The sequence below is a fragment of the Janthinobacterium sp. NKUCC08_JDC genome, assembly GCF_019345575.1.
GTDB classification, from domain to species: Bacteria; Pseudomonadota; Gammaproteobacteria; order Burkholderiales; family Burkholderiaceae_D; genus Janthinobacterium; species Janthinobacterium aestuarii.
Genome location: NZ_JAHKQW010000004.1, coordinates 399,094 through 446,545 on the forward strand (window position 1 = coordinate 399,094; position 47,452 = coordinate 446,545).

The window sequence follows — 47,452 nt, forward strand, 5'->3', positions numbered from 1 at the left end:
GTGCGCGCCATCAGCCGCGAGCAGCTCGACGCCCTGTACACGGCGCTGTCGGGCCACCCGATGGTCAAGATCGTCATGTAAGCAAGGTGGGCGCTTCGCGTGCCTGGAAGGCGGCGATTTCTTCGCCCAGCCAGGCACGGAAGGCGCGCACGGGCTCGCGCTGCGCCGCAGCGGGCGGGCTGACCAGGTAATACGCGTCGGCGCAGAGCACGGCCATGTCGAACAGGCGCACCAGCCGCCCCGCCGCCACCTCCTGCAGCGCCACCACATGGCGCACCAGCGCCACGCCGTCGCCATCGATGGCCGAGCGTATCAGCATCGACAAATCCTCGTACAGTACGCCGCCCACGGGTTCGGCCAATGGCAAGCCGGCCGCCGCCAGCCATGGACGCCACGGTTCGAGCGAGCGCAGCAAGGTCGCCTGCGCCAGTTCGCCCGGCGTGGCCGGCAAGTTGCCGCCCCGGTAATGGGGACTGCAGACGGGGTAATACACGTCACCCATCAGCGGCTGCACCAGCAGACCCGGATAATGGCCGCGGCCAAAGCGGATGCCCACGTCGATGCCCTCGCCTTCCAGGTCCTGCAGGGCGCCGCTCGTTTGCAGCACCACTTCGATGCCGGGATGGCGTTCGATGAAATGCCCGAGGCGCGGCGCCAGCCAGCGCGCCGCAAACGAGGGAATCGCCGTGATCGTCAGCCGCGTATTGGCGGGCGCGGGCCGCAGCGCTTGCGCCGCCGTGGCGATCTCCGTAAAAGCCTTGCCCAGCACCAGCGCAAATTGCCGTCCCTGCGGCGTGACCGTCACGTGGCGGCCGTTGCGCTGGAACAGCAGCAAGCCCAGCTCTTCTTCCAGCTTGCGCACCTGGTGGCTGATGGCGCCGTGCGTCAGGTGCAGCTCCTCGGCCGCGCGTGAAAAATTGCCATGGCGGGCGGCCGCCTCGAAGGCGCGCAATGCTGAAAAATTAGGCAGTCTGGACATGACGGTTTATGTGAATAAAAGTAACAATAACAACGAATATAACTCGTTTTGTTAGCTTCACACTGCGCTTTATGATGAATCCTGTTCACTTACCCACAGGAATCTGCCATGTCCTTCATTTTGTATGTCGACCGCAACCGCATCAGCCCGTACGCCCTGTCCGCCTTTGTCGCTCTGAGCGAAAAGCGGGTTTCCTTCACCGTGCAGGACGTCGACCTGGACGGGGGCGCGGCGCGCCAGCCGCCGTTCAGCACGCTGAGCCTGACGCAGCGCGTGCCCGCCATCGAGCATGCCGGCTTTGTCCTGACGGAATCGAACGCGATCGCCGATTACCTCGACGACGTCTTTGCCGCGCCCGACTATCCATCGGTGCTGCCGCGCGACGTACGCCAGCGGGCGCGGGCGCGGCAAGTGCAGGCATGGCTGCGCAGCGATCTGCTGGCGCTGCGCAACGAGCGCGATTCCACCGTCGTGTTCCACCCGTCCCGCGCGGCCCATGCGCCGCTGTCGCCGGCGGCGCAGGCCGCGGCCGCCAAGCTGCTGCAGATCGCGGGCGAACTTGTGCACGGTGACTACCTGGCTGGCGCCTGGAGCATCGCCGACACGGACCTGGCCCTGATGCTGCTGCGTTTGATCAAGAGCGGCGAGCCCGTGCCGCCTGCCCTGCGCGACTATGCGCTGGCCCAGTGGCAGCGCCCTGCCGTACAGCAGTGGCTGGCGCAGGTGCCGCAGCCGATTTAGTCAGCCGCCACACGAGGGCAAAGGCCGCGCTGGCCGCCGCCGTCACCCACAGCAGCGGCTTTTCGCTGCCGTCCGTGATGGCGGCGATGACGGCGCCGCAAACGGCCGTGATGAGCATCTGCACGAAGAAGAACAGGCCCGAGGCGCTGCCCGCCTGGTCGCCATACGGCTGCAGCACGGCCAGCTGGCAGGCGGGAATGGCCATGCCCACCGACACCATCACCAGCAGCATGGGCGCCACCAGCGATGCCACTTGCCGCGGTGCCAACGTACCCGCCAGCAACAGGCTGGCCGCGCCCGCCACATTGATCAGCACCGCCAGGCCCAGCATGTAATCGGCGCCCAGGCGCGGTCCCAGCGCGCGAAACAGGCTCGAGCCCGCGATATAGCCGCTGACCGTCAGCGCGAACACCAGCGCATATGCGTGCGGCGACAGATGCATGCCTCTTTGCAACAGCACGGACGATTCCGCGATGAACGGGAAATACGTGCAATACACGCAGCCGATGGCCAGCGCATAGCGCAGGAAATACGCATCGCCCAGCAGGCGGCGGTACAGCGCCAGGGTATGTCCTTGTGGTACGACGCTGGCCGGCCTGGTTTCCGGCACATACGCGGCGATCAGCCCCAGCGACAGCGCCCCCAGCAGGCACAGCACGCCAAACACGGCGCGCCAGCCGAATGCCGCGTCGAGCACGCTGCCGGCCAGCGGCGCGAGGATAGGCGACAAGCCCATCACCATCGAAATTTTCCCCAGCATGCGCGCTTGCGTGGCGGGATCGAAGCGGTCGCGCACCATGACCCGGCCGATGATGGTGCCGCTGCAGCCGCCGAACGCTTGCAGCACGCGCGCGGCGATCAGCACGTGCACGTCGCTGGTCACGGTGCAGACGATGCTGGCGAGCACAAAAATGCCAGTGCCGGCCAGCAGCACGGGACGGCGTCCGTAGCGGTCGGCCAGCGGCCCGCAAGCGAGCATCGAGGCGGCCGAGCCGGCCATGAACAGGCTCAAGGTCAGTTGCAACTGGGCATCGCTGGCATGCAGGGCATCGGCCATGGCCGGCAGCGAAGGTAAATAGATGTCGATGCTGATGCGCGACAGGCAGACCAGCAGCAGCACGATGCCGCCCCAGGCCCATACAGCGATTTGTTTCTGCATTGTTTATACGATCCATACAAGCGTGCGCCCCGCTGGCGCACCGGAACGGTGAGAGTAGGACGGTTGTGGTGTAATGCGAAGTGCCACTCATCAGAAAACTTATTGGACCACTTGGACGATTATCATGCCGCGAGGAAAATCACCGCACGCCCTGGACTTGCCTCGCCCGACCAGCTGGCTCGACAAGGAAGGCGTCAACAAGCAGGATGGCGCGTATGAAGCGCTGCGCTCGGCCATCCTGACGAAGATGCTGCCGGCGGGCAGCCGTTTGCCGTCCAGCCGCACTCTGGCCGAACGGTGGGAGTTGTCGCGCGGCACCATCGAAACCGTGTTCGACCGCCTGCACGCGGAAGCGTACGTGACCCGTGTGCCCGGCTCCGGCACGCGCGTGTGCGCCGTCGTGCCGGAACGTTTTTTGATGGCAGGATTTGGCGATGCCACCCTGGCGGCACCGGCTGTGGCGCCCGCGCCCGCATCGGACACGGGCGTGCGCGACGGCTTGCCGTTTGTTGCGCGGCGCGCCGACGCCAGCCTGTTTCCCATGGCCGCCTGGTCCAAGTGCGCCACGCGGGCACTGGCCGCCGTCACGCCGGAGCAGCTGTGCAGCGCCGACCCTGCCGGCCTGCCCCAGCTGCGCCAGCAGATCGCCGACTTCCTCGCCAAATACCGCGGCATCCGCTGCGACCCGCAGGACATCGTCGTCACGACCGGCATCCGCCACGCGATCGACTTGCTGGCGCGCGGCATCGTGCGCAACGGCGATAAAGTCTGCCTGGAAGATCCGGGCTACCCGGCCGCGCGCGCCCTGTTCGCCCTGGCCGGCGCCGTGCCCGTGGACATTGCCGTCGACGCCGAAGGCATCGATTGCGCCGCCCTGGCCGCGCACGCGGATGCCTGCCTCGCCTACGTGACGCCGGCGCACCAGTCGCCGCTGGGCGTGACCATGTCCGTCACGCGCCGCCTGGCCTTGCTGGAATGGGCGAACGACAATGGCGCCTGGGTGGTGGAAGACGATTACGACAGCGAATTCAATTACCACAGCGCGCCGCTGGCGGCCCTGAAGGCGCTGGACCAGTACCAGCGCGTGATTTATTGTGGCAGTTTCAACAAGACTCTGTTTGCCGGCCTGCGCGTGGGATTCATGGTGCTGCCGCCCGCTTTGCGCCCGCAGTTGCTGCGCATCGTGCAGTTGACGGGCCGCTCCGTGGGCGTGACGGAACAGCTGGCGCTGGCCGCCTGGATGGAGGAAGGCGCCTTCGTGCGCCATTTGCGCCAGGCGCGGCTGGCCTACAAGGAGCGGCGCGACCTGTTGCTGGTCTGTCTCGAGCAGACCGCGCCCGGCCGCTACACGATCACGGGACAGCAGGCGGGTTTCCATTGCGTGCTGTGGCTGCCGCAAGACAGCGATGAACGGGGGTTTTGCGCGCGCGCCGCGCAGGAAGGGCTGGCGCTGCAGCCGCTCGGCGACTTTTGCCACAGCGCAAAATTGGCGCCGGCCGTGCTGCTCGGTTATACGGCCTTGAGCCTGGCCCAGGTACGCCACGCTGCACAAAAATTGGGCAGATTGCTGCTGTTGCCAGAGTCCGCCCCGGAATGAAACGGCCGCCTGGCTTATAATCACGGCTTCGCCGCAGCGTCCGCAGGGCGCCGGCAGCTGATTACAGAATCTGTCATGACCACCACCCGCACCGAAACGGCGCTGATCCGCGAACTGGGCCGCGTCGATTACGAGCCCACCTTTGCCGCCATGCGCGCCTTTACCGACGCGCGCACGACGGAGACGCGCGACGAACTGTGGATCGTCGAGCATCCGCCCGTGTTTACGTTGGGCCTGGCGGCCGACCGCGGCCATCTGCTGGCTGGCGCAGATGCGATTCCCGTGGTGCAGACGGACCGGGGCGGCGAAGTGACGTTCCACGGTCCCGGCCAGGTGGTGATTTACCTGCTGATGGACTTGCGCCGCAACAAGCCGGGCGGCAAGCTGTATGCGCGCCAGTTCGTGCATAAAATCGAGCAAGCCATCATCAACGTGCTGGCGGCGTATAATCTCGCTGGCGAGCGCATCGATGGCGCGCCTGGCATTTATATTGCCGGCGGACCAGACAAGGGTGCGAAGATCGCCGCGCTGGGCTTGAAAGTGCGCGGCAACGGCTGCACCTACCATGGCGTATCGCTCAACGTGGCGATGGACCTGGCGCCGTTTTCCTGGATTAACCCTTGTGGCTATTCCGGACTGAAGACGGTGGACATGCGCAGCATGGGCGTGGTGGCGCCGCTGGCCGAAGTGCAGCGGGCCCTGGCCCATGAATTGACCGTATTACTCGATGTAAGCGAAGCAAACAGCGCCGCAGGCGCGCCTCAGGCAGCGGATGCCTGAGCAAACAAACCAACATGCCCGTTAAGGGCTTGCAGCCATGACTTCTGAGACCATTTCCAGCACCGCCCCCGCCGCTCCCGCCTACAACCCGAGCGAAAAGCAAAAAGGCGCCAGCAAGACGTCGCGCATCCCGATCAAGATCATTCCGATCGAGCAAGTCGAGCGCCTGAAAAAGCCGGACTGGATCCGCGTGAAGGCCGCGTCGGCATCGACCCGTTTCTATGAAATCAAGGACATCCTGCGCGAAAACAAACTCGTCACGGTGTGCGAGGAAGCCAGCTGCCCGAACATCGGCGAGTGCTTCGGCAAGGGCACGGCCACCTTCATGATCATGGGCGACAAGTGCACGCGCCGCTGCCCGTTCTGCGACGTCGGCCACGGCCGTCCGGATCCGCTGGACAAGGAAGAGCCGGCCAACTTGTCGAAAACCATCGCCAAGCTGCGTTTGAACTACGTCGTCATCACCTCCGTCGACCGCGATGACTTGCGCGACGGCGGCGCCGGCCATTTCGTCGAGTGCATCCAGCAAACGCGCGCCCTGTCTCCGAACACCCGCATCGAAGTGCTGGTGCCGGACTTCCGCGGCCGCCTGGAAAAAGCGTTGCTGTTGTTCAAGGATGGCTTGCCTGACGTCATGAACCACAACCTGGAAACGGCGCCGCGCCTGTACAAGGAAGCGCGTCCCGGTTCCGATTACATGCACTCGCTGAAGCTGCTGAAAGACTTCAAGGCCATGTATCCGGACGTGAAAACCAAATCCGGCATCATGGTGGGCCTGGGCGAGACGGACGAGGAAATCCTGCAAGTCATGCGCGACATGCGCGAGCACGACATCGACATGCTGACCATCGGCCAGTACCTGGCGCCATCGAACAGCCACTTGCCCGTGCGCCGCTACGTGCACCCGGACGTCTTCAAGATGTTCGAGGAAGAAGCGTACAAGATGGGCTTCACCCACGCCGCCGTCGGCGCCATGGTGCGCAGCTCGTACCACGCGGATGAACAGGCGCACAGCGCCGGCGTGGAATCGGCGCTGAATTTCTAAGCACTTGAGTTGTATCAAAAACCGTCCGCTTCAGCCGGGCGGTTTTTTTTTGCCTGTTCGTATCGTGCCCACCTCATGCGGCTGAGCGTCCTATACTGGCATGCTGAAAAAGCATGGTTGACGGATAAGCTATGAGGTGACGCATGGACGTACGCATCGACGCATCGTGGAAGGCGCGGCTGGAGGGCGAGTTTGCCCAGCCTTACTGGGAACGCCTGGCCGCCTTCGTGAAGCAAGAGTATGCGGCGGGGCCGTGTTTTCCGCCGGGTAAAACGATCTTCCGCGCGTTCGACCTGACGCCGTTCGAGCAAGTCAAGGTCGTGATCCTGGGGCAAGATCCGTATCACACGCCCGGTGCGGCCATGGGGCTGTGCTTCTCGATTCCCGATGGCACGCCGCCGCAGCCTAGCCTGCAAAATATCTTCAAGGAATTGCACAGCGACGTGGGCGTGGCGCGCACGCGCACGGATTTGTCTGACTGGGCCGAGCAAGGCGTATTCCTGCTCAACAGCGTGCTGACGGTGCGCGCGGGGGCGGCCGGTTCGCACGCGGGCAAAGGGTGGGAGAAATTGACGGACAGCGCCATCCGCTACCTGTCCGCCGAGCGCGAGCATCTCGTGTTCATCCTGTGGGGCGGCTATGCGCAAGCCAAGCGCACCTTGATCGATCCCGGCAAACACCTGGTGCTGGCGGCGCCGCATCCCTCGCCATTGTCGGCCAGCAAAGGTTTCTTTGGCAGCAAGCCGTTCAGCCAGGCCAACGCCTATTTGCAGGCGCATGGCCAGGAAGGCATCGCCTGGGGATAACTCCTTAGTTGACGGCAACCGACAGCGGCAGGCGTTGCTCCCTGCCGCTGTCTTCGCGCGTAACGGTTAAAAGCTGGTTGAGAGGCCGGCATAGATGCTGCGGCGGGCGCCGTACTGCGGCGCTCCCACGCCCACGCCGGAACCGTCGCGCAGCAGATACGATTTGTCGAACAGGTTGATCAGGGCCAAACGTCCTTCCACCTTGCCGACCGGCGTGTTTTTCCACGTATGCGTGAGCGCCGTGTTGACGGTGAAGTAACTTGGTAAATGGCCGGAATTCGGCGCGCCACCGTCCGGGGTCATGCGCAGGCCGCTGCCGTAGAGGAAGTCAGCGCTTACTTGCGAATCGCCAAAGTGATAGTGTCCACCACCCGACAAGGTGTATTTCTGGTCATGATCGAGGTAGACATAGTGTTGGCTGATGTAGTTCAACTCATCGGCGCCAAACAGGGCCTGGCCCGAATTGATGTTGCGCCCCTGCGCCTTTTGCGTGCTGGCGTTGAGGAACAGGCCCCAGTTTTTCTCGCTGTAGATGGCCGATAACTCCAGGCCCTTGGCGTAGCCATCCGCATAGTTGAATGGCGTCAAAATCAATGCCTGGCCGAACTGGCCTTCGTCGAGCAGGTTGTTGATCTTTTTATAGTACACATCGGCCGTCACGGTCAGTTTCGAATTGACCTGGTGGCTGATGCCCACATCGTAGTAATGCGTGCGTTCGGCCTTGACGTTGTCCGACTGGCCGATTTCCGGCGCATTTGTCGTGTTCGCATACAGGTCGATGCTGCCCTGGGCCGCCAGTTCCTGCGGCGGCGGCGTGAAGTAGCGCGAATAGCCGGCGTGCAGGGCCGTGCCCGGCGCCAGCTGATACGCCAGGTTGACGCGCGGGCTCCATTGCTGTTCGCTCGTGTAGGCCGAGACCTTGTCGAAGCGGGCGCCATAGTTCAGGGTCAGCGGCTTGCTGATATGCCATTCATCTTGCAAGTAAAAGCTGGCCAGGGTGCCCGTTTTGCCGCTGTTGTCCAGCACCGTGATCGGTGTGGTGGACGTTTGCGCGCCGTCGATTGCCGGAAAGACGGCCACCGTGTTGTCGCTCGTCGTCTTCTGGCGCGTGTAGGCCAGGCCCGCGCGCACGGTATGGTCCTGGTGCAATTTGTAGCTGATGTCGAACTGGGCACCGGAAGCGCTGTTCGCGCGGCGCGAGTCCGAGGCCACGCCGTTGTAGATCAGGTCGCCGATGGCATCGGGCGTGAAGTGCAGTTCCGAATACTGGTGGAAGGCCGAGACCTGGTAATTGACGTCGCCCAGGCTTTTTTGCAGCGACAGCACGAGGAAGCGGTTCACTTCGCGCTGGTTTTCATTGAGCTGCGACGACGGTAACGTGGACGTGCCCGCCTGTGCATCGTTGTGGCCATCGAGCGAGAAGGCCGGCGCCTGGTTCGGGTTGTTCGGGATCTGGAAGCGGCCGTTATACGTGCCGAACATGGCGCCCAGGCGCGTATTGTCATCGAGGAAATATGACAGGCTGCCGAACGATTTGTTCTGGCGCGTCTTGTCGTGCAGGGCGCTGCGCGTGTCTTGCGGGTTTTCCACGCCCAGGGAGTTACCGAGGTAGCTGCCGGACAGGTAGTAATTGAACTTGCCGACGCTGCCGAAAAATTCAGCACTCGGCTCCACGTGATCGTGGCTGCCGACCATGATGCCGATGCGCCCACCTGGTGTCATGCCGCCCTCTTTCGTTTCAATATCGACAATACCTGCCGTGCGCAGGCCGAACTGGGCCGGCAAGGCGCCCGTCATGAAATCCGTCTTGTCGATCAAGCGCGTGTCGATCGACTGGCCAAAGCCGGTGATGCTTTCCGGCAGTTGCACGCCATTGATGCGGTATTGCACGTTCGCATGGTCGTCGCGCACGTGCAGGGCGCCCGAACCTTTCGAATCCTGCGACACGCCCGGCAGGCGCAGCAGCACTTCATTGAATGGCGTGTTGTCGCCCTGGCCCAGCATGTCGACCATATGGCTGTCGATGCTGTAGATGGTGGTGCCGACTTTCGGCGACAGCTCGATGCGCGCGCTTTTCAGGTGGGCAGAGGTGACTTCGACCTTTTGCATGTCTTGCGGGGCAGCATCGGTATTGGCCTCGGCAGGCTCGGCGGCGTGGGCGGAAACGGTAAACAGGCTGGCAAGGGCGAGCGACAGCGCGCTCAGACGGGGAGTGTGTTGCATGATGAACCTCAAAATAGTCAACGCCAGGCGGCCCGGCGCGCATGAACGCGCGACTAGGGGCAGCCTGAAAAAGGAAAAACAGCGTGGGAACTACAGTGAGGCGGCAGGCGGGCCGCGCACGGGCGGCAGGATCAGGGCGGCGACGGGCGCCAGGGTGGCGGGCGCGATGGCCAGCAAGCGGTACGGCAATAACTGGGCGGGCGGCTCGGCGATGGCCGGCGGTACGGCAATGTCGGCCACCTTGTCGATGGCCGTGGCGCACAGCGCGCACTCTTCCGCATCAAAGGTGGTCTTGTGCAGGTGCGAGGCGGCCGTCGACAGCAGGAACACGAGGGCCAGCGCACTGAACAGCGCCACGCACAGCCGCCACGGCGTGCGCGCGAGGGCGGCGGCACCGTGATGAGCAAGCTTGCGGGTGGGCTGGCGGGAAGACATGGGCGCATAGTAGCAAGAAAATCGCCCCGTTGTCAGCGCTTGTTGCGTGATTTGCGCTAGAGGGAGCTACAGGGTGGCGCGCAGTGCGCGCGGCGACAGGCCGTAGTGCTGGCGGAAACGGGCCGCGAAGCGCGATGGCGAGGCGTAGCCGCAGGCGGCCGCGATGTCGCCGATGGGTAAGATGCCAGATTGCAATTCCTGCAAGGCCAGTCCCAGCCGTACGTCTTCGAGAATGGCGCGGAAGTGGCGTTGTTCCAGGGCCAGTTGGCGGCGCAGGGTGGACGCGCCCAAGTGCAGATGGCTGGCGACTTTGGCCACGCTCCAGTCGGCGCCCGGGTCCAGCAGCAGCACTTGCTGCACGCGCGCAGCCAGCGGATCGCGGCGGTCCAGCAACAGCGGGCCGCAATGGCCGCCCAGTGCCAGGGCCAGCAGCAAGCCTTCCGCCTGGTGCGCCAGCAGCGCGGGCGGTGTGTTACTCGCCAGGCTGGCCATCAGCTGGTCCCAGGCCTGCGCCGCGTGGGCATCGAGCGGCACGCACAGGCTGGCCGTGGCCGCCTGGCGCAGCTGGGTATCGACGAGGCTGCCATGGCGCGCGCGGAAACGGGCGATCAGGGCCGGTGAAAAGCTCAGCACTTCAGCCCGGTAGCCTTGCGCGCCGGGCAGGTTGGCCACGCCCAGTTCCTGTCCTGCCGGCATCAGCACCACGTCGTGCGTGCCGGCGCGGGCCTGGCGAGCGCCCCATTCCAGCAGCTTCGTTCCCTGCCGCACGCGGCACAGGGCGCTCTGGAAGACGGGCACGCGGCGCAGGGTTTGTGCGCGGCGCGCCTCGATGGTGCCGTGGGCGATGCGCAGCTCGCTCAGGGCCACCGCGTCGATCTCATCGGCCATACAGTCCCGTCAGCTGCGCCTTGCCCAGCGCGTTGGCGTTGAGCATGTAGCCGAGCATGGCGCCGCTGGCGTGCTGGTCCAGCGGCAACTTGTCCACGCTCAATGCCCACACGGTGATCTGGTAACGGTGCGCCTTGTCGCCCGGTGGCGGGCAGGCGCCGCCGTAGGCGCTGTCGCCGTAATCGTTGCGTCCTTGCATGGCGCCCGCCGGCAGGGTGCTGGTCGTGGCGCCGCCTGGCAAGGAAGTGGTGCTGGCAGGCACATTGAACACGCTCCAGTGCCACCAGCCGCTGCCCGTGGGCGCGTCCGGGTCGTACAGGGTGACGGCGTAGCTTTTGGTGCCGGCCGGCGCACCGTGCCACGACAATTGCGGCGACAGGCTGCCGCCCGTGCAGCCGAAGCCCTGGAATACTTGCGCCGGCGCCAGGGTCTGGCCCGGCGCGATGTCGGTGCTGGTGACGGTAAAGTCGGCGGCGTGGGCGCCCAGGTGCAAAGCGAGACCCAGCGTGATGGCAAGCAGGCGGGAGGTGGTCATGGTTTTCCTTTCGATGAAGTATAGGGGAAAGTGTATGCCGTGCAACAGTTACCCGCGATGCCGATGCGCTCGATGATGGTGCCAAAACGCTCGTTTCCACCTGATTTCAATGTTCCCATGAGCGTGTTGTTGCGTTTGCCGTTTCCTGCCTGCGCATGATTTTCAGTGCGGAGCTTTCATGCTATCGTTCTGCAGCCCAAATTTCCCCGAGTCGCCTCCCCATGTCCAAACGCCCGATCAAGTGGTTGTTCGCCAAGCTGCACCTGTATGTGGGCCTGTGGTTCGGCGCCCTGTTCGTCCTGCTGGGCTTGACGGGTTCCGCCATCGCCTGGATGCCGGAGCTCGACGCATACCTGAATCCGACCCTGTTGCAGGCGAGCACGCCCGCGCCCGGCCAGGTGTTCCAGGTGACGCCGCGCACGGTGCAAGCGGTGGTCGATGGGCTCGCGGCCGACCCCGCTTACGGCAAGCCGGCCCAGCTCAATCCGCCCGCCGATGCGCGCGACGTGTACGTGGCCTCGTACCGGCAAGCCGGCAAACCGTCGCCTTTCAGCCAGGCCATCGTGCGCCAGGTGATGGTCGACCCCTACACCTTGCAAGTCAAAGGCGAGCGCGACTGGGGGCGTTTCGGCCTCACGCGCCCGCTGCTGATGTCGGGCATGTTTCATCTGCACCGTTATTTATTGTCGGGCGAAGTGGGTAAAACCATTACGGGTATCTCGGGCGTGATGTTGCTGCTGATGGCCTTGAGCGGCATCTATCTGTGGTGGCCGCGCCTGCAGTGGACGGCGATCAAGCGCGCGCTGACGGTGTCGCATGGCGGTTCCTGGCCCCGCTTCAACTACACGTTTCACAAGGCGGCCGGCTTTTTTGCCGCACCCGTGCTGGCCGTACTGGCCTTTTCCGGCATTTATTTCAATTTGCCGCAATTGGTCGTGCCGCTGGTGGAGCTCGTCTCGACGGCGCCGGACAAGGCCAAACTGAAAAATCTGCGGCAGGATGGCGACCTGCTCGATGCGGGCCAGGCCATGGCCGCCGCGCAACAGCTGTATCCGCAGGCGCGCGTGTCGCGCATCGTGCTGCCGGCCAAGAAGGACCAGCCGTATGACGTGCGCGTGCGCCAGCCTGGCGAAATCGCCGAGGGCGACGGCGCCACGCGCATCACTGTGGACGCGCGCAGCGGCTTGCCCCTGCGCATACGCGATCCCTTGCGGGCGCCGGCCGGAGACGTTTTCCTGGGCTGGCAATTCCCCCTGCACTCGGGCCAGGCCTTTGGCGTGGCCGGGCGCGGTTTTATTACCGCTTTCGGCCTGATGCCGCTGCTGTTCCTGCTGACGGGGACATTGGTATGGTGGAAACGGCGGCGCGGCCGGAAATAAGCGGTCGCCAGACCGTGGCCGGGAAAGTTGCTATCATCATAGTATTTTCCGGCGTATCCCGGACTCACCCGCACAAGGACCAGCATGAGCAATCCCGAGATCACCGTAGCAATGTTGAATGAACGCGGCACGGGCCGCCTGCCCGGCCACCTGGGCATCGTCATCACGGAAGTGGGCGACGGCCAGTTGACGGCGGAATTGCCCGTGCTGCCGCATTTGCTGGCGCCGAACGGCTACCTGCACGCGGGCAGCGTGGTGACCCTGGCCGACACGGCTTCCGGCTATGGCTGCATCGTCAACCTGCCTGAAGGCGCCAGCAATTTCACGACCATCGAATTGAAATCGAACCACCTGGGCACGGCCCGCGAAGGCACGCTCACCTGCACGGCCAAGGTCGAGCACAAGGGCCGCAACACGCAAGTGTGGGATGCCGTGGTGAAAAGCAAGGAAACGGGCAAGACGATTGCCTTGTTCCGCTGCACGCAGATGATTTTATATCCCAAATAAACCGACACCCTAAATCAACTGCTGGGGTCAGACCCGGCGGGGGAATTTGTCCCAATGGGGCAAATTCCGATCCCGAAGGGACTGACCCCGGATTTTTGCCTTCGGGTTAGATTTTCACCCAGTTACCCTTGTACAAGATTGGTCCCGTCGGCCCATTCGGATCCGGCGAACCGCCTTTCGGCTCCAAGGTGACGGCCAGCAGGGCCACGTCGTTGCCGATGGCGCGCTGGGACAAGGCCAGTTTCACGTTGCCCTTGTCGGCCAATAAACCCAGGGAGCGCGGGTTACCGCTCTTCGGCACAGCCCACAGTTCCAGATCCTTATCGCTCGGCACGGGTGCGTTGCCCACCATGCGCACCTCGAGCGCGCCGTGGCGGCTGTCGGCCGTCAACAGCAGGGCCGTTTGCGCTTTCTCGTCCGTCAGGCTGGCCACATAGCTGATCTGCGGCGCATCCATCACGCGCGTGGCCACGACGATGACCAGCAGCGCTGCGATGGCGCTCGAGGCCATGCCCAGCGAACGCCAGAACGACAGGGAATCGCGGAACAAGGACCAGCCGCCCTGCGGCTTCAGGTGCAGGCGCTGCTCGATCTGCTGCCATACGCGCTTGGGCGGCGCCACGGGCGTGGCAAATTCGGCCATCGGTTCCAGGCGCTGGCGCCATTCGGCCGTGATATTGCGCAAGTCGGCGTCGTTGTGCAGCCAGCCTTCGAAACGCCGCCGCGCGCCGCCTTTCAAGGTGCCGAGCACGTATTCGGACGCCAGTTTCTGACGCAGCACGTCATTGCCGCGGATATTCATGATGCCTCCCGTTTCGCCAGACACGTGCGCAGCCGTTCCAGGCTGCGGCGTATCCAGGTCTTCACGGTGCCGATCGGCAGCGACATCTGCTGCGCCACTTCGCTGTGCGACAGGTCGTGATAGAACGCCAGGGCGACCACCTGCCGGTGCAGCCCTTCCAGGGCGGACATGCAAAACGCCAGCGCCTTGGCGTCACCGCTCAGTTGCAGTGATTCGATCGGCGTGGCTTGGGGGTCTCGGAGTGCGTTCATGACTTCGCTATCAAACTGTTCGGCATCGATTTCCACGGTATCGTCGCTGCGCCGCAGCACATCGAACGCCTTGTTGCGCACGATGGTGGCCATCCAGGTCATCGGCGCCGCCAGATGGCTTTGATACGTGGCGGCGTTGTTCCAGATGGCGACGAAACCCTCTTGCAAGGCTTCTTCTGCGAGCTCTTGCTTATGCAATATACGCAGCGCGAAGCCAAACAGTTTCGATGAGGTGGAGTTATATAGCTGGCGGAACGCGGTGGCGTCCTTGTTGCCGGTGGCAAACAGCCAGGTTTTTAGTTGCTGCGGGTCGAGCGATTGAGCGGCTAGGGGCACGGCTGGCCTTCACAAGGTGAGTGGGATCACGCCTGGGAAGGTTATAACAGGTTGATAACACTTGGCAACAAGGTTTTGTGCGGTGCCGAGCCTTAGCCGGCGATGGCCGTTTCCAGCAGCTTGTGCAGTTCCGCGAATTCCGGCTTGCCCACGTAGCGCTTGAGGATCTTGCCCTGCTTGTCGAGCACGAAGGTGGTGGGCGTGAGGGCCACGTCGCCATAGGCCTTGGCCGCCTCGCCCGTCACGTCGAGCGCCACCTTGAACGGCAGCTGGCGCGTTTCGGCGAAGTTCAGCACGTAGTTGGCCGGATCGTATTTCATGGCCACGGCCACGAATTCCAGTCCCTGCCCCTTGTACTTGTTGTAGGTGTCGACCATGTCCGGCATTTCCGCCACGCAGGTGGTGCACGAGGTGGCCCAGAAATTGACCATCACGACCTTGCCGCGCAGGCTGGCCGACGTGATTTTCTCGCCATGAATGCCGTGGAAGGTCACGTCCGGCGCGCTTTGCTTGTCATTGAGCGACAGATAAGCGGCGGCGGCCACGCCCGCCACGAAGACGGCGATCAGGGCTGGCTTGACCCAGGACTTGCTTGCGGATGGCGAAGTTGACATGGTTTTTACTTGAAAAGCGCGGCGATGCGGCCATTATAGCCATATCGCCGCATCAAAGCCGTAGGTCAAACGGAGGAGGCGTTTATTGCTGCGCCGTGTCGCCAGTGCTGGTGGTGCGTGCTGGCGCCGGATCGGGCTGCAACTGCTTCAGTTCCGATTCCGAAATGTAGTCGAACAGCTTGACTACTTTCTGCACGCCGCCCACGCCGCGCGCCACGTCGGCCGCGACCGTGCCTTCGCGCTGGGTGACCCGGCCCATCAGGAAGACGGTGGCGTTTTCCGTGACGACCTTGAACGAGGCGGCCGAGATGGTTTTCATGTCGACCAGGCTGGCCTTGACCTTGGTGGTGATCAGCGCGTCGTTCGAGCGCGAGGTGTAGCTGGCCGGACCGGCGATGATCAATTCATTGGCCACCGATTCCACGCCTTCGATATTGCGCACTTCGCGCTCGACGGCATTTTTCATCGCGTCGTCGCGCACTTCGCCCGTCAGCAGTACGCGGCGGTTGAAGCTGGTGACGTTCACATGGCCCACGTCGCCGGTGATCGAGGGGATGCGCGACTCGCCTTTGACGGCGATCGACTTGTCTTCGGTCTGGGCGCCCAGGGTGCGGCGGTCCGCTGCGGCAACGCCGCCCATCACCGCGCCGCCGACCATCAATTCGATGCAGCCGGTGAGCGAAGTGAGCATGGCGCCGCACAGCAGTGCGGTGGCCAATGGGCGTTGTACGCGTTTCCAGCCTGGGCCAGTACCGAATTTAGTCATTCACGTCTCCTCCGAATAGCGCGACGTCGATGCCGTCGCAGATGCAATGTATGGTGGTCAGGTGGACTTCCTGGATGCGCGCCGTGCGCTCGGCCGGCACGCAGATATGCACGTCGGCGTCCGTCAGCATCTTGCCGATGGCGCCGCCGTCCTTGCCCGTCAGCGCCACGACGCGCATTTCGCGCTCGAGCGCCGCTTCCACGGCGGCCATCACGTTGGCCGAATTGCCCGACGTGGAAATGGCCAGCAAGATATCGCCGGCCTGGCCGAAGGCCTGCACCTGCTTCGAGAAGATCTCGCGGTAGCTGTAGTCGTTGGCTACGGCCGTCAGGATCGACGTATCCGTCGTCAGCGCCAGGGCCGGCAGCGGAAAGCGCTCGCGTTCGAAGCGCCCGACCAGCTCGGCTGCGAAATGCTGGCAGTCGGCGGCGGAACCGCCGTTGCCGCAGGCGAGAATCTTGTTGCCGTTGGACAATGCATAAAACATCAGGTCGATCGCCTGCGCAATGGGTTGCGCCAGTACGGTGGCGGCCTGGATTTTGAGTTCGGCACTTTCGTGGAAGTGCGAGAGGATGCGTTGATTATTCATAGTCTGCCGATTATAGTGCAGGCGCGCGGCATGGCGGACAAGCACTGTTAAAAATGCTTACATATCGAGGATGTTCTTCAGCCAGCTGATGCGCCCGCCATCGATGGCCAGCGCGTCAAAACGGCACGGCGGCACGGTTTTTTGCCGCAGCAGCCAGGTTTGCGCGGCCACCACCATGCGCCGCTGCTTGGCTGGCGTGATGCTGGCCAGGGCGCCGCCGAAGGCTGCACTGCTGCGTAGCCGCACTTCGACGAAGACGACCGATGCGCCATCGCGCATGATCAGGTCCAGCTCGCCACCCTTGCACAGATAGTTGCGCTCCAGCAGCACCAGGCCTTGCAACAGCAGATACGCGAGCGCATCGTCCTCCCCTTGCCGTCCCCGTGCCTGTTTATTCTGGAAAGGCAGGGGTGGCATGGCGTGTCCTTATTGGGCCGGCGGCACGGCGACAGGCGCCGGCGCGGCCGGTGGCCAGGTGCCCAGCACGCCTTGCTGATAGGTGGCGGCCTGTTCCGTGCGTTCGAATATGCTTTGCTCATTCTCGAAGCGCACGGCCAGGCGGCCCGTCACGCCATCAAGGGTAAATGGCGCGTTCGGCCGCAGCGCCACTTCGCGCGCCACGCGGAAGGCATCGATGCCCAGCGCGTACAGGCGTTCCATGTCGGCCGTCAGGCGGGCGTCGGCCGGTTGTGGCGGCTGCGGATACACCATGACTTGCGGATGCTCGCGCTGCACTTGCCATGGCAGGTCCAGCAGGCGCGCGCCGTCGAGCTCGGGGCCGCTGGCGCCGCGCCCGGCGCCGGGATTCAAGGACGAGGTGCCATACAGGGGCAGATCGCTGCCGATGGCCACGCGCAACTGGCGCGCCTGGTCGGCGTCGAGTGCGGCAAACAGCAGGCCCGGTGGCGTGGCGGCCAGGCGCGCGCGCAGTTGTACCAGCTCGGCATCGCTCAGGTAGCCATTCGTGGCCGTCAAGTCCATCGTCTCGATCTTGCCGCCCTGGCGCAGCCATTCCTGCTTGAAGGCGGCGCTGATGCGGCGCTGCGAGGGCGAACCGGCCGACAGGACCAGCGCGCTGGCGCCCGGCTGTTCGCTGGCGGCCCAGGCGGCGACCTGGCGTGCTTCCGCCTCGATCGACAAGCCCATCACCAGCAGCTTGGCCGGCAGGCGCGCCTCGCCGCGGTTGTCGGGGTGGTTCAGGGCGATCGTTGGCTTGCGTACCAGGTCGCTGTTGGCCACGGCCGTGACGGCCGAGCGCGACAAAGGCCCGACGACGATGTCCTGTTCTTCCTGTGCTTGCGCAAACTTGTTCAGCACGTCGCTGCTGCCGTCGCCCGTGTCGATCACCGTCACTTCAAAGCCGCTGCGGTCGCGCTCATACGCGGCCATGAAACCGGCGCGCAGCAGTTCGGCGGCCGGGCCCAGGGAAGCGGAGCGCAGCGGCAGCAGCAGGCCGATGTGGTGGACCTTGCCGTCGGATGGCGCCGGCGCCGTGGCGGCCGGCATGTCCTGCGGCGTGCCGGTGGCCGGCTTGGTGGTGATGGGCGCCAGCGGCGCGCCATTGCCGTCGTAGGCGGTAATATCGGGTACGGCCACGGCAAACGTCACCGGTTCGGGTGCGGGCGGCTTGGGCGGCACGGGCGGTGGCAGCGGCTTCGGTGGCGGCAGCGCCCTTGTGTTAGATTCAATAGGCGCGCACAATTGCCCGGGCGCGTCGCAAGGCGTGCTGCAAGCGCTCAGCATGCCGGTCGCGGCACAAACAAGCAGTAACTTCACACTATTAGCAAGCATTTAACCTCCAAAATGACCGTACAAGAAATCAGTTCCATCGCCAGCCTGCCCATCATGACAGAGGCGGCGCACCAGGTCTATCCTATCGCAACATTGTATATAGTGGCCACGCCGATCGGCAATGTGACCGATATCAGCCTGCGCGCGCTGCATCTGCTGAGCCTTGCCGACGCCGTCGCCTGTGAAGATACGCGCAACACGGCGCACCTGCTGACGCGCTTTGGCTTGAACAAGCCCCTGATTGCGGCGCATCAACATAACGAGCGCGAAGTGGCGCAAACCCTGATCGCCCGCCTGCACGCCGGCGAGCGCATCGCCCTCGTTTCCGACGCCGGCACGCCCGCCGTGTCCGACCCCGGTGCGCGCATCGTCGACGCCGTGCGCGCGGCCGGCTTGCGCGTGCTGCCCCTGCCCGGCCCGTCGGCGGCAATCACCGCCATTTCCGCCAGCGGCCTGTTGAACGACCAGTTCTACTTTGTCGGCTTCCTGCCCGCGAAAGCCAAGCAGCGCGAAAACATGCTGCACAGCCTGCGCGGCGTGACGGCCACCATGGTGTTCTATGAGGCGCCGCACCGCATCCTCGATTGCGCCACGGCCCTGGTGGAAGCGTTCGAACCGACGCGCCAGGTGGTGTTCGCGCGCGAATTGACGAAGCTGTTCGAGGAAATCCACCGCTGCCCCCTGTCCGAGGCGGAAGCGTGGATACGTGCCGACGCGCACCGCGAAAAGGGAGAATTCGTCGTCCTGCTCGAAGGCGCGACGCAAGCGCAGGACGCGGAAGACGTGGAAGCGGAGCGCATCCTCAATATCCTGCTGGCCGAATGCAGCGTCAAGCAGGCAGCGAATCTGACGGCGCAGATCACGGGCCGCAAGAAGAATGCCCTGTATGAGCGGGCGTTGCAGTTGAAGGGGCAGGAATAAAGTGACCGCAAAATACCCAGATTGGGTATGTTGTCAGGCTCACCACTTGCAGCCGCTATCCTTCTTGTCGAGCAACATCAACACGGGCGCCAGCAAGCCTGCACCTGAGTAGGCGGTGCGGCAATCGCCGCGCTTGCCCTGCGCGATGTCGCGCGCCAGCTGGGTTTCCGTTTGCAGCGGCTTGTCGGGGATTTGCCCCACGGCCGTACCCACCTTGGATGGATCGCGCTCGCCGGCCATCTTGCGCGCCGTTTTCCTGGCCGCTTCCATGTCGAACTTTGGCGTTTCCGGCGTTTCTTGCCTGACGGTATCGGGACTGGCCGCCGGCGTGGCCGGTGATGCCGGCACGACCGTGATGGCTTGCTGGCTCGATGTTGGCGCCGTGGCCGCCGCCGGCGTTTCCCGGGCCGTGGCGAGTTTCGGCTTGCTGATGGGTTTTGGTTCCCGCTTCGGCTTGACGACTTCGACGGGCGGCGGGGGCGGCTTGGCGGCCAGCGGACGTATCCACACGGCGATCGACTCCACGCGCGGGGCCGTGTCCGGTGGCGCGGCCGGCTGCACATGGCGCCACAGAGTGATCAATGCGCCATGCAACAGCAAGGACACGGCGATGCCCAGCACGATGCCGCGGCGGCTCGGCATGGGCTGGCCGCCGCCGCTTCTTTCTATCCTGAACTCCATTGCCGTCGTCGCCTTCATGTCTGATCGGGAAAACTTGCCAAGCCAGTGTCGCATATTTCCGGCATGTTGAAAAATACATGCATCCCAGTACCGCGCGTAAATAATTTACACAGAGTTTCACCTGACCCTTGACCGAAGTCGATACGGCCTGTATTATCTTGGTCTTCGGAGTGTGGCGCAGCCCGGTAGCGCACCTGGTTTGGGACCAGGGGGTCCAAGGTTCGAATCCTTGTACTCCGACCAAATTTGTAGAAAAAAACCCAAGAGTTTAGGCTCTTGGGTTTTTTTTCGCCTGTACGGTTCACGTAGGTCGGGTAGGTCGGGTTAGCGCGCAGCGCGTAACCCGACAACAGTGTTGGCCATGTCCTTGGTGGCGTCGGATTACGCGCTTGCGCGCTAATCCGACCTACACAGCTGCGCGCTTCGCCGCGATGGCGTTGCCGGCGCGGCTCGATCCCTTGCGGCCCAGCTGCTGCGAGATGAACTGCCCAGCGTCCACCACCAGGTTCAGGTCGATGCCGGTGGCGATGCCCAGTCCCTGCATCATGTACAGCACGTCCTCGGTGGCCACGTTGCCGGTGGCGCCCTTGGCGTACGGGCAGCCGCCCAGGCCGGACACGGACGAGTGATAGATCGCGATGCCCGTTTCCAGGCTGGCGTAGATATTCGCCAGCGCCTGGCCATAGGTGTCGTGGAAGTGGCCGGACAGCCCGCCCACGTGGAAGGCGGCAATCGCGCGCTCCATCACCGCCTGCGTCTTGCGCGGCGTAGCCACGCCGATGGTGTCGGCGATGTCGATCTCGTCGCAACCGAGGTCGCGCATGCGGCCCACCACGTCGGCCACGGCGTCCAGCGGCACGTCCCCCTGGTAAGGGCAGCCGAAGGCGCAGCTGATGCTGCCGCGCAGGCGCAGGCCGTGTTCCTTGGCCGCCTTCGCCACGCCTTCGAAGCGGGCGATCGATTCGGCGATCGAGCAGTTGATGTTCTTTTGCGAGAACGCCTCCGACGCGGAACCGAAGATCACCACTTCATCGGCCTTCGCCGCCAGCGCCGCCTCGAAACCCTGCATGTTCGGCGTCAGCGCCGAATAAATCGTGCCGGCGCGGCGCGCGATCTTGTCCATCACTTCCGCGCTGGTGGCCATCTGCGGCACCCATTTCGGCGAGACGAACGACGCTGCCTCGATATTGACGAAGCCGGCCTGCGTCAGGCGGTCGACCAGTTCGATCTTGACGGCGGCGCTGATGGTTTCCTTTTCGTTTTGCAGGCCGTCGCGCGGACCCACTTCGACGATCTTGACCTGCTTGGGAAGACTGGTAGTAGGGTTCATCTCAATATCCTTGCAAACGGTTGACGATGCCGGCGACAGAGTCTCCGGCTTGCAGGCGGCGCATCTTGGCGGCGATCTGCGCCACGCTTTCGCGGCGCAGGGTGGCGGCCGAAATATGCGGCGTGATGGTGATGCGGGGTTCATGCCAGAACGGGTGCTGCTGCGGCAGCGGCTCGTTGCGGAACACGTCCAGGGTCGCGCCCGCGATATGCCCGGAGCGGATCAGCGTCAGCAAATCCGGTTCGGCGATATGCGCGCCGCGCGCCACGTTGATGATGTAGGCTCCTGGCAGCAGCATCGACAGGCGCGCGCGGTCGAGCAGGTTGTGCGTCTCTGGCGTGAGCGGCAGCATGCACACGAGCACGCGCGTGCCGCGCAAAAATGCTTCGAGCCCCTCTTCGCCTGCATAGCACGCCACGCCATCGGCATGTTTTGGGCTGCGGCTCCATCCGCGCAGCGGGAATTCGAATTGCGCCAGCGCTTCGAGCACGCGCGTGCCCAGCACGCCCATGCCCAGCACGCCGATAGGAAAGTCCGCCTTGTCGAACGCAGGCAGCGGCTGCCAGATGCCGGCGCGGCCTTGCGCCTCGTAATCGTCGAAACGGCGGAAGTGGCGCAGCACGGCGTGGCTTACATATTCGGCCATCTGCACGCCCATGCCCGCGTCATCGAGGCGGACCAGTGGAACGTGGGCGGGCAGCGCGTCGCCAAACTTCAACAGCGCGTCGACGCCGGCGCCCGTGTTGAAGATGGCTTTCACGTGAGCCAGTTCGGGCAGCATGGCGGCGGGCGGTTGCCACACGACGGCATAGTCGCATGGTTCAACCGCTTCGCCTTCGCGCCAGAAGATAAAGTCGGCTTCGGGCAGCAAGTCGCGGAAGTCGCTGATCCACGCCGCTTCCTTGCCGTCCGAACGTTGTAACAGGATGCGCATGTGCTTACCTCTATGCGGCAGCCTTGAAGGCCAGCAGCGGCGCGCCATCGGCCACCTGGTCGCCGACCGCATACAGCACGTCTTCCACCAGGCCGTCGTGCGGCGCGGCGATCGTGTGCTCCATCTTCATCGCTTCCATGATGACCAGAGGCTCGCCCTTCTTGACGTCCTGGCCCTTGTTCACCAGTACGGCGACGACCTTGCCCGGCATCGGCGCCGTCAGGCGGCCGCCTTCCGCTTCCACTTCGCCCGCATGCGCCATCGGATCGTTGTAGTGCAAGGTGTAGTGCAAGCCGTTGGTAAATACGTGGAACTGCTCACCGTCGCGCAGCACGGTGCCATGTACGGCACGCTCGCCGAGCTTGATGTGCAGCTCGTTGCCTGTGTGCGCCGTCAGGCTCAAGGGATGGCCGTTGAACAGCCATCCATCCGTCTTGTAGGCAATGCGCGCCGGGTAAGCCTTGCTGTCGCCGGCCAAGGTGTATTCATCGGCGAACGACAGGCTGCGTCCCAGGGTGCCGTTCAAGCGCCATCCCAGGGCATTGCCCCACGGGTCGGCGCGATTGGCCGATTGCGTTTCGGCCGCCGTTTTCTCTTCCAGCAGCAGGGCGACGGACGCCAGCGCCAGCGCCGTGTCTGGCGCCGCCTGCAGGGCGGGGAACAGCGATGCTTGATTGCGCTCGATGAGGCCCGTGTCGAGGTCCGCGCTGGCAAATGCCTGGCCTTCGACCAGGCGTTTCAAGAAGGCGATATTGCTGGCCAGGCCGACGATCTGGTAGTCGGACAGCGCCTGCGCCATGCGCGCCAGCGCTTCGCGGCGGTCCGCGCCCCAGACGATCAGCTTGGCGATCATCGGGTCGTAGAATGGCGAGATCGCATCGCCCTCGCGCACGCCCGAATCGATGCGCACGGGGGCCGGCACCACCGTGCCACCGAGTTCGAACGTGACGGCCGAAGGCGACTGCATGTGGCGCAGGGTGCCGATCGACGGCAAGAAGCCCTTCTCCGGATTTTCCGCATAGATGCGCGCCTCGATGGCATGGCCGTGGATGGCCAGTTCGCTCTGTTTTTTCGGCAGCGGTTCGCCAAAGGCGACACGCAACTGCCATTCCACCAGGTCCGTGCCGGTGATCATTTCCGTCACCGGATGCTCGACCTGCAGGCGCGTGTTCATCTCCATGAAGTAGAACGAGCCATCCTGGTTGGCGATGAATTCCACCGTGCCCGCACCGACATAGCCGACGGCCTTGGCGGCGGCGACGGCCGCTTCGCCCATGGCGGCGCGGCGTTCGGCTGGCATGCCCGGCGCCGGGGCTTCTTCCAGCACCTTTTGGTGACGGCGCTGCACCGAACAATCGCGCTCGAACAAATAAATGCAGTTACCGAGTGTATCGGCGAACACCTGGATTTCGATATGCCGCGGACGCGACAGGTATTTCTCGGCCAGCACCTTGTCGTCGCCGAAAGAGCTGATCGCTTCGCGCTTGCACGAGGCCAGCGCGGCCTTGAAATCATCGGAATGCTCGATGACTCTCATGCCCTTGCCGCCGCCGCCAGCGGACGCCTTCAGCAGCACGGGGTAGCCGATCTTGTCGGCCTGCCCATGCAGGAAGTCCGCATCCTGTTCCTCGCCGTGGTAGCCGGGCACCAGCGGTACATTCGCTTTTTCCATCAGCGACTTGGCGGCCGACTTGGAACCCATGGCGCGCATGGCCGATGCCGGCGGGCCGATGAAGACCAGGCCCGCAGCGTGGCAGGCGTCGGCAAAGTCGGCGTTCTCGGACAGGAAACCATAGCCGGGGTGGATCGCCTGCGCACCAGTGGCCAGCGCCACGGCGATGATCTTGTCGCCGCACAGATAGCTTTCCTTGGCCGGCGCGGGGCCGATCAATACGGCTTCGTCGCACACGGCGACGTGCTTGGCATTGGCGTCCGCTTCCGAATACACGGCGACGGTCTGGATGCCCATGCGGCGCGCGGTGGCGGCGACACGGCAAGCGATTTCGCCGCGGTTGGCGATCAGGATTTTAGTGAACATGGTCTCTCTCTATTCTCTCAAAAAGGGCAGCTGTCTCTTGGCGGACCTTGTCTGCTGGCGTGTCGGCTTACGCGCTTTGCGCTAAGCCGACCTACGCATTGGTGAGGCGGTATTCGTAGGTCGAGTTAGCCGGCACGGCGTAACCCGACAAGGCAGGCATCAGCAGCCGCACTTCTCTTTCTGTACCGATTCCAGCATGGCGCCGCGCGTCTGCAAGCCCAGTTTGCCGAGCAAGACGCGGTCGTCTTCCGCTTCCGGGTTGTCGGTGGTGAGCAGCTTGTCGCCGTAGAAGATGGAGTTGGCGCCAGCCAGGAAGCACATCGCCTGCACCGCTTCGCCCATCTGGCGGCGGCCGGCCGACAAGCGCACGCGCGCTTTCGGCATGGTGATGCGGGCCACGGCGATCGTGCGCACGAATTCGAACGGGTCCAGCGCTTCCAGGCCAAACAACGGCGTGCCTTCCACCTGCACCAGATGGTTGACGGGCACCGATTCCGGATACGGATTCAGATTGGCCAGCTGGGCGATCAGGCCCGCGCGTTGCAGACGCGTCTCGCCCATGCCGACGATGCCGCCGCAGCATACTTTCAAGCCTGCTTCACGTACGCGGCCCAGGGTATCCAGGCGGTCCTGGTATTCGCGCGTCGAGATGACGTTGTCGTAGAACTCGGGCGCCGTATCGAGGTTGTGGTTATAGAAGTCCAGGCCCGCGTTTTTCAGGCGGTCCGCTTGTCCCTCTTCCAGCATGCCCAGGGTGGCGCAGGTTTCCAGGCCCAGCGCTTTGACCTTGCTGACCATCTCTTCGACCTTGTCCATGTCGCGATCCTTCGGGCCACGCCAGGCGGCGCCCATGCAGAAGCGCGTGGCGCCGTTGGCTTTCGCCTGGCGGGCCGCGTCGAGCACCGTGTCGATGTCGAGAATTTTTTTTGCTTCCACGCCCGTGTCGTAGCGGGCCGCCTGCGGGCAGTAGCCGCAGTCTTCCTCGCAGCCGCCCGTCTTGATCGACAACAGGGTCGCCAGTTCCACGTCGCCGTCGGGGAAGTTGATGCGGTGGGTTTGCTGGGCCTTGAACATCAGGTCATTGAATGGCAGGTCGAACAGGGCCAGCACATCATCGATGGGCCAGGTGGCCGCTTCGGGCAGGGTGATGCGCGCCGCAGGGCGGTGCAGTTCGACGGTTTTTGCTGCTTCTTGGACTACGGACATGGTGATTCCTTCGCTTCTATTTTTTAGCTACGTTAAGTGTTCGGTTTAATTCTGCTGCGCCGGCCAGTTGGGCAAGCCGGTGAAATCGAGATAGGACGCCGCCGCTTGCGCGCTGGGCTGCGCCAGGCGCGGCACCCTGCCCAGCAGCGGCGCCGGGATGCGCTCGATCAGCGCATCGATATTTTCGTCGAGGAAGCGCATTTCCACTTCCAGGGTGTTGGCGACCCAGCCGATCACCGTCAGGCCGCGCGCTTCGATGGCTTCCACCGTCAGCAAAGCCTGGCTGATGCAGCCCAGGCGCATGCCGACCACGAGGATCACGGGCAGGTCGAGCTGCTGCGCCAGGTCGGCCGAATCGAAATCGCTGGAGAGCGGCACGCGGAAACCGCCCACGCCTTCGACCACGACGGCGTCCGAGGCGGCGGCAATTTCCAGGTAGGCGGCCAGGATCGGCACGGACTCGATGCTCACGCCTTCAAGCGCGGCGGCGATGTGCGGCGCGGCCGGTTCCTTCAGCATATACGGCGTCGTCAGGCTGCGCAGCATGGTGACGTTGCCGGCGGCGATCAGGCTGTCGGCGTCTTCATTATGCAGTTCGCCGTCGCGCATTTCGGCGCCGGCGGCCACGGGCTTCATGCCGCAGGCGCGCACGCCGCGCGCGACCAGCGCGTGCAGCAGGGCCGACGACGTCAAGGTCTTGCCGATTTCCGTGTCGGTGCCGGTGACGAAACAGGCAAAGCGCGATGGCAGGCCGGTGGTTGCCGGCGCCGGCTGCACGGCCGGCGCCAGATCCGCCAGGACGTCCGCCACGATAGGGTCATCAAGGCTCATGGCGAGTCCTTTCCAGGGTGTTGACTGCGTTGATCAATTGCGCCACTTCCTGCGCCGTATGGCCGGCCGACAGGGTCACGCGCAAGCGCGCCGATCCCGCTGGCACGGTGGGCGGGCGGATGGCGCCGACCCACAGTCCCTGCTGGTACAGTTGGGCGGCGACGGCCAGCATGTCCGCATTCTCGCCGATGATGACTGGCTGAATGGCGGTCACTGACGGCAAGGCTTGCCAGCGCTGCAGCTGCAAGCCGTCGTTCCATTGCGCCACCAGCGAGGCCAAGTGAGCCCGGCGTTGTTTTCCTTCTTCACCGGCGATGATGTCCAGGCTGGCCAGCAGCGCATGCGCGAGCGCGGGCGGGGCCGCCGTCGTGAAGATGTAGGGGCGCGCCTTCTGGATCAGGGTGTCGATCACGGCTTCGTGCGCGCACACAAAGGCGCCGCCCACGCCGGCCGATTTGCCCAGGGTGCCCACATACACGAGGTAGGGCGAATGCAGATTGAAATGTTCTAGCGCGCCACGGCCAGCGGCTCCCAGCGCGCCAAAGCCGTGCGCGTCGTCGACCACCAGCCAGGCGCCATAGCGTTCGCACAGGGCCAGCAGCGCGGGCAGCGGCGCCAGGTCGCCATCCATGCTGAAGACGCTGTCGGTGACGACTATTTTCGTCTGTGCCGTGCTGGCCGCCAGCAGGGCCGCCAGGGCATCGAGGTCGGCGTGCGGATACACGCGCGTCTTGACGCGGGCCAGGCGCGTGCCGTCGATCAGCGAAGCGTGGTTCAGCGCTTCCGAGAAAATCTCGGCGTCCGGATCGCCGGCCGACAGGGCCGTCAGCACAGCTAAATTCGCCATGTAGCCTGTACAGAAATACAGGGCACGCGCCTGTTCCAGGTTGGCGCCCACGAAAGCGGCCAGGCGTTCTTCCAGCTGCGCGTGGGCGCGGCTGTGGCCACTGATCAGGTGCGAAGCGCCGCTGCCGGCGCCATACAGGTCGGCGCCCTCTTTCAGCGCGGCGACGATGCGCGGATGCGCGGCCAGGCCCAGGTAGTCATTGCTGCAAAAGGCCAGCATCTCGCGGCCATCGACCGTCAGGCGCGGCGCGCACGGCGTGTCGACGGTACGGCGGCGGCGGATCAGGCTGCGTTCTTCCAGCCCTTGCAGCTGCTGTTGTAATCGCGCGATCAGTTCCATCTCAGGCCCCGGTCACATGATTGAAGACGGCTAGGGTCTGCTGGCCCAGGCCCGCGATTTCCTCGTCGTCGAGGATGTATGGCGGCATCAGGTAGACGGTGGAGCCGATGGGACGCATCAACAGTTCATGTTCCAGCGCCGTACTGAAGAAGCGGCGCGAAAAATCCGGGGTAGCGTCCACCGCATCGAAGGCCCAGATCATGCCCTGCTGGCGGAAGTGTTTTACGCGCTCGTGCTGCGCCAGCGGCGCCAGGGCGCGCGTGATTTTTTCGGCGCGCACGCGGTTGGCCGCCAGCACATCGTCTTCCTCGAAAATCGACAAGGTCGCCAGCGCCGCGCGGCAGGCCAGCGGGTTGCCCGTGTACGAATGCGAGTGCAAAAAGCCGCGGCGCACGTCGGTGCTGTAGAACGCCTGGTAGATGTCTTCGCGCGTCATCACGAGGGACAGCGGCAAATAGCCGCCGCTGATGCCCTTGGAGAGACAGACGAAATCGGGCCAGATGCCGGCCTGCTCGCACGCAAAGAAGGTGCCCGTGCGGCCGCAGCCGACGGCGATTTCATCGAGGATCAAATGGACTTGATGGCGGTCGCACAGGGCGCGCACCAGGGACAAATATAGCGGGTCGTGCATGGCCATGCCGGTCGCGCACTGCACCAGCGGCTCGATGATGATGGCGGCGATCTTGTCGGCTTTTTGCTGGAACAGCTGCTCGACTTCGGCGGCCGCGCGGCGCGCCACGTCCTCGGCGGTCTCGCCCTCGGCTGCCTGGCGAAAGTCGGGCGACATCACCGTCTGCGTGGCGCGCAGCAGCGGGCCGTAGGCATCCTTGAACAGGGCGACATCGGTGACGGCCAGCGCGCCGATGGTTTCGCCGTGGTAGCTGCCTTTCAGGCAGACGAATTCCTGTTTTTCGCTCTTGCCGCTGTTGCGCCATGCGTGAAAACTCATTTTCAGGGCGATTTCCACGGCCGATGCCCCATCGGATGCGTAAAAGCTGTGGCCAAGCACGCCGCCCGTCAAGGCAGAGAGTTTTTCCGACAGTTCGATCACCGGTTCATGCGTGAAACCGGCCAGCATCGCGTGTTCCAGGCGGTCCAGCTGGTCCTTGAGTTCCGCATTGATGCGCGGATTCGCATGGCCGAACAGGTTCACCCACCAGGAGCTGATGGCGTCCAGGTAGCGTCGGCCTTCGTGGTCATACAGCCAGGCGCCGCGGCCATGGCTGACGGGGATGAGCGGTACAGTCTCGTGGTGCTGCATTTGCGTGCACGGATGCCACACGCTGCGCAGACTGCGTTCGACCCAGCCCGATTGTTTTTCTGCTTTCAAAACTGCTCCAATGATATTGCTAGCCCATGAGCCAACTCGGCTTGCGCTTGTCGAGGAACGATTGCACGCCTTCGCGTCCCTGCTCCGAGGCGCGGATCTGCGCGATGCGCTCGGCGGTATCCGCCAGCAGCGCGTCATCGACCGGCTGGCCGACGATCTCGCGCACCAGCATTTTCGCTTGCGCCACGGCGTGCGGGCTGTTGCCCGTCAGCGCTTTGAGCACCTCGGCGGTTTTCGCGTCCAGCGCGCTTGCCTCGACTACCTCGTGGGCAAAGCCGATGCGTAGCGCCTCTTGAGCGGAGAATCGCTCCGCGGTCAGGAAATAGCGGCGTGCCGCGTTTTCGCCCATGGCCTTGATGACATACGGTGAAATAGTGGCCGGAATCAGTCCCAGGCGCACCTCGCTCAGGCAGAAATGCACGTCTTCCGCAGCCAGAATGATATCGCATGCGGCGACGAGGCCCATGCCGCCCGCATAACAGTCGCCCTGGATCTTCGCCACGACGGGCTTGGGACACAGGTAAATCGTGCGCAGCATCTGCGCCAGCTGCAGCGCGTCGGCCTGGTTTTCGGCATGCGTGTAGCCTGCCATCTTCTTCATCCAGTTCAGGTCCGCACCGGCGCAAAAGGCCGCGCCATTCGCCGCCAGCACGATGGCGCGCACCATGTCGCTGCGTCCCAGCCCTTCGAAGGCGCGCGCCAGTTCGGCGATCGTCGTCTCGTTGAAGGCGTTGCGCACGTCGGGACGGTTCAGGGTCACGGTGGCGACATTGCCCTCGATGACCAGCTTTAAGGTTTCAAATTCCATGGTCTTCTCCCCTTACATGCGGAATACGCCGAACTTCGTGTCAGGGATTTCGGCGTTGAGCGCGGCCGACAGGCCCAGGCCCAGCACCATGCGGGTGTCGGCCGGGTCGATCACGCCGTCGTCCCACAGGCGCGCGGTGGCATAGTAGGGGTGGCCCTGGTGCTCGTATTGATCCTTGATCGGCTGCTTGAAGGCCGCTTCCTCGTCCGCGCTCCACTGCCCGCCCTTGCCTTCGATGCCGTCGCGCTTGACGGTCGCCAGCACGGAAGCGGCCTGGTCGCCGCCCATGACGGAAATGCGTGCATTGGGCCACATCCACATGAAACGCGGGGAAAACGCGCGGCCGCACATGCCGTAGTTGCCGGCGCCGAAGCTGCCGCCGATGATGACCGTGAATTTCGGCACGGCGGCCGTCGCGACAGCCGTCACCATCTTGGCGCCATTGCGGGCGATGCCTTCGTTTTCGTATTTGCGGCCCACCATGAAGCCCGTGATATTTTGCAGGAAGACGAGAGGGATCTTGCGCTGGCAGCACAATTCGATGAAATGCGTGCCTTTCAGCGCCGATTCCGAGAACAAGATGCCGTTGTTGGCGATGATGCCGACTTTGACCCCATAGATATGCGCAAAGCCGCAGATCAGCGTGGTGCCGTAGCGGGCCTTGAATTCGTCGAAATCGCTGCCGTCGACGATGCGCGCGATCACCTCCCTCACGTCGAACGGTTTGCGCGTATCGACGGGGATCACGCCATACAGTTCCTGCGTCGGGTATTTCGGCTCGATGGACTCGCGCAGCGCCATCTGCTGCGGCTTGGTGCGGTTCAGGTTTGAGACGATGGTGCGCGCCAGCGACAGCGCATGCAGATCGTTCTGCGCCAGGTGATCGACCACGCCGGACAAGCGCGTGTGCACGTCGCCGCCGCCCAGGTCTTCGGCCGTCACCACTTCACCTGTCGCCGCTTTCACCAGCGGCGGGCCGCCGAGGAAAATCGTGCCCTGCTCCTTGACGATGATCGATTCATCGCTCATGGCCGGCACGTAGGCCCCGCCGGCCGTGCAAGAACCCATCACGACGGCGATTTGCGGTATGCCCTTGGCCGACAGATTTGCCTGGTTGTAGAAGATGCGGCCGAAATGGTCGCGGTCGGGGAAGACGTCGTCCTGGTTCGGCAGATTGGCGCCGCCCGAGTCGACCAGGTAGATGCACGGCAGGTTGTTCTGGTCGGCGATTTCCTGGGCACGCAAGTGTTTTTTCACCGTCATCGGGTAATACGTGCCGCCCTTGACCGTAGCGTCGTTACACACGATGACGCATTCCTGGCCCGAGACCCTGCCGATGCCGGTGATGATGCCGGCGGAAGGTGCCGCATCGACGCCCTTGGCGTCCTGGTACATGGCGTAGGCCGCCATCTGGGAAAACTCGAGGAAAGGCGTGCCGGGATCGAGCAGCATCTGCACTCTGTCGCGCGGCAGCAGTTTGCCGCGCGCCAGGTGCTTGGCGGCAGCCGCTTCGCCGCCGCCGGCCGCGATCTTTTCCACCTTGTCGCGCAAATCGTCGACGATGGCTTGCATGGCCGCGGCATTGGCCTTGAAATCTTCACTGCGCGGATTGAGTTTGCTTTCGATGTGCGGCATTGCGGTTCCTTTTTATTATCGCCCGGTCTCTCGGGTCGCGCTATTCGGGAAAACTGCCGTCGAGATAAAACCAGCGCAGGGCGCCATCACCGCTCTTGTCCGCCTCGCGCACGAAGCGGCTCACTTCATGCAGGCGGTGCGCGCGGCCGTTGACCTTGTAGCGGGCCACGAATTCGACAGTGTCGCGGTGTATCTCTTCGGCTTGATCGTCTGATTCTGCTTTACGTTGACGTAAACGTAAAGCAGATTTTACCTCAAGTCCCAGCCAGTGGACTTTTTCTTCTTCGGCAAATAAAGCGTCGGTGGGACGGGTGCTGGCATGCCAGGTGGCAAGCAGATATGGCTCGTCGCGCAAGGTAAACGCCGTGTAGCGCGAACGCATCAGGATTTCGGCCGTGGGCGGCAAGGCGTCGCCCGCGATATACGGGCCGCAGCAACTGGCGTAGGAGGCGCCGCCACAGGGGCAGGCGGCAGATGTCGAGGGTGTGGGCATGCGCTGGCAAATAGGGGAACGGAAAAGTTCCGCAATTATCCGCCATAACGGCGGCACCGGTCGCCGCTGCCGCCAGTCCGCCTATTTTTGCGGCGCGAGGAAGTCCAGCGCGAACGGCGGCGCCTTGCCGGCCATCAGGTCGGCCAGGATGCGCGCCGTGCCGGCGGCAAAGGTAAAGCCCAGCGGGCCATGGCCCACGTTCAGCCACAAGTTCGCCACTTTGCTGGCGCCCACCAGCGGCGCGCTGTTCGGCGTGGCGGGGCGCAGGCCGGCCCAGGCCGTGGCCTGATCGTAATCGGCGCCGTGCGGCATGGCTTCGCGCGCCAGCCGCGTCAGACCGGCGATGCGGCCCCAGTCGATACTGTTGTCGGCGCCCACCATATCGACCATGGCGGCCACGCGCAGGTCGCCACCGATGCGCGCATACAGCACCTTGCGTTCGAAATCCGTGATGCTGATCTCGGGCGCACGGTGCTGGGCGCGGATGGGCGCCGTCAGGCTGTAGCCCTTCAGCGGGTACAGGGGCAGGTAAATGCCTGCCGTGGCGGCCAGGTCGCGGCTCTGGATGCCGGCCGCCAGCACATAGTGATCCGCCTGCAGCAAGCCCAGGCTGGTGTCGACGCCCGTGATCCTGCCCTTGTGCGTGACGAGGCGGCGCGCCTCGCCTTTTAACAAGAGCGAACAATTCGGGTGCTGCAGCAGGCGCGTTTCCAGCGCCAGGCAAAAGGCGTGGCAATCGGCCACCGCTTCGCCCTGCGTAAAAATGCCGCCCGCCAGGGAACCCTGCAAGGCGGCCAGCGCCGGTTCGCGCTGCACGGCTTCCAGCGGCGACAAGACGATGCGCGCCTCTTCCGATTCGGGCCGCGCCACGGCACGCTGGAAGATGGCGGGCGAGCGGTAGACGATGAGTTTACCCGCATCGCGCCGCGCATACGCTTCCGGCGGCACGGTCAATTCCAGATGGGCCATGCCGGCGCGGCTCCATTCTCCCAGTTGCAGCAGCTTGGCCGTCGTGCGGGCATTGCTGGCGCTGTTGCAATTGCGCAGGAAACTGGCCATCCAGCGCCATTGGCGCCAGTCGGCCTCGGGGCGGAAGCGCAGCGGACCGTCTTTCTGCAGCAGCCATTGCAGGGCCTTGAAGGGCACGCCCGCGTCCGCCAGCGGTGCCACATAGCGATAGCTGAGCTGGCCGCCATTGCGGTAGCTGGCGGCGATCGCCACCTGTTCATTGCGCTCCAATAAGGTGACCTTGTAGCCGGCCTCGGCCAGCCACCAGGCCGATGTCAGACCGACGACGCCGCCGCCGATGATGATGACTTGTTGCTGCATGTTGCCTCGCTGCGTTGCGCTCCCATGGTGCGGGAGCATTCGGGAAGAGCTTAGAGGCTGGCCGCCAACGCAGCCAATGAAACATCATGGTGCAGCCATAACTTTCAGGAATGCACCATTTCAATGCAAGGATTGATTGTTGTCCATCGCACCACGGTATAGGGTGGTGAGTATCCGTTCCTCGCTGCGCCCCATGGCGGAATACGTGCCAGGGTACTGTTCGGGATCGCTGCCCGTGCCGCCCACCAGCATCACCATGCCGTTTTTTTTCTGGAAATCGAGCACGAAGGCGGAGACGAGGCCATACGCGTCGCCCAGGTGGCCCACGGCCGTGAAGCTGGCGCCCTCGACCAGATGGTTGCCCTGCCCCGCCACCGCATCGAACTGCTGGTTGCCCAGGCCCCAGGCGCGGTACAGGCCCCGCTCGCTGTCGCCATTGCCGCCATCGGGCGCCAGCTGCCATTGGCGGCCAAACATCAGGGCGATGCTGGCCGGCTGCAACAGTTGCTGATGTTGATAGCGGCCGCCGTCGAGCAGCATCTGCATGACCTTGCCCAGTCCTGCGGCGGAAATGCGTAAGCCGCCCGTGGGACTGAAGACGGTGGCATTGCTGCCGATCACATAGCTGGCCAGGGCAGTCGGTGGACGCTGGTAAAAATCGTCGGCTTGCGCGATCCACGGGCCTTGCGGCTGCCACACTTCTGTCTCGAGCGTGCGCTTGCGGTACAGCGTGGCCGTGTTCGCCACGTCTTCCGCCGGGAATGCGGCCGGGTTGTAGCCGCCGCGCACATCGAGCGGATCGAGCAGCAGGCGCCGCATCAGCAAGTCGAAGCGCTCTCCCGTGACTTTTTCCATCACGGTGCCGATCACGCCCCAGTTCAGGTTGGCGTACGTGAAATAGCGGCCCGGCGCCGTTTGCTTGTCCCACATGCTGTCGCCGCCGGCCGTAAAGACGTCGCGCAGGCTGCGTTCCGGCCCCCAGGCATAGCCGCCCGCGTCGCGCAGCGAGGAGGTGTGGCTGAGCAGGCTGCGCAAGGTCAGCGCTTGCTGGGGGAAATGCGGGTTGCGCAGGGAAAAGCCCAGATAGATGCCGACGTCCTGATCCAGGCTCAGCTTGCCCTGTTCGACCAGCCGCATCAGGCCCAGTGTGGTCATCATCTTCGAAACCGAGGCGATGCGGAACAGGGTGGCCGGCGTCACGGGCAAGCTGTCCGCCGGCGTGGCCCCGATGTGCCGGTAGCCAAATTGTTGCTCATACGACACCTTGCCGTGGCGTATGGCCAGCACGGACAGGCTGGCCAGCGGGTGGAGCGGATCATCGACGATGGCCGATAGCGTGGCATCGAGCGCGCGCTGCTGGTCGTTGCCGCCACCGGGCGGGGCGGCCAGTGCGCTCCAGGTCGTGCCCAGCAGCAGCAAGCCCAGCAAACCCGTCATTTTATTGTGCATGTTTCCCTGTTTCACGGCGTAGTGGAGGCATCGCCAGCATAGGGCGGGATGCTTCACGACGCCAATGAAAATTGCTTATTTATCTATAATGCAAAGCTATACGTACGGTAAAACATTGTTTTTTTAAGTGTATAACCGTTATTTATGGCCATTTTCCATTTATTCATGGGTGGACGGGCCACGCACAAGCGCCATCGCTATTACACTAGGAGGACAAGGAGAACTGTATGAGCCAGACCAGCGTAGAACTCAAGGTCGATTTAAATGACAATTCGCCTTTATATATGCAGATCGCCCGCAAGCTGAGCGATGACGTACGCAACGGCCGCTACCAGGTAGACCAGGCCCTGCCATCCGAACGTACCCTGTCCGAACTGCTTGACGTATCGCGCGTGACCGCCCGCAAGGCCATCGACCAGCTCGTCGAGCAAGGCCTCGTCGTGCGCCGCCGTGGTTCGGGCAACTATATTGCCCCGCGCATCGAGCAGCCGCTGTCGAACCTGTCGAGCTTTTCCGAGCAGCTGCAGCAGCGCGGCTACCGCCCCGGCTCGCGCTGGCTCAAGCGCGAAGTCGTCATCGCCAGCAGCGATGAACAGCTGAGCCTGGGCCTGGCGCAGAACACGAAAGTGGCGCGCCTGGAGCGCTTGCGCCTGGCCGACGACGTGGTGATGGCGTATGAAGTGAGCGTGCTGCCGTTCAGCGTGGTGCCGGACCCGGACGCCATGGGCGACTCGCTGTATGAATACTTGAGTAGCATCAAGAAGGCGCCCGTGCGCGCCTTGCAGCACATCCGCGCCATGAATGCGACGGACGTGCTGGCCAAGCAACTGGGTATCCCCGATGGCCAGGCCGTGCTGTTCATCACGCGCATCGCCTACCTGGAGACGGGCGAAGCGGTGGAACTCACGCATTCGTATTGCCGCAGCGACCATTACGATTTCGTGGCGGAAATGCGCCGAGCCCCATAAACTTACTGCTCGATCAGGCGGATCATGGATTCCGCCACGCCGACGGACGACTCCCAGCTCATGCCGGTCACCAGCCGGCCATCGACCTCGACGTGGCTCTTGCCGTTGGTGCCGTGCCTGAATATGCCGCCCTGGCGCTTGATGCTGCCTTCCGCCGAAAAGGGATAGGCCTTGTAGATCGGCGATTCCTTGTTGAGAAACGCATCGGGGAACGAGGTGAGCACCTTGCCCTGGATGAGAAAAGTACCGTCACTGAGCTTCAGATTCTTGATGCCCTCGGTGCCATGGCAGATGGCCGCGATCACCCCGCCTTGCTGTTCGTAGATACGCAAGGCGATGTCCTGCAGCGGCTTGTTGTCCGGGATGCCGACGATGGCTGCGCCGCCGCCGACGAAAGCCATGCCCGCATACTCGTCTGCCTTGACCTCGGCGACGGGTTTGGTATGGGCCAGTGCCCACATGAAATCACTGTTGTACAGATACTTCTTGAGCAACTCGTCCGACGTGACGATCATTTCCAGGGGAACGGCGCCACCTTCGGGACTGACGAAGTCGACCGCGTAGCCTGCTTTGCGAAAGGCATCATAGGTATAGGCAAGCTCGGGAAAATTATTGCCTGCGTTAACTTTTGTGCCGGGATATTGATGCACATTCGACACGACCAGCAGTACCTTGCGTGCATGGCGCGCCGCTGGCTCGCGATGGGCCGACTTGCTGACGATCTTCCAGTTGCCGGCGATCTTTTTCAAAAGGAAGACATCCACATAGCGGACCCCTTGTTGGGGAATGTGGATCTCGGCCTTGGCCGTGCCCACCTTGCCGTTCACCTCCACCTTGATCAGCCGCCCGTGGCGTCCATTGAATTGCCCTTTTTTCTCGTCGCTAAAGAGTTTGGCGTATTCGGGACCGCTCAACTCCCATTCCGCATCGTCTTTGCCGTCCAGGTAAAGGCGGGCGCTGGCATGGAAGGCCTGGTTGATCTCGCCCTGCACGTTGAAGCTGGTGCCATGCAGATACAAGCGCACGGTTTCCTGGATGGCATGTTCGTCCTGGTTCGTGGTGGCGGCGGTGCCGACGGCGGTGATGCCAAGCAAGCAACAGGCGAGTACGGTTCGCACTAAAAACTGAATCATGGTTTTACCCTGCATGAAGAATTTCGTTTATCGGAGCAACGACTATTTCAGATCGCTGGTGGTCGATAATTTATCGAAGCGCAGGGGACTTGATGTCGCCAAACAGGATGTCAGACTCCGGAATGGCGATTCCGGAGCGGTTTTACGCGGAAACGGCCGGGACGGCCTGGCTGGATTGGGCCCGGAAGCTGGCGGGAGTCTGCCCAGCCACTTTCTTGAAGGTCGAGTAGAAGGTGGAACTGGAATTGAACCCGCAGCGCTCGGCAACGGTATCCATGTTCAGTTGCGGCTCGCCCGTCAATACCTGTTTCGCTTCAGCGATACGGTATTCGTTGACGTAGGTGTTGAAGCTCTTGCCCAGCTTGTCATTGAGTACCTGCGACACCTGCGCCTGCGTGCATCCGGCCCGCTTGGCCAGTTGGGCCAGGGTCAGATTCGGATTCAGATAGGATTTCTGCCCGCTCATCTGTTGTTCCAGCGCAGCGAGCACGGCAAGCGCATCGTCGTGCGTCAGGCGGCTATGTTGGTACTTCTGTTTTGGCTCGGCAGGCGTCGAGGTTTCTTTTCTCAGCAGAAAAACCATGACCGCAACATGCAGCGAGAAGGTGAACGACAAGGCACCGACGATATAGGACGTGAACGGCGTGCTCGCGTACGCCGCCAGCATGACACAGCTGCCTGCAAAGACACTCAGCAGGAGCACGTTGCTGGTCGCCATCCGCTGTCCGTCGTTCCACCATGCGCGGCGGCTTTGCCAGAGCAGCCTGGCGGCCGCCAGCAGGTAGCCTAGCCAGAACACATGAATGGCATGACTCGACAGGTCCCACACAGAACGATACGCGGCATACGGAAAGGCAACGCCAATGCCTATCAGCAGGAAGGACAAGCCGAGATGCCAACGCCATTGTTGTCCAGCAGGCAATTGTCCGAGCCCGGCCAGAAAAGCGCGCACATACAGATAGGTCAAGGGACCGATCAGCAGGCAGGCCGACAGACCCAGCTGGCGGAATTCGAGTGCGATCGCCGGGTTGAAGAAGAGGAAGGCGGATTTGGCGGTGCGCACCCCGACGGCCAGCAGCAATGCACCGAGCATGTAGTCGGCGAGACAGCGAGGCCGGCGGCTGAAAAAATAGACGGCCAGGAAAATGCCATTGATGGCGCCAAGGGCGCTAAACAGGAACAGCAATTGGCGAGCGATCATGGGGATGTCGTTGATGTTGGCGTCGAACCCAAGTATAGACACAAACGGGGGCGTATCGAAGTACAGCTAATACACCACGTTCCTGCATCAGCCATAAACTCCCGTTATGCCCGCCCGCCAACCTTTCATGGCTGATATTGCTCGTTGGTATTAAACTGGTTTCACCTTCAACCATGTTCTGAAATCATGTTGAAAACTGAAACTCCGAGCCGGCGGCATCCGGATCTGGACCTGTATCCGGTGGAGCAGCTGGTGGCGGCGCTGGTCGATGACCAGTTCTGGGCTGTCGAGGCCGTGCGGCTGGCGTCGCCCGACATCGCCGCCGCCATCACGGCCGCCCTGCCCCGCATCGCGGCCGGTGGACGGCTGCTGTATGTGGGGGCGGGCACGTCCGGCCGGCTTGGCGTGCTCGACAGCGTTGAATTGAATCCCACGTTTTCCTGGCCGCCCGAGCGTGCCGTCGCCATCCTGGCCGGCGGCGCGGGCGCCATGTTTACTGCTGTGGAAGGCGCGGAAGATGATTTACAGCAAGGCGAGGCGGATTTACTGGCCTTGCAGCCGCAAGCAAATGATGTCGTGATCCTGCTGGCCGCCTCCGGCGCCACGCCGTATGTGCTGGGCGCCCTGCTGGCCGCGCGCCAGGCGGGCGCCTTGACGATAGGCATCGCCAACAATGTGGATGCCCCCGTGGCGCACGAGGCGCAATGCGGCATCGTGCTCGACACAGGGACGGAAGTCATATCCGGCAGCACGCGCCTGAAAGCGGGCACGGCGCAAAAAATCACCCTGAACACGATTTCCAGTGCCTTGATGGTCGGTTTGCATAAAACTTACGGAAACTTGATGGTAGACTTGAAGCCGACCAACGCCAAACTGATCTGGCGGGCGGTGCGTCTGACCATGCACGCCACCGGCGCCAGCGAAGTGCAGGCCAGAACCGTGCTGGAGCAATGCCACTATCACGTCAAGGTGGCGATTGTTGCCTTGATCAAAAAAATCAACACAAACCAGGCACAGGCATTGTTGGCCGGCGCGAACGGCAGTGTGCGGGCGGCACTGGCGGCGTGATCCGATGGCGCGGCATTCTTCTGTCTGGGAGACAACGAAGGATGTATGGAGCTAGTGAAACAAACCGCCGCTGCGCGCGCAAATAAGCCGTCAAATAAGCCGTGGCTGTGGATCCCTTCCCTGTATTTCGGCCAGGGCATTCCCTATGTAGTGGTCATGACCTTGTCCGTGATCATGTACAAGAACTACGGTTTCAGTAATACCGATATCGCGCTGTATACGAGTTGGTTGTACTTGCCGTGGGTCATCAAGCCGCTGTGGTCGCCCTTCATCGATATGTACCGCACCAAGCGCTTCTGGATCGTCGGCTTGCAGCTGGTGATCGGCGCCGCGCTGGCGCTGGTGGCCCTGACGACCTCCTTGCCGCACTTCTTCCAGATCAGCCTTGCCATCTTCTGGCTGATGGCTTTCAGTTCCGCCACGCATGACATCGCCGCCGACGGCTTTTATATGCTGGGCCTGGAAGAGCACCAGCAGGCGGCCTTTGTCGGCGTGCGCAGCACGTTTTACCGCCTGGCGATGATCGCCGGCCAGGGCGGTCTCGTGTATCTGGCCGGCTATCTGACGCATGCGACGGGCAATGTGCAGCTGGCCTGGTCCGTCGTCTTCGCCATTCTGGCGGGCCTGTTCATCGCCCTCTTCCTGTACCACTATTTTGTCTTGCCGAAACCGAAGGACGACCGCCCCAGCATCCAGGGCGTTGGTGTTTCTCCCTTGCAGGAATTCATCGCCACCTTTGCTTCCTTCTTCAAGAAGAAGGATATTGTCGTCATTCTGGGCTTTTTGCTGCTGTTCCGCCTCGGCGAAGCGCAACTGCTCAAATTGGCCGCGCCATTCCTGCTCGACCCTGTCGCCAAGGGCGGTCTGGGCCTCAGCACGGAACAGGTGGGCCTCGTCTACGGCACCATCGGCGTGATCGCCCTGACCCTGGGCGGCTTGCTGGGCGGATTCATCATTTCCCGCTTCGGCTTGAAACGCTGCCTGTGGATCATGGTGTTGTCCGTCCATCTGCCGGACCTGGTGTTTGTCTATCTGGCCAGCGCCTTGCCCAGCAGCATCTATGTGATCGCCGGTGGCATTGCGTTGGAGCAATTTGGCTATGGCTTCGGTTTCGCGTCCTATATGTTGTACATGATCATGGTCTCCGATGGCGCGCATAAAACGGCCCATTACGCGATCTGCACGGGTTTCATGGCCCTGGGCATGATGTTGCCGGGCATGGCCAGCGGCTGGATCCAGCAAATGCTTGGCTACCAGCACTTCTTTATCTGGGTCTGCATCGCCACCATTCCTGCTTTCATCATGGCCGCGCTAGTCAAGATTGATCCCGAATTCGGCAAGAAGGCCGAGGCCTGATTCTTTTGAACCGTGCGCCCGCATGGATGGCGGGCGCACAGTAAAATGCCCGCACCGATAGACCTGCGCTTCACCACTGCAAGGAATTGTTTTGTTGTCTACTTTTAAAAAACGCCTGAGCGCCAGCGCCGGCGTATTGGCCGCGCTGGCCACCGCCACATTGCTCAGCAGCTGTACCAGCACCAGGATCCCCTCCGCAGCGACGCCGGGCGAAGCGGGTTTGCCGGCCGTGCCGCCTGTGCAGCACATCACGGGTGAAGTGCCGCCGCCGGCGCCGCGCGAATTCCGCGCCGCCTGGGTCTCGACGGTGGCCAATATCGACTGGCCCAGCCGCAGCAATTTACCGGTCGCCAAGCAGCAAGCGGAAGCGCTGGCCATTCTCGACCGTGCCAAGTCCCTGAATCTGAACGCGATTGTGCTGCAAGTGCGCCCTAGCGCCGACACGATTTACCCGTCGCAGCTGGAGCCGTGGTCGGAATACCTGACCGGCAAGCAAGGCCAGCCGCCATTGCCCCTGTATGACCCGCTGGCCTTCTGGGTGGCCCAGGCGCATGCGCGGGGCCTGGAATTGCACGCCTGGTTCAACCCATACCGGGCCCGTCACGCGACGGCCAAGTCGCCGCTGGCGCGCGACAGTTTCGCTTCCACCAACCCGGCATCCGTCAAGCAATACGGCCGCTACCTGTGGATGGATCCGGGCGACGCTGCCGCCTCCAAGCACACGACGGACGTGGTGCTCGACGTGGTGCGCCGCTACGATATCGATGGCGTGCACATCGACGATTACTTTTATCCGTACCCGATCGACGCGCCTGGCGCCGGTGCGGGGGCCGAAACAGCCGCGCTGGACGCGGGCAATGGCGGCGCCAAGCGCGAACTGCCGTTTCCCGATGAGCCTTCCTGGCAGCAATATCTGCTGGCCGGCGGCCAGCTGGACCGCCCTTCCTGGCGCCGCCAGAACGTCAACCAGCTGATCGAAGCTTTATATACAGGCATCCACCGTGAAAAGAGCTGGGTGCGCTTCGGCATCAGCCCGTTCGGCATCGGCCGCCCGGACCGTCGCCCTGCCGGCATCGTCGGCTTCAGCCAGTACGATAAATTGTATGCGGATGCGGAATTGTGGCTGGCCAAGGGCTGGCTCGATTATCTGTCGCCGCAGCTGTACTGGCCCGTGGCGCAGGCGCCGCAAGCGTTTGGCGTATTGCTCGACTACTGGCTGGCGCAAAACCCGTATGGCCGCCATGTTTGGCCTGGCCTGTACACGAGCCGTATCGACAATTCCGCCAAGTCCTTCACGCCGCAAGAGATCATCAAGCAGATCGAAGTGACGCGCACGCGCCCCGGCGCGAATGGACAAGTGCATTTCAGCATGGTGCCCCTGATGCAGAACCGCAAGGGTGTCAGCGAGCAACTCAAGGCGACCGTGTATCAAAGCCCTGCCCTGATTCCCGCCACGCCATGGCTGGGCAAGGAAGCACCGGGTACGCCCGTGCTGGCTCTGCGCCGCGATTCCACCAGCCTGAACATCAAATTGACGGCGGGCGGCGGCAAACCCGTGGCGCAGTACGCGGTCTGGGCCCGCTACGGCGAAGACTGGCGCTTTACCGTGGTCACGGGCGTGCAAGGCGAACTGACCCTGGTCGACGATGCCGTTGGTAAAGTCAATGCGGTGGTGGTCAGCGCCGTGGACCGCCTCGGCAATGAAAGCCCCCGCGTCACCGTGCGCGCACCGTTTACGGTCGCCGCCAAGTAATTTTGCTGGTTTACCGGCAATCCATAACCTGCAGGCATGAAACATGCGCAAGCTTTCATGCCTGCAAGCTCCGCTTGGCTTTACACTCATGCCATGATTTCCTTCCCTGCAATCAATATTGACACGGCCGTACTCGGGCTGGGCATCGACGCGGGCGGCACGCAGACGCGCTGGGCTTTGGCCGGCGCGGATGGCGCCATCGTGGCGGACGGGGCCGTGGAAGGCTTGTCTGCCTTGCAAATGAGCAGCGATGCGGGCCGCGCAGCCGTGCACGCCACGTTTGCGAAATTGTCTCAGGCTGTGCTGGCCGTTGGCCAGCCGCGCGCCGTGGTGGCGGGCTTGACGGGTTTTGGCGGCGACGATGTGGCGCTGGCGCACATGCTGGCGGAGTTGCTGGCGCTGGATGCCGGCGACGTCCGCTTGGGCAACGATATCGACATCGCCTATCGCGACAGTTTTGAACCAGGCGAAGGTTATCTGGTCTACGCTGGCACAGGGTCGATTGCGGCCTGGATCGATGCGGATGGCGTGTTTCACCGCGCAGGCGGGCGCGGCGTGCTGCTCGACGATGGCGGCGGCGGTTACTGGATCGCGCGCGAAGCCTTGCGCCATATCTGGCGCCGCGAAGACGAGGCGCCCGGCAGCTGGCAAGCGTCGCCCATGGCCGAGGCCGTGTTTGCGCAACTGGGCGGCAGCGACTGGTCATTGTCGCGCGCCTTCATGTATGGCCAGGACCGGGGCGCCATCGGCCGGCTGGCGCTGGCCGTGGCCGCCAGTGCCGATGCCGACCCGTTGGCGCTGGACATCTTGCAGCGCGCGGGACAGGAACTGGCGCGCCTGGCCATGGCGCTGGTATCGCGCCATGGTCCGCGTCCCGTGGTGCTGGCCGGCCGCGCGGCGCAGTTGCACCCGGCCATCGCGTCAGCCATGCGCGCCGCTTTGCCTGTATCGTTGACGATGGAACAGAAAGTTGCCCGTCCACATGACGCGGCGGCCAGGATAGCCGTCAAGGCGGCGGTCAATACACAGGCCAATACTGAACATTTTATTAACCCGAACACGGATCTTTCATGAAAAAAATCGCCCTCGCCCTGCTGGTGGCCCTGCTTTCCGCCTGTACCACGCCCGCGCCGCACCTCGACCATAGTTTGAATGCGCGCAGCCAGAGCCCGCGCGTAAAATTCATCGTCATCCATTACACGGTCAGCGACCTGCCCCGCTCGATCAAGATCCTGACGGAACAAGTAGTCAGCAGCCATTATTTGCTGACGGACACGGACAAGCCGAAGTTTTACGTGCTGGTCGACGAATCGCGCCAGGCCAATCACGCGGGTGTGAGTAACTGGAAGACTTATACACAGTTGAATGTCAGCTCGATCGGCATCGAGATCGTCAACCCCGGCTACAAGGACACGCCGGAAGGCCGTCTCTGGTATCCGTTTCCCCAGGCACAGATCGATGAGCTGATTCCACTGCTGAAAGATATCCAGGCCCGCTACAACATCGCGCCGGAAAATATCCTCGGCCATAACGAGATCGCCCCGCAGCGCAAGCAGGACCCGGGGCCGCTGTTTCCTTGGCGCCAGCTGGCCGATGCGGGCCTGATCGTCTGGCCCGATGCGAACCGTGTTGCCGCGCAGCGCCTTATTTTTGAGCAGCAAGTACCGGACGCCGTCTGGTTCCAGAAAAAGCTGGCCCAGCACGGTTATGCGACGCCGAACACGGGCGTTTTCGACGAGGCGACGCGCAATGTGCTGATCGCCTTCCAGATGAAATACCGCAACACCTTGTTTGACGGCACACCCGACGGCGAAACGGCGGCCCTGCTGGAAGTGCTGACGACGCCGGCGCCAGTTGTTGTTGCAAAGTAGCATAGCCGTTCCAGCCCATGACTTTTTCTTATATGCTGAACGTTGAGGGCCCAGGCGGCCACGGCAAGGTAAAGGAATAGCTCATGCGGCTGCGTCATATCGAAGTGTTTCACGCCATCATGCAAGTTGGCACCATCAGCGGCGCCGCCCAGGTGCTGCATATCTCGCAACCGGCCGTAACCAAGGTCTTGCAGCATTGCGAGTTGCAGTTGGGCATGCCGCTGTTTGAGCGCGTGCGGGGCAAGCTGTACCCTAAACCCGAGGCACACCGTTTGTTTGTCGAGACGGAAAAGCTCAACCGCGATTTGTTGGGCATCCGCCGCTTGGCGGCCAGCCTGAAGGGCCATGCCGTGGAAACCATCCGCCTGGTCTCCACACCGACGATCGCCATCAGCGTCTTGCCGTTCGCCATGACGGAATGGCGGCGCGACTTTCCCCACACGCGTTGCCAGCTGGCCACCCACCACACGGGCGAGATCGTCAATACCTTGCGCCTCGGTGAGGCGGACTTGGCCGTGTCGTTGCAAGCCCCGCGCCATCCGGGCATCGTGGCCGAACCGATCGCGCAGGGCGTCATGACGGTGATCGCGCCGGCCGGCACCTGGCGCGCGGCCGATTGCGGCACCCCGTTGACGGCGCATGGCCTGAACGGCGAGCTGATCGGCCATACGGACAACGATCCGCTAGGCGAATTGGTGATCGCCGCTTGCGAGGCGCAGGATATCCACCCCGTGTTTTCTACCGTGGTGCAGACTTATCAAATCGCCCGCTCGCTGGTGGAAGCGGGCGCCGGCATGGCCGTGGTCGATCCGTTTACGGCTGCGTCCGGTTCGCCCGAGCGGCTGCAGCGCCGTCCTTGGGCGCCCACGATACCGATCCAACTGTATTTATTGACGGCGAGCCACTCGCCGCTGTCGCATGGCGCGCGGCGCCTGGCCGACAGCATCGGCGTGGCGGCGCGCAATTGCCTGGAAAGAGGAGTCTGATGTCTGTTGCAAGTTTGCAATTGGAAGCGGTCGGCAGCGATCCGCAATTTCGCCACCTGAGCAGCATCGCCGGCATCGCCGTCGACTTGCGCTATGCCACGCCCGACAATTTTGTCGGCCGCGACTTATACAGCCCCATCGATTGCGCCTGGCTGCACCGCGATGCGGCAGTGTCGCTGGAGAAAGCCGTGGCCTGGCTGGCCGAGCGGCGGCCCGATCATCATTTACTGGTGCTCGACGCCCTGCGCCCGCAACGGGTGCAGCAGCAACTGTGGGATGCGCTGCAGGGAACGGAGTTGCTCGGCTACATCGCCGAGCCGTCGCGTGGCTCGATTCACTCGTTCGGCATGGCGCTCGACATCACCATCGTCGGCCCGGACGGACAGGAACTGGACATGGGCACGAGTTTTGATGACCTGAGTGAGCGCTCGCATCCGGCACTGGAACTGGTGATGCGGGAAAGGGGAGAAATTACGGAGCAGCAAGTGGACAATCGCCGATTGTTGCGCGACGCCATGTTCCAGGCGGGCTTCTTCGGCATCAACAGCGAATGGTGGCATTTCGATTGCGGCGACCGGGTGCTGGTGCGCCAGACCTACACCCGGGTACTCTGATTAAAAGACTTTCAAACCCTTCAGCATCACGATCAGGATCAGCACGGGCGAGATAAAGCGCAGCAGGAACAGCAGCACATGTGCCAGTTGCCTGTTCTGCAACTGGCCGTGATTGCTGATCGCATCGATGAAATGCTGCTTGCCCCAGGCCCAGCCTGTAAACAAGGCAATCGCGATGCCGCCCACGGGCAAGAAGATATTCGATGAGACGAAGTCGAACAGATCAAACATATTCAAATCAAACAGCTTGAAGTCCGCCAGGGTGCTGTTACTCAGCGCGCACACGGAACCGAGCACGGCCAGCAGCAGCATGGTCACGACCGTTGCCTTGGTGCGTGTCCAGCCAAAGCGTTCATGAAAAATCACCACGGGCACTTCCATCAGCGACAGCATCGCCCCCGTGGCGGCGACGGCGGCGAGGATGAAGAACACCACCATCAGCACTTGTCCCATGGGAATCTGCGAAAACACGGCCGGGATGGTGATGAATACCAGCGACGGTCCCGCGCTGGGCGCGAAACCGAACGTGAACACGGCGGGAAAGATGGCGATGCCGGCCAGCATTGATACACCGAGGTCGGCCGCCATCACGCGCAAGGTCGTGACGGGGATATTCTGGTCGTCGCGGAAATAGCTGCCGTAGGTCATCATCGTGCCCATGCCGACGGACAATTTAAAGAAGGCCAGGCCCATGGCCGTTAGCACGACGGAAGCCGTCAGCTTGGAAAAATCAGGACGGAACAGGAACGCCAGGCCCTCACCCGCTTTATCGAGCGACAGGCTGACCGCACAGAGCAGCAGGAGTAACAGGAACAGCAGCGGCATCAGTTTCTTGGCGATCGCCTCGATACCCTTGGTCACGCCCAGCATCAATATGCCGCCGATAAACAGCAGCACGCCCCATTGCCACAACAGCGATTGCAGAGGATTGCTGATCAGGGAGGCGAAGGCCGCTTCCGTCACCAGCTTGTCGCTGCTGAGGATGGAGCCATCGATGGCCTTGGCAATATAGGCGAACACCCAGCCCACCACTTCTGAATAGAACGCGACGATCAGGAAGGCGGCCACCATGCCGATGAGGCCGACCAGCCACCAGGGCTTGCCCTTCGGTGCCAGCTGTTCCATGGTCGAGATGGGATTGACCTTGGCCCGGCGTCCCAGGGTGATTTCCGCGATCATCACGGGCAGTCCCACTAATAAGGTAGCGAGCAGATAGATGAGCAGGAAACCGGCGCCGCCATTGGCGCCTGTCAGATAGGGGAACTTCCAGATGTTGCCGAGACCGACTGCGGAACCGAGGGTGGCGGCGAGCACGCCGAAGCCAGTGGTAAAGCCAGCTCGTTTCAGGGTCAGGCCTGATCCTTGAGCTTGTTGTTTCATGGTGAATCTTCTATGGTGGGACGCGAATTTGCGCTGAGGGGGCGAAATTGTAGCAGTTGGCCGCAAATACCCGGGAAAAGCCTTGCTACTCCGGGGGCGCTTTGCTATAGTTCGCCTCCCCAATGAGACGCAGTCAAATGCAGCAGTTGAGGATCACCGGAAACGGCGATAAGCAGGAAAAGAAGGAGTTGACGGATTTAGCGAAATGCTTCATACTCTTCCTTCTTCGCAGCTGACAAACACAACGCTTTGTCGATAGCGCGAAAGCAGTACCGAATACAGTTCTTTAACAATTAACAGTCGATAAGTGTGGGCATTTGATGTAAGTGCAGCAGCGATCTTCGGATCGCTGTCAAACTTAAAATATCAAATGTTCACAAGAAATAATGAAATAGGCGCTACGAAAGTAGTGGCCTGTCAGTTTTTTGAGTGAGCGACCCGTCAGCAATGACGGTGCCAATAAAATGGCAAAGTAACAGAGATTAAACTGAAGAGTTTGATCCTGGCTCAGATTGAACGCTGGCGGCATGCCTTACACATGCAAGTCGAACGGCAGCACGGAGCTTGCTCTGGTGGCGAGTGGCGAACGGGTGAGTAATATATCGGAACGTACCCTGGAGTGGGGGATAACGTAGCGAAAGTTACGCTAATACCGCATACGATCTAAGGATGAAAGTGGGGGATCGCAAGACCTCATGCTCGTGGAGCGGCCGATATCTGATTAGCTA

General features: G+C 63.0%; 46 protein-coding genes, 1 tRNA gene and 1 rRNA gene (1 of these 48 cut by a window edge). 19 read left to right on the forward strand and 29 right to left on the reverse strand.

Annotation, left to right across the window (positions count from 1 at the left end; all coding sequences use genetic code 11):
- Positions 1-81, forward strand: the 3' end of a protein-coding gene (locus KO538_RS14140; protein ID WP_034752493.1) for a DUF493 family protein. The gene continues 216 nt to the left of window position 1, outside the view; only the last 81 of its 297 coding nucleotides appear in the window; its start codon lies off the left edge, out of view; it ends in the stop codon at positions 79-81.
- Here the strand turns inward: KO538_RS14140 and gcvA are convergent.
- Positions 74-979 carry a transcriptional regulator GcvA gene (gcvA, locus tag KO538_RS14145; protein WP_219328643.1) on the reverse strand — a complete coding sequence of 302 codons (906 nt, stop codon included), beginning with the start codon at positions 977-979 and terminating at the stop codon, positions 74-76. The genes KO538_RS14140 and gcvA overlap by 8 nt on opposite strands.
- A gap of 108 nt (positions 980-1,087) precedes the next feature.
- On the opposite strand from gcvA, the gene yfcF reads away from it, so the two are divergent.
- On the forward strand, positions 1,088-1,720 hold the full coding sequence (gene yfcF, locus KO538_RS14150; protein ID WP_219328644.1) for a glutathione transferase: 633 nt from the start codon (positions 1,088-1,090) through the stop codon (positions 1,718-1,720).
- On the opposite strand, the gene KO538_RS14155 is transcribed toward yfcF, so the two are convergent.
- Positions 1,614-2,879 carry a multidrug effflux MFS transporter gene (locus KO538_RS14155; RefSeq protein ID WP_219328645.1) on the reverse strand — a complete coding sequence of 422 codons (1,266 nt, stop codon included), beginning with the start codon at positions 2,877-2,879 and terminating at the stop codon, positions 1,614-1,616. The genes yfcF and KO538_RS14155 overlap by 107 nt on opposite strands.
- A 124-nt stretch (positions 2,880-3,003) precedes the next feature.
- Here KO538_RS14155 and KO538_RS14160 point away from each other — a divergent pair, with 124 nt between their 5' ends.
- The 4 genes from KO538_RS14160 (at position 3,004) to KO538_RS14175 (ending at position 7,107) form a co-directional block, all read left to right on the forward strand.
- On the forward strand, positions 3,004-4,476 hold the full coding sequence (locus tag KO538_RS14160; protein WP_219328646.1) for a PLP-dependent aminotransferase family protein: 1,473 nt from the start codon (positions 3,004-3,006) through the stop codon (positions 4,474-4,476).
- A gap of 75 nt (positions 4,477-4,551) precedes the next feature.
- Positions 4,552-5,256: a lipoyl(octanoyl) transferase LipB gene (gene lipB, locus KO538_RS14165; RefSeq protein ID WP_219328647.1), complete on the forward strand. Its 705-nt coding sequence runs from the start codon at positions 4,552-4,554 to the stop codon at positions 5,254-5,256.
- Between the two features lie 37 nt (positions 5,257-5,293).
- Complete coding sequence (gene lipA / locus KO538_RS14170) at positions 5,294-6,301, forward strand: lipoyl synthase (protein ID WP_034752483.1); 1,008 nt, start codon at positions 5,294-5,296, stop codon at positions 6,299-6,301.
- Positions 6,302-6,444: 143 nt separating this feature from the next.
- Complete coding sequence (locus tag KO538_RS14175; protein ID WP_219328648.1) at positions 6,445-7,107, forward strand: uracil-DNA glycosylase; 663 nt, start codon at positions 6,445-6,447, stop codon at positions 7,105-7,107.
- Positions 7,108-7,173: 66 nt separating this feature from the next.
- On the opposite strand, the gene KO538_RS14180 is transcribed toward KO538_RS14175, so the two are convergent.
- The 4 genes from KO538_RS14180 to KO538_RS14195 form a co-directional block, all read right to left on the reverse strand.
- Positions 7,174-9,330, reverse strand: coding sequence for a TonB-dependent receptor (locus KO538_RS14180; RefSeq protein WP_219328649.1), 2,157 nt, complete (start codon positions 9,328-9,330; stop codon positions 7,174-7,176).
- 90 nt (positions 9,331-9,420) lie between these two features.
- Positions 9,421-9,765 (reverse strand): hypothetical protein, encoded by a 345-nt coding sequence (locus tag KO538_RS14185; RefSeq protein WP_034752474.1) that lies wholly within the window; start codon positions 9,763-9,765, stop codon positions 9,421-9,423.
- A gap of 66 nt (positions 9,766-9,831) precedes the next feature.
- Entirely contained in the window at positions 9,832-10,653 is an 822-nt protein-coding gene (locus tag KO538_RS14190; RefSeq protein ID WP_219328650.1) for a helix-turn-helix transcriptional regulator, read from the reverse strand.
- Entirely contained in the window at positions 10,643-11,188 is a 546-nt protein-coding gene (locus KO538_RS14195) for a YbhB/YbcL family Raf kinase inhibitor-like protein (RefSeq protein WP_219328651.1), read from the reverse strand. Before KO538_RS14195 ends, KO538_RS14190 begins: the two co-directional genes overlap by 11 nt.
- 221 nt (positions 11,189-11,409) lie before the next feature.
- On the opposite strand from KO538_RS14195, the gene KO538_RS14200 reads away from it, so the two are divergent.
- Positions 11,410-12,567 carry a PepSY domain-containing protein gene (locus tag KO538_RS14200; protein ID WP_219328652.1) on the forward strand — a complete coding sequence of 386 codons (1,158 nt, stop codon included), beginning with the start codon at positions 11,410-11,412 and terminating at the stop codon, positions 12,565-12,567.
- A gap of 84 nt (positions 12,568-12,651) precedes the next feature.
- Positions 12,652-13,074, forward strand: a complete 423-nt coding sequence (locus KO538_RS14205) for a PaaI family thioesterase (protein ID WP_034782761.1) — start codon at positions 12,652-12,654, stop codon at positions 13,072-13,074.
- 106 nt (positions 13,075-13,180) lie between these two features.
- Here the strand turns inward: KO538_RS14205 and KO538_RS14210 are convergent, their stop codons facing one another.
- The 7 genes from KO538_RS14210 to KO538_RS14240 all read right to left on the reverse strand — a co-directional run bounded on the left by KO538_RS14210 (position 13,181) and on the right by KO538_RS14240 (position 18,070).
- Positions 13,181-13,876, reverse strand: coding sequence for an anti-sigma factor domain-containing protein (locus KO538_RS14210; protein ID WP_219328653.1), 696 nt, complete (start codon positions 13,874-13,876; stop codon positions 13,181-13,183).
- Complete coding sequence (locus KO538_RS14215) at positions 13,873-14,463, reverse strand: sigma-70 family RNA polymerase sigma factor (RefSeq protein WP_072456165.1); 591 nt, start codon at positions 14,461-14,463, stop codon at positions 13,873-13,875. Before KO538_RS14215 ends, KO538_RS14210 begins: the two co-directional genes overlap by 4 nt.
- 92 nt (positions 14,464-14,555) lie before the next feature.
- Positions 14,556-15,077: a peroxiredoxin gene (locus tag KO538_RS14220; RefSeq protein ID WP_034752467.1), complete on the reverse strand. Its 522-nt coding sequence runs from the start codon at positions 15,075-15,077 to the stop codon at positions 14,556-14,558.
- An 82-nt stretch (positions 15,078-15,159) separates the two neighbouring features.
- A complete protein-coding gene (locus KO538_RS14225; RefSeq protein ID WP_219328654.1) occupies positions 15,160-15,843 on the reverse strand; it encodes a BON domain-containing protein in 684 nt (227 codons plus the stop codon).
- A complete protein-coding gene (locus KO538_RS14230) occupies positions 15,836-16,432 on the reverse strand; it encodes a phosphoheptose isomerase (RefSeq protein WP_034752465.1) in 597 nt (198 codons plus the stop codon). The genes KO538_RS14225 and KO538_RS14230 overlap by 8 nt, the downstream gene beginning before the upstream one ends.
- A 57-nt stretch (positions 16,433-16,489) precedes the next feature.
- A complete protein-coding gene (locus KO538_RS14235) occupies positions 16,490-16,849 on the reverse strand; it encodes a YraN family protein (RefSeq protein ID WP_099403908.1) in 360 nt (119 codons plus the stop codon).
- 9 nt (positions 16,850-16,858) lie between these two features.
- Complete coding sequence (locus tag KO538_RS14240) at positions 16,859-18,070, reverse strand: penicillin-binding protein activator (protein ID WP_219328655.1); 1,212 nt, start codon at positions 18,068-18,070, stop codon at positions 16,859-16,861.
- 165 nt (positions 18,071-18,235) lie between these two features.
- Here KO538_RS14240 and rsmI point away from each other — a divergent pair, with 165 nt between their 5' ends.
- The gene (gene rsmI / locus KO538_RS14245) at positions 18,236-19,144 is read left to right on the forward strand and encodes a 16S rRNA (cytidine(1402)-2'-O)-methyltransferase (RefSeq protein WP_070303149.1); all 909 of its coding nucleotides are present in this window, start codon (positions 18,236-18,238) and stop codon (positions 19,142-19,144) included.
- Between the two features lie 39 nt (positions 19,145-19,183).
- Here the strand turns inward: rsmI and KO538_RS14250 are convergent, their stop codons facing one another.
- Positions 19,184-19,786 carry a hypothetical protein gene (locus KO538_RS14250; protein ID WP_219328656.1) on the reverse strand — a complete coding sequence of 201 codons (603 nt, stop codon included), beginning with the start codon at positions 19,784-19,786 and terminating at the stop codon, positions 19,184-19,186.
- Positions 19,787-19,991: 205 nt separating this feature from the next.
- On the opposite strand from KO538_RS14250, the gene KO538_RS14255 reads away from it, so the two are divergent.
- Positions 19,992-20,068: transfer RNA gene (locus KO538_RS14255), tRNA-Pro, on the forward strand.
- Positions 20,069-20,231: 163 nt separating this feature from the next.
- Here the strand turns inward: KO538_RS14255 and KO538_RS14260 are convergent.
- From KO538_RS14260 to KO538_RS14315, 12 genes are all read right to left on the reverse strand, one after another.
- Positions 20,232-21,155: a hydroxymethylglutaryl-CoA lyase gene (locus KO538_RS14260; RefSeq protein WP_219328657.1), complete on the reverse strand. Its 924-nt coding sequence runs from the start codon at positions 21,153-21,155 to the stop codon at positions 20,232-20,234.
- 1 nt (position 21,156) lies between these two features.
- On the reverse strand, positions 21,157-22,089 hold the full coding sequence (locus tag KO538_RS14265) for a glyoxylate/hydroxypyruvate reductase A (protein WP_219328658.1): 933 nt from the start codon (positions 22,087-22,089) through the stop codon (positions 21,157-21,159).
- 10 nt (positions 22,090-22,099) lie between these two features.
- Positions 22,100-24,127 (reverse strand): acetyl/propionyl/methylcrotonyl-CoA carboxylase subunit alpha, encoded by a 2,028-nt coding sequence (locus tag KO538_RS14270; protein ID WP_219328659.1) that lies wholly within the window; start codon positions 24,125-24,127, stop codon positions 22,100-22,102.
- 159 nt (positions 24,128-24,286) lie between these two features.
- Entirely contained in the window at positions 24,287-25,333 is a 1,047-nt protein-coding gene (gene bioB / locus KO538_RS14275; protein WP_046681747.1) for a biotin synthase BioB, read from the reverse strand.
- Between the two features lie 45 nt (positions 25,334-25,378).
- Positions 25,379-26,164, reverse strand: coding sequence for a dethiobiotin synthase (bioD, locus tag KO538_RS14280; RefSeq protein WP_219328660.1), 786 nt, complete (start codon positions 26,162-26,164; stop codon positions 25,379-25,381).
- Positions 26,154-27,350, reverse strand: coding sequence for an 8-amino-7-oxononanoate synthase (gene bioF, locus KO538_RS14285; RefSeq protein WP_219328661.1), 1,197 nt, complete (start codon positions 27,348-27,350; stop codon positions 26,154-26,156). The genes bioD and bioF overlap by 11 nt, the downstream gene beginning before the upstream one ends.
- 1 nt (position 27,351) lies before the next feature.
- Positions 27,352-28,680 carry an adenosylmethionine--8-amino-7-oxononanoate transaminase gene (bioA, locus tag KO538_RS14290; protein WP_257620352.1) on the reverse strand — a complete coding sequence of 443 codons (1,329 nt, stop codon included), beginning with the start codon at positions 28,678-28,680 and terminating at the stop codon, positions 27,352-27,354.
- Positions 28,681-28,699: 19 nt separating this feature from the next.
- Positions 28,700-29,488 (reverse strand): enoyl-CoA hydratase/isomerase family protein, encoded by a 789-nt coding sequence (locus KO538_RS14295; protein WP_034752440.1) that lies wholly within the window; start codon positions 29,486-29,488, stop codon positions 28,700-28,702.
- Positions 29,489-29,500: 12 nt separating this feature from the next.
- The gene (locus KO538_RS14300) at positions 29,501-31,123 is read right to left on the reverse strand and encodes a carboxyl transferase domain-containing protein (protein WP_219328663.1); all 1,623 of its coding nucleotides are present in this window, start codon (positions 31,121-31,123) and stop codon (positions 29,501-29,503) included.
- 40 nt (positions 31,124-31,163) lie between these two features.
- Positions 31,164-31,616 carry a YchJ family protein gene (locus KO538_RS14305; protein ID WP_070303139.1) on the reverse strand — a complete coding sequence of 151 codons (453 nt, stop codon included), beginning with the start codon at positions 31,614-31,616 and terminating at the stop codon, positions 31,164-31,166.
- Between the two features lie 81 nt (positions 31,617-31,697).
- Positions 31,698-32,984: a D-amino acid dehydrogenase gene (locus tag KO538_RS14310; RefSeq protein WP_219328664.1), complete on the reverse strand. Its 1,287-nt coding sequence runs from the start codon at positions 32,982-32,984 to the stop codon at positions 31,698-31,700.
- A gap of 81 nt (positions 32,985-33,065) precedes the next feature.
- A complete protein-coding gene (locus tag KO538_RS14315) occupies positions 33,066-34,394 on the reverse strand; it encodes a serine hydrolase (protein WP_219328665.1) in 1,329 nt (442 codons plus the stop codon).
- A gap of 227 nt (positions 34,395-34,621) precedes the next feature.
- On the opposite strand from KO538_RS14315, the gene KO538_RS14320 reads away from it, so the two are divergent.
- Positions 34,622-35,362, forward strand: coding sequence for a GntR family transcriptional regulator (locus KO538_RS14320; RefSeq protein WP_034752424.1), 741 nt, complete (start codon positions 34,622-34,624; stop codon positions 35,360-35,362).
- 2 nt (positions 35,363-35,364) lie between these two features.
- On the opposite strand, the gene KO538_RS14325 is transcribed toward KO538_RS14320, so the two are convergent.
- Together KO538_RS14325 and KO538_RS14330 are read right to left on the reverse strand one after the other, a co-directional pair.
- Complete coding sequence (locus KO538_RS14325) at positions 35,365-36,510, reverse strand: nuclear transport factor 2 family protein (protein WP_219328666.1); 1,146 nt, start codon at positions 36,508-36,510, stop codon at positions 35,365-35,367.
- A 127-nt stretch (positions 36,511-36,637) separates the two neighbouring features.
- Positions 36,638-37,696: a helix-turn-helix transcriptional regulator gene (locus KO538_RS14330; RefSeq protein WP_219328667.1), complete on the reverse strand. Its 1,059-nt coding sequence runs from the start codon at positions 37,694-37,696 to the stop codon at positions 36,638-36,640.
- 186 nt (positions 37,697-37,882) lie between these two features.
- On the opposite strand from KO538_RS14330, the gene KO538_RS14335 reads away from it, so the two are divergent.
- The 7 genes from KO538_RS14335 (at position 37,883) to KO538_RS14365 (ending at position 45,344) form a co-directional block, all read left to right on the forward strand.
- Positions 37,883-38,764, forward strand: coding sequence for an N-acetylmuramic acid 6-phosphate etherase (locus KO538_RS14335; RefSeq protein ID WP_072456195.1), 882 nt, complete (start codon positions 37,883-37,885; stop codon positions 38,762-38,764).
- 45 nt (positions 38,765-38,809) lie between these two features.
- A complete protein-coding gene (locus tag KO538_RS14340) occupies positions 38,810-40,120 on the forward strand; it encodes an MFS transporter (RefSeq protein ID WP_070303136.1) in 1,311 nt (436 codons plus the stop codon).
- Positions 40,121-40,211: 91 nt separating this feature from the next.
- Positions 40,212-41,873, forward strand: a complete 1,662-nt coding sequence (locus KO538_RS14345; protein ID WP_257620354.1) for a glycoside hydrolase family 10 protein — start codon at positions 40,212-40,214, stop codon at positions 41,871-41,873.
- Between the two features lie 93 nt (positions 41,874-41,966).
- Complete coding sequence (locus KO538_RS14350) at positions 41,967-42,947, forward strand: N-acetylglucosamine kinase (RefSeq protein WP_257620355.1); 981 nt, start codon at positions 41,967-41,969, stop codon at positions 42,945-42,947.
- Positions 42,944-43,744: an N-acetylmuramoyl-L-alanine amidase gene (locus KO538_RS14355; protein WP_070303133.1), complete on the forward strand. Its 801-nt coding sequence runs from the start codon at positions 42,944-42,946 to the stop codon at positions 43,742-43,744. The genes KO538_RS14350 and KO538_RS14355 overlap by 4 nt, the downstream gene beginning before the upstream one ends.
- A gap of 83 nt (positions 43,745-43,827) precedes the next feature.
- Positions 43,828-44,730: a LysR family transcriptional regulator gene (locus KO538_RS14360; RefSeq protein WP_219328669.1), complete on the forward strand. Its 903-nt coding sequence runs from the start codon at positions 43,828-43,830 to the stop codon at positions 44,728-44,730.
- A complete protein-coding gene (locus KO538_RS14365; RefSeq protein WP_219328670.1) occupies positions 44,730-45,344 on the forward strand; it encodes a M15 family metallopeptidase in 615 nt (204 codons plus the stop codon). Before KO538_RS14360 ends, KO538_RS14365 begins: the two co-directional genes overlap by 1 nt.
- On the opposite strand, the gene KO538_RS14370 is transcribed toward KO538_RS14365, so the two are convergent.
- On the reverse strand, positions 45,345-46,724 hold the full coding sequence (locus KO538_RS14370) for a sodium-dependent transporter (RefSeq protein WP_219328671.1): 1,380 nt from the start codon (positions 46,722-46,724) through the stop codon (positions 45,345-45,347). It abuts the gene before it with no gap.
- A gap of 484 nt (positions 46,725-47,208) precedes the next feature.
- Between KO538_RS14370 and KO538_RS14375 the strand changes: the two genes are divergently transcribed.
- Positions 47,209-47,452 (forward strand): 16S ribosomal RNA (locus tag KO538_RS14375); the annotation flags it as partial.

What these genes read in the sequence shown, in the direction of transcription:
- gcvA (WP_219328643.1), bottom strand. Translation starts at nt 979, where the DNA reads ATGTCCAGACTGCCTAATTTTTCAGCATTGCGCGCCTTCGAGGCGGCC.
- yfcF (WP_219328644.1), top strand. Translation starts at nt 1,088, where the DNA reads ATGTCCTTCATTTTGTATGTCGACCGCAACCGCATCAGCCCGTACGCC.
- KO538_RS14155 (WP_219328645.1), bottom strand. Translation starts at nt 2,879, where the DNA reads ATGCAGAAACAAATCGCTGTATGGGCCTGGGGCGGCATCGTGCTGCTG.
- KO538_RS14160 (WP_219328646.1), top strand. Translation starts at nt 3,004, where the DNA reads ATGCCGCGAGGAAAATCACCGCACGCCCTGGACTTGCCTCGCCCGACC.
- lipB (WP_219328647.1), top strand. Translation starts at nt 4,552, where the DNA reads ATGACCACCACCCGCACCGAAACGGCGCTGATCCGCGAACTGGGCCGC.
- lipA (WP_034752483.1), top strand. Translation starts at nt 5,294, where the DNA reads ATGACTTCTGAGACCATTTCCAGCACCGCCCCCGCCGCTCCCGCCTAC.
- KO538_RS14175 (WP_219328648.1), top strand. Translation starts at nt 6,445, where the DNA reads ATGGACGTACGCATCGACGCATCGTGGAAGGCGCGGCTGGAGGGCGAG.
- KO538_RS14180 (WP_219328649.1), bottom strand. Translation starts at nt 9,330, where the DNA reads ATGCAACACACTCCCCGTCTGAGCGCGCTGTCGCTCGCCCTTGCCAGC.
- KO538_RS14185 (WP_034752474.1), bottom strand. Translation starts at nt 9,765, where the DNA reads ATGTCTTCCCGCCAGCCCACCCGCAAGCTTGCTCATCACGGTGCCGCC.
- KO538_RS14190 (WP_219328650.1), bottom strand. Translation starts at nt 10,653, where the DNA reads ATGGCCGATGAGATCGACGCGGTGGCCCTGAGCGAGCTGCGCATCGCC.
- KO538_RS14195 (WP_219328651.1), bottom strand. Translation starts at nt 11,188, where the DNA reads ATGACCACCTCCCGCCTGCTTGCCATCACGCTGGGTCTCGCTTTGCAC.
- KO538_RS14200 (WP_219328652.1), top strand. Translation starts at nt 11,410, where the DNA reads ATGTCCAAACGCCCGATCAAGTGGTTGTTCGCCAAGCTGCACCTGTAT.
- KO538_RS14205 (WP_034782761.1), top strand. Translation starts at nt 12,652, where the DNA reads ATGAGCAATCCCGAGATCACCGTAGCAATGTTGAATGAACGCGGCACG.
- KO538_RS14210 (WP_219328653.1), bottom strand. Translation starts at nt 13,876, where the DNA reads ATGAATATCCGCGGCAATGACGTGCTGCGTCAGAAACTGGCGTCCGAA.
- KO538_RS14220 (WP_034752467.1), bottom strand. Translation starts at nt 15,077, where the DNA reads ATGTCAACTTCGCCATCCGCAAGCAAGTCCTGGGTCAAGCCAGCCCTG.
- KO538_RS14225 (WP_219328654.1), bottom strand. Translation starts at nt 15,843, where the DNA reads ATGACTAAATTCGGTACTGGCCCAGGCTGGAAACGCGTACAACGCCCA.
- KO538_RS14230 (WP_034752465.1), bottom strand. Translation starts at nt 16,432, where the DNA reads ATGAATAATCAACGCATCCTCTCGCACTTCCACGAAAGTGCCGAACTC.
- KO538_RS14235 (WP_099403908.1), bottom strand. Translation starts at nt 16,849, where the DNA reads ATGCCACCCCTGCCTTTCCAGAATAAACAGGCACGGGGACGGCAAGGG.
- rsmI (WP_070303149.1), top strand. Translation starts at nt 18,236, where the DNA reads ATGACCGTACAAGAAATCAGTTCCATCGCCAGCCTGCCCATCATGACA.
- KO538_RS14250 (WP_219328656.1), bottom strand. Translation starts at nt 19,786, where the DNA reads ATGCCGAGCCGCCGCGGCATCGTGCTGGGCATCGCCGTGTCCTTGCTG.
- KO538_RS14260 (WP_219328657.1), bottom strand. Translation starts at nt 21,155, where the DNA reads ATGAACCCTACTACCAGTCTTCCCAAGCAGGTCAAGATCGTCGAAGTG.
- KO538_RS14265 (WP_219328658.1), bottom strand. Translation starts at nt 22,089, where the DNA reads ATGCGCATCCTGTTACAACGTTCGGACGGCAAGGAAGCGGCGTGGATC.
- KO538_RS14270 (WP_219328659.1), bottom strand. Translation starts at nt 24,127, where the DNA reads ATGTTCACTAAAATCCTGATCGCCAACCGCGGCGAAATCGCTTGCCGT.
- bioB (WP_046681747.1), bottom strand. Translation starts at nt 25,333, where the DNA reads ATGTCCGTAGTCCAAGAAGCAGCAAAAACCGTCGAACTGCACCGCCCT.
- bioD (WP_219328660.1), bottom strand. Translation starts at nt 26,164, where the DNA reads ATGAGCCTTGATGACCCTATCGTGGCGGACGTCCTGGCGGATCTGGCG.
- bioF (WP_219328661.1), bottom strand. Translation starts at nt 27,350, where the DNA reads ATGGAACTGATCGCGCGATTACAACAGCAGCTGCAAGGGCTGGAAGAA.
- KO538_RS14295 (WP_034752440.1), bottom strand. Translation starts at nt 29,488, where the DNA reads ATGGAATTTGAAACCTTAAAGCTGGTCATCGAGGGCAATGTCGCCACC.
- KO538_RS14300 (WP_219328663.1), bottom strand. Translation starts at nt 31,123, where the DNA reads ATGCCGCACATCGAAAGCAAACTCAATCCGCGCAGTGAAGATTTCAAG.
- KO538_RS14305 (WP_070303139.1), bottom strand. Translation starts at nt 31,616, where the DNA reads ATGCCCACACCCTCGACATCTGCCGCCTGCCCCTGTGGCGGCGCCTCC.
- KO538_RS14310 (WP_219328664.1), bottom strand. Translation starts at nt 32,984, where the DNA reads ATGCTCCCGCACCATGGGAGCGCAACGCAGCGAGGCAACATGCAGCAA.
- KO538_RS14315 (WP_219328665.1), bottom strand. Translation starts at nt 34,394, where the DNA reads ATGCACAATAAAATGACGGGTTTGCTGGGCTTGCTGCTGCTGGGCACG.
- KO538_RS14320 (WP_034752424.1), top strand. Translation starts at nt 34,622, where the DNA reads ATGAGCCAGACCAGCGTAGAACTCAAGGTCGATTTAAATGACAATTCG.
- KO538_RS14325 (WP_219328666.1), bottom strand. Translation starts at nt 36,510, where the DNA reads ATGCAGGGTAAAACCATGATTCAGTTTTTAGTGCGAACCGTACTCGCC.
- KO538_RS14330 (WP_219328667.1), bottom strand. Translation starts at nt 37,696, where the DNA reads ATGATCGCTCGCCAATTGCTGTTCCTGTTTAGCGCCCTTGGCGCCATC.
- KO538_RS14335 (WP_072456195.1), top strand. Translation starts at nt 37,883, where the DNA reads ATGTTGAAAACTGAAACTCCGAGCCGGCGGCATCCGGATCTGGACCTG.
- KO538_RS14340 (WP_070303136.1), top strand. Translation starts at nt 38,810, where the DNA reads ATGGAGCTAGTGAAACAAACCGCCGCTGCGCGCGCAAATAAGCCGTCA.
- KO538_RS14350 (WP_257620355.1), top strand. Translation starts at nt 41,967, where the DNA reads ATGATTTCCTTCCCTGCAATCAATATTGACACGGCCGTACTCGGGCTG.
- KO538_RS14355 (WP_070303133.1), top strand. Translation starts at nt 42,944, where the DNA reads ATGAAAAAAATCGCCCTCGCCCTGCTGGTGGCCCTGCTTTCCGCCTGT.
- KO538_RS14360 (WP_219328669.1), top strand. Translation starts at nt 43,828, where the DNA reads ATGCGGCTGCGTCATATCGAAGTGTTTCACGCCATCATGCAAGTTGGC.
- KO538_RS14365 (WP_219328670.1), top strand. Translation starts at nt 44,730, where the DNA reads ATGTCTGTTGCAAGTTTGCAATTGGAAGCGGTCGGCAGCGATCCGCAA.
- KO538_RS14370 (WP_219328671.1), bottom strand. Translation starts at nt 46,724, where the DNA reads ATGAAACAACAAGCTCAAGGATCAGGCCTGACCCTGAAACGAGCTGGC.